Origin of the sequence: Kribbella sp. NPDC058245, from assembly GCF_042882005.1 — a bacterium.
In the GTDB taxonomy this organism is placed as follows: domain Bacteria; phylum Actinomycetota; class Actinomycetes; order Propionibacteriales; family Kribbellaceae; genus Kribbella.
Genome location: NZ_JBHVWY010000005.1, coordinates 56,671 through 112,836, shown reverse-complemented (window position 1 = coordinate 112,836; position 56,166 = coordinate 56,671). Strand labels below are relative to the sequence as shown.

The 56,166-nt window shown below is 65.2% G+C and carries 54 protein-coding genes (2 of these 54 cut by a window edge); 27 read left to right on the top strand and 27 right to left on the bottom strand.

Annotated features, from left to right (window positions below; translation table 11 throughout):
• From ACFVWG_RS12730 to ACFVWG_RS12720, 3 genes are all read right to left on the bottom strand, one after another.
• Positions 1-806, bottom strand: the 5' portion of a protein-coding gene (locus ACFVWG_RS12730) for a hypothetical protein (protein WP_391543374.1). 136 nt of this gene lie to the left of the window's left edge; 806 of the gene's 942 nt are visible here — the first part of the coding sequence; its start codon is at positions 804-806; the stop codon falls past the left edge of the window.
• Between the two features lie 254 nt (positions 807-1,060).
• Positions 1,061-1,306 carry a hypothetical protein gene (locus ACFVWG_RS12725; protein WP_391543373.1) on the bottom strand — a complete coding sequence of 82 codons (246 nt, stop codon included), beginning with the start codon at positions 1,304-1,306 and terminating at the stop codon, positions 1,061-1,063.
• 484 nt (positions 1,307-1,790) lie between these two features.
• On the bottom strand, positions 1,791-2,300 hold the full coding sequence (locus tag ACFVWG_RS12720; RefSeq protein WP_391543372.1) for a hypothetical protein: 510 nt from the start codon (positions 2,298-2,300) through the stop codon (positions 1,791-1,793).
• Positions 2,301-2,462: 162 nt separating this feature from the next.
• Between ACFVWG_RS12720 and ACFVWG_RS12715 the strand changes: the two genes are divergently transcribed.
• On the top strand, positions 2,463-5,366 hold the full coding sequence (locus ACFVWG_RS12715) for a M36 family metallopeptidase (RefSeq protein WP_391543371.1): 2,904 nt from the start codon (positions 2,463-2,465) through the stop codon (positions 5,364-5,366).
• A gap of 404 nt (positions 5,367-5,770) precedes the next feature.
• On the opposite strand, the gene ACFVWG_RS12710 is transcribed toward ACFVWG_RS12715, so the two are convergent.
• The gene (locus tag ACFVWG_RS12710) at positions 5,771-5,956 is read right to left on the bottom strand and encodes a hypothetical protein (RefSeq protein ID WP_391543370.1); all 186 of its coding nucleotides are present in this window, start codon (positions 5,954-5,956) and stop codon (positions 5,771-5,773) included.
• 196 nt (positions 5,957-6,152) lie between these two features.
• Here ACFVWG_RS12710 and ACFVWG_RS12705 point away from each other — a divergent pair, with 196 nt between their 5' ends.
• Positions 6,153-8,318 (top strand): discoidin domain-containing protein, encoded by a 2,166-nt coding sequence (locus ACFVWG_RS12705; RefSeq protein WP_391543369.1) that lies wholly within the window; start codon positions 6,153-6,155, stop codon positions 8,316-8,318.
• Here the strand turns inward: ACFVWG_RS12705 and ACFVWG_RS12700 are convergent.
• Entirely contained in the window at positions 8,290-9,207 is a 918-nt protein-coding gene (locus ACFVWG_RS12700; RefSeq protein WP_391543368.1) for a helix-turn-helix domain-containing protein, read from the bottom strand. The genes ACFVWG_RS12705 and ACFVWG_RS12700 overlap by 29 nt on opposite strands.
• Before the next feature lie 65 nt (positions 9,208-9,272).
• Between ACFVWG_RS12700 and ACFVWG_RS12695 the strand changes: the two genes are divergently transcribed.
• From ACFVWG_RS12695 to ACFVWG_RS12670, 6 genes are all read left to right on the top strand, one after another.
• Positions 9,273-10,607, top strand: a complete 1,335-nt coding sequence (locus ACFVWG_RS12695; protein WP_391543367.1) for a glycoside hydrolase family 36 protein — start codon at positions 9,273-9,275, stop codon at positions 10,605-10,607.
• Positions 10,600-11,511 (top strand): carbohydrate ABC transporter permease, encoded by a 912-nt coding sequence (locus tag ACFVWG_RS12690; protein ID WP_391543366.1) that lies wholly within the window; start codon positions 10,600-10,602, stop codon positions 11,509-11,511. Before ACFVWG_RS12695 ends, ACFVWG_RS12690 begins: the two co-directional genes overlap by 8 nt.
• Positions 11,512-11,521: 10 nt before the next feature.
• Positions 11,522-12,334: a carbohydrate ABC transporter permease gene (locus ACFVWG_RS12685; RefSeq protein ID WP_391543365.1), complete on the top strand. Its 813-nt coding sequence runs from the start codon at positions 11,522-11,524 to the stop codon at positions 12,332-12,334.
• 18 nt (positions 12,335-12,352) lie between these two features.
• Entirely contained in the window at positions 12,353-13,630 is a 1,278-nt protein-coding gene (locus ACFVWG_RS12680) for an ABC transporter substrate-binding protein (RefSeq protein WP_391543364.1), read from the top strand.
• Positions 13,627-14,538, top strand: a complete 912-nt coding sequence (locus ACFVWG_RS12675) for a phytanoyl-CoA dioxygenase family protein (RefSeq protein ID WP_391543363.1) — start codon at positions 13,627-13,629, stop codon at positions 14,536-14,538. The genes ACFVWG_RS12680 and ACFVWG_RS12675 overlap by 4 nt, the downstream gene beginning before the upstream one ends.
• Positions 14,539-14,760: 222 nt before the next feature.
• Positions 14,761-15,318, top strand: a complete 558-nt coding sequence (locus tag ACFVWG_RS12670; RefSeq protein ID WP_391543362.1) for an HNH endonuclease family protein — start codon at positions 14,761-14,763, stop codon at positions 15,316-15,318.
• Between the two features lie 213 nt (positions 15,319-15,531).
• Here the strand turns inward: ACFVWG_RS12670 and ACFVWG_RS12665 are convergent, their stop codons facing one another.
• From ACFVWG_RS12665 to ACFVWG_RS12655, 3 genes are all read right to left on the bottom strand, one after another.
• The gene (locus ACFVWG_RS12665) at positions 15,532-15,984 is read right to left on the bottom strand and encodes a hypothetical protein (RefSeq protein ID WP_391543361.1); all 453 of its coding nucleotides are present in this window, start codon (positions 15,982-15,984) and stop codon (positions 15,532-15,534) included.
• 106 nt (positions 15,985-16,090) lie between these two features.
• A complete protein-coding gene (locus ACFVWG_RS12660) occupies positions 16,091-16,930 on the bottom strand; it encodes a hypothetical protein (RefSeq protein ID WP_391543360.1) in 840 nt (279 codons plus the stop codon).
• Positions 16,927-17,421, bottom strand: coding sequence for a SigE family RNA polymerase sigma factor (locus ACFVWG_RS12655; RefSeq protein WP_391543359.1), 495 nt, complete (start codon positions 17,419-17,421; stop codon positions 16,927-16,929). Before ACFVWG_RS12655 ends, ACFVWG_RS12660 begins: the two co-directional genes overlap by 4 nt.
• A 133-nt stretch (positions 17,422-17,554) precedes the next feature.
• Here ACFVWG_RS12655 and ACFVWG_RS12650 point away from each other — a divergent pair, with 133 nt between their 5' ends.
• Together ACFVWG_RS12650 and ACFVWG_RS12645 are read left to right on the top strand one after the other, a co-directional pair.
• Positions 17,555-18,394, top strand: a complete 840-nt coding sequence (locus ACFVWG_RS12650; protein ID WP_391543358.1) for an MBL fold metallo-hydrolase — start codon at positions 17,555-17,557, stop codon at positions 18,392-18,394.
• Positions 18,391-18,900: a CGNR zinc finger domain-containing protein gene (locus ACFVWG_RS12645; RefSeq protein WP_391543357.1), complete on the top strand. Its 510-nt coding sequence runs from the start codon at positions 18,391-18,393 to the stop codon at positions 18,898-18,900. The genes ACFVWG_RS12650 and ACFVWG_RS12645 overlap by 4 nt, the downstream gene beginning before the upstream one ends.
• An 88-nt stretch (positions 18,901-18,988) precedes the next feature.
• Here ACFVWG_RS12645 and ACFVWG_RS12640 read toward each other — a convergent pair whose 3' ends face one another.
• The 3 genes from ACFVWG_RS12640 to mmsA all read right to left on the bottom strand — a co-directional run bounded on the left by ACFVWG_RS12640 (position 18,989) and on the right by mmsA (position 23,017).
• Entirely contained in the window at positions 18,989-20,089 is a 1,101-nt protein-coding gene (locus tag ACFVWG_RS12640; protein WP_391543356.1) for a substrate-binding domain-containing protein, read from the bottom strand.
• Positions 20,090-20,162: 73 nt separating this feature from the next.
• Positions 20,163-21,461, bottom strand: a complete 1,299-nt coding sequence (gene mmsB, locus ACFVWG_RS12635) for a multiple monosaccharide ABC transporter permease (protein WP_391543355.1) — start codon at positions 21,459-21,461, stop codon at positions 20,163-20,165.
• Entirely contained in the window at positions 21,461-23,017 is a 1,557-nt protein-coding gene (mmsA, locus tag ACFVWG_RS12630) for a multiple monosaccharide ABC transporter ATP-binding protein (protein WP_391543354.1), read from the bottom strand. Before mmsA ends, mmsB begins: the two co-directional genes overlap by 1 nt.
• 120 nt (positions 23,018-23,137) lie before the next feature.
• On the opposite strand from mmsA, the gene ACFVWG_RS12625 reads away from it, so the two are divergent.
• The 3 genes from ACFVWG_RS12625 (at position 23,138) to ACFVWG_RS12615 (ending at position 26,627) form a co-directional block, all read left to right on the top strand.
• Complete coding sequence (locus ACFVWG_RS12625) at positions 23,138-24,376, top strand: ROK family transcriptional regulator (RefSeq protein WP_391543353.1); 1,239 nt, start codon at positions 23,138-23,140, stop codon at positions 24,374-24,376.
• A 962-nt stretch (positions 24,377-25,338) separates the two neighbouring features.
• The gene (locus ACFVWG_RS12620; protein WP_391543352.1) at positions 25,339-26,274 is read left to right on the top strand and encodes a hypothetical protein; all 936 of its coding nucleotides are present in this window, start codon (positions 25,339-25,341) and stop codon (positions 26,272-26,274) included.
• Positions 26,271-26,627 (top strand): nuclear transport factor 2 family protein, encoded by a 357-nt coding sequence (locus ACFVWG_RS12615; RefSeq protein WP_391543351.1) that lies wholly within the window; start codon positions 26,271-26,273, stop codon positions 26,625-26,627. The genes ACFVWG_RS12620 and ACFVWG_RS12615 overlap by 4 nt, the downstream gene beginning before the upstream one ends.
• 9 nt (positions 26,628-26,636) lie before the next feature.
• Here ACFVWG_RS12615 and ACFVWG_RS12610 read toward each other — a convergent pair whose 3' ends face one another.
• Together ACFVWG_RS12610 and ACFVWG_RS12605 are read right to left on the bottom strand one after the other, a co-directional pair.
• Positions 26,637-26,834 (bottom strand): hypothetical protein, encoded by a 198-nt coding sequence (locus ACFVWG_RS12610; RefSeq protein ID WP_391543350.1) that lies wholly within the window; start codon positions 26,832-26,834, stop codon positions 26,637-26,639.
• A 46-nt stretch (positions 26,835-26,880) separates the two neighbouring features.
• Positions 26,881-27,708 carry a transglutaminase-like domain-containing protein gene (locus ACFVWG_RS12605; RefSeq protein ID WP_391543349.1) on the bottom strand — a complete coding sequence of 276 codons (828 nt, stop codon included), beginning with the start codon at positions 27,706-27,708 and terminating at the stop codon, positions 26,881-26,883.
• A 127-nt stretch (positions 27,709-27,835) separates the two neighbouring features.
• Here ACFVWG_RS12605 and ACFVWG_RS12600 point away from each other — a divergent pair, with 127 nt between their 5' ends.
• Positions 27,836-28,852, top strand: a complete 1,017-nt coding sequence (locus ACFVWG_RS12600; RefSeq protein WP_391543348.1) for a hypothetical protein — start codon at positions 27,836-27,838, stop codon at positions 28,850-28,852.
• A 52-nt stretch (positions 28,853-28,904) separates the two neighbouring features.
• A complete protein-coding gene (locus tag ACFVWG_RS12595) occupies positions 28,905-29,852 on the top strand; it encodes an aldo/keto reductase (protein ID WP_391543347.1) in 948 nt (315 codons plus the stop codon).
• A 3-nt stretch (positions 29,853-29,855) separates the two neighbouring features.
• Here the strand turns inward: ACFVWG_RS12595 and ACFVWG_RS12590 are convergent, their stop codons facing one another.
• The gene (locus tag ACFVWG_RS12590; RefSeq protein WP_391543346.1) at positions 29,856-30,218 is read right to left on the bottom strand and encodes a MerR family transcriptional regulator; all 363 of its coding nucleotides are present in this window, start codon (positions 30,216-30,218) and stop codon (positions 29,856-29,858) included.
• Between the two features lie 245 nt (positions 30,219-30,463).
• Here ACFVWG_RS12590 and ACFVWG_RS12585 point away from each other — a divergent pair, with 245 nt between their 5' ends.
• The 4 genes from ACFVWG_RS12585 (at position 30,464) to ACFVWG_RS12570 (ending at position 34,184) form a co-directional block, all read left to right on the top strand.
• Positions 30,464-31,135 (top strand): alpha/beta fold hydrolase, encoded by a 672-nt coding sequence (locus tag ACFVWG_RS12585; RefSeq protein ID WP_391543345.1) that lies wholly within the window; start codon positions 30,464-30,466, stop codon positions 31,133-31,135.
• 39 nt (positions 31,136-31,174) lie between these two features.
• On the top strand, positions 31,175-31,879 hold the full coding sequence (locus tag ACFVWG_RS12580) for a GntR family transcriptional regulator (RefSeq protein ID WP_391543344.1): 705 nt from the start codon (positions 31,175-31,177) through the stop codon (positions 31,877-31,879).
• Between the two features lie 125 nt (positions 31,880-32,004).
• The gene (locus ACFVWG_RS12575) at positions 32,005-33,489 is read left to right on the top strand and encodes an NCS1 family nucleobase:cation symporter-1 (RefSeq protein WP_391543343.1); all 1,485 of its coding nucleotides are present in this window, start codon (positions 32,005-32,007) and stop codon (positions 33,487-33,489) included.
• Positions 33,486-34,184: an aspartate/glutamate racemase family protein gene (locus tag ACFVWG_RS12570; protein WP_391543342.1), complete on the top strand. Its 699-nt coding sequence runs from the start codon at positions 33,486-33,488 to the stop codon at positions 34,182-34,184. Before ACFVWG_RS12575 ends, ACFVWG_RS12570 begins: the two co-directional genes overlap by 4 nt.
• A gap of 1,035 nt (positions 34,185-35,219) precedes the next feature.
• On the opposite strand, the gene ACFVWG_RS12565 is transcribed toward ACFVWG_RS12570, so the two are convergent.
• The 8 genes from ACFVWG_RS12565 to ACFVWG_RS12530 all read right to left on the bottom strand — a co-directional run bounded on the left by ACFVWG_RS12565 (position 35,220) and on the right by ACFVWG_RS12530 (position 44,119).
• On the bottom strand, positions 35,220-35,564 hold the full coding sequence (locus ACFVWG_RS12565) for a hypothetical protein (RefSeq protein WP_391543341.1): 345 nt from the start codon (positions 35,562-35,564) through the stop codon (positions 35,220-35,222).
• A gap of 16 nt (positions 35,565-35,580) precedes the next feature.
• Positions 35,581-36,852, bottom strand: a complete 1,272-nt coding sequence (locus tag ACFVWG_RS12560; protein ID WP_391543340.1) for a hypothetical protein — start codon at positions 36,850-36,852, stop codon at positions 35,581-35,583.
• 409 nt (positions 36,853-37,261) lie between these two features.
• Entirely contained in the window at positions 37,262-39,808 is a 2,547-nt protein-coding gene (locus ACFVWG_RS12555) for an ATP-binding protein (RefSeq protein WP_391543339.1), read from the bottom strand.
• Between the two features lie 101 nt (positions 39,809-39,909).
• Positions 39,910-41,733, bottom strand: a complete 1,824-nt coding sequence (locus ACFVWG_RS12550) for a hypothetical protein (protein ID WP_391543338.1) — start codon at positions 41,731-41,733, stop codon at positions 39,910-39,912.
• Positions 41,726-42,349: a hypothetical protein gene (locus ACFVWG_RS12545; RefSeq protein ID WP_391543337.1), complete on the bottom strand. Its 624-nt coding sequence runs from the start codon at positions 42,347-42,349 to the stop codon at positions 41,726-41,728. The genes ACFVWG_RS12550 and ACFVWG_RS12545 overlap by 8 nt, the downstream gene beginning before the upstream one ends.
• A gap of 140 nt (positions 42,350-42,489) precedes the next feature.
• A complete protein-coding gene (locus tag ACFVWG_RS12540; protein WP_391543336.1) occupies positions 42,490-43,086 on the bottom strand; it encodes an AAA family ATPase in 597 nt (198 codons plus the stop codon).
• The gene (locus ACFVWG_RS12535) at positions 43,080-43,682 is read right to left on the bottom strand and encodes an exonuclease domain-containing protein (RefSeq protein ID WP_391543335.1); all 603 of its coding nucleotides are present in this window, start codon (positions 43,680-43,682) and stop codon (positions 43,080-43,082) included. Before ACFVWG_RS12535 ends, ACFVWG_RS12540 begins: the two co-directional genes overlap by 7 nt.
• Positions 43,679-44,119, bottom strand: coding sequence for a hypothetical protein (locus tag ACFVWG_RS12530; protein WP_391543334.1), 441 nt, complete (start codon positions 44,117-44,119; stop codon positions 43,679-43,681). Before ACFVWG_RS12530 ends, ACFVWG_RS12535 begins: the two co-directional genes overlap by 4 nt.
• On the opposite strand from ACFVWG_RS12530, the gene ACFVWG_RS12525 reads away from it, so the two are divergent.
• On the top strand, positions 44,118-45,146 hold the full coding sequence (locus ACFVWG_RS12525; protein ID WP_391543333.1) for an NAD-dependent epimerase/dehydratase family protein: 1,029 nt from the start codon (positions 44,118-44,120) through the stop codon (positions 45,144-45,146). The two genes, ACFVWG_RS12530 and ACFVWG_RS12525, sit on opposite strands and share 2 nt — an antisense overlap.
• Here ACFVWG_RS12525 and ACFVWG_RS12520 read toward each other — a convergent pair.
• Positions 45,132-45,995, bottom strand: coding sequence for a hypothetical protein (locus tag ACFVWG_RS12520; RefSeq protein ID WP_391543332.1), 864 nt, complete (start codon positions 45,993-45,995; stop codon positions 45,132-45,134). The two genes, ACFVWG_RS12525 and ACFVWG_RS12520, sit on opposite strands and share 15 nt — an antisense overlap.
• A 149-nt stretch (positions 45,996-46,144) precedes the next feature.
• On the opposite strand from ACFVWG_RS12520, the gene ACFVWG_RS12515 reads away from it, so the two are divergent.
• Positions 46,145-47,343, top strand: a protein-coding gene (locus ACFVWG_RS12515; RefSeq protein ID WP_391543821.1) for an IS3 family transposase whose coding sequence is annotated in 2 segments (ribosomal slippage) — positions 46,145-46,409 and positions 46,409-47,343 — 1,200 coding nt in all. Because the reading frame shifts where the segments join, the coding sequence is not laid out codon by codon here.
• A 39-nt stretch (positions 47,344-47,382) separates the two neighbouring features.
• Here the strand turns inward: ACFVWG_RS12515 and ACFVWG_RS12510 are convergent.
• On the bottom strand, positions 47,383-47,754 hold the full coding sequence (locus ACFVWG_RS12510) for a hypothetical protein (protein ID WP_391543331.1): 372 nt from the start codon (positions 47,752-47,754) through the stop codon (positions 47,383-47,385).
• Positions 47,755-48,094: 340 nt separating this feature from the next.
• Here ACFVWG_RS12510 and ACFVWG_RS12505 point away from each other — a divergent pair, with 340 nt between their 5' ends.
• From ACFVWG_RS12505 to ACFVWG_RS12480, 6 genes are all read left to right on the top strand, one after another.
• A complete protein-coding gene (locus tag ACFVWG_RS12505; protein ID WP_391543330.1) occupies positions 48,095-48,475 on the top strand; it encodes a hypothetical protein in 381 nt (126 codons plus the stop codon).
• 273 nt (positions 48,476-48,748) lie between these two features.
• Positions 48,749-49,018 (top strand): putative ATP-grasp-modified RiPP, encoded by a 270-nt coding sequence (tgmA, locus tag ACFVWG_RS12500; RefSeq protein WP_391543329.1) that lies wholly within the window; start codon positions 48,749-48,751, stop codon positions 49,016-49,018.
• Positions 49,018-49,995 carry an ATP-grasp ribosomal peptide maturase gene (tgmB, locus tag ACFVWG_RS12495; RefSeq protein ID WP_391543328.1) on the top strand — a complete coding sequence of 326 codons (978 nt, stop codon included), beginning with the start codon at positions 49,018-49,020 and terminating at the stop codon, positions 49,993-49,995. Before tgmA ends, tgmB begins: the two co-directional genes overlap by 1 nt.
• Positions 49,992-51,173 carry an ATP-grasp peptide maturase system methyltransferase gene (gene tgmC, locus ACFVWG_RS12490; RefSeq protein ID WP_391543327.1) on the top strand — a complete coding sequence of 394 codons (1,182 nt, stop codon included), beginning with the start codon at positions 49,992-49,994 and terminating at the stop codon, positions 51,171-51,173. The genes tgmB and tgmC overlap by 4 nt, the downstream gene beginning before the upstream one ends.
• Before the next feature lie 115 nt (positions 51,174-51,288).
• Positions 51,289-51,861: a GNAT family N-acetyltransferase gene (locus ACFVWG_RS12485; RefSeq protein WP_391543326.1), complete on the top strand. Its 573-nt coding sequence runs from the start codon at positions 51,289-51,291 to the stop codon at positions 51,859-51,861.
• 914 nt (positions 51,862-52,775) lie between these two features.
• Positions 52,776-53,081 (top strand): hypothetical protein, encoded by a 306-nt coding sequence (locus ACFVWG_RS12480; protein WP_391543325.1) that lies wholly within the window; start codon positions 52,776-52,778, stop codon positions 53,079-53,081.
• Positions 53,082-53,160: 79 nt separating this feature from the next.
• Here ACFVWG_RS12480 and ACFVWG_RS12475 read toward each other — a convergent pair whose 3' ends face one another.
• The 3 genes in view from ACFVWG_RS12475 to ACFVWG_RS12465 are tightly spaced (at most 28 nt apart) and all read right to left on the bottom strand, a layout consistent with a single transcriptional unit that may run on beyond the window.
• Positions 53,161-53,637, bottom strand: a complete 477-nt coding sequence (locus tag ACFVWG_RS12475; RefSeq protein WP_391543820.1) for a DUF1643 domain-containing protein — start codon at positions 53,635-53,637, stop codon at positions 53,161-53,163.
• A gap of 28 nt (positions 53,638-53,665) precedes the next feature.
• On the bottom strand, positions 53,666-56,164 hold the full coding sequence (locus ACFVWG_RS12470; protein ID WP_391543324.1) for a DEAD/DEAH box helicase: 2,499 nt from the start codon (positions 56,162-56,164) through the stop codon (positions 53,666-53,668).
• Positions 56,161-56,166: the 3' portion of a site-specific DNA-methyltransferase gene (locus ACFVWG_RS12465; RefSeq protein ID WP_391543323.1), read on the bottom strand. It continues 2,073 nt past the right edge of the window; the window shows 6 of its 2,079 coding nt (coding positions 2,074-2,079); the start codon falls outside the window, past its right edge; it ends in the stop codon at positions 56,161-56,163. The genes ACFVWG_RS12470 and ACFVWG_RS12465 overlap by 4 nt, the downstream gene beginning before the upstream one ends.

Here is a 56,166-nt window from a genome sequence, read left to right as displayed (position 1 = left end):
CCGAACTTGTAATCCCAGGCAGACAAGAACAAATCGCCATCACCGGCCGAGGCATGCGGCTGCTGATCACCCTTGCGAAGGAAGTACGCATCGACGACATGCGCCGGCCGGTTGGCATCGACCCGCTCACCGGTCTCGGCTGTCTGGCCCTCCTTGATCCAGGCGTCTTTGTCGCCGCCACTCGTCCAGATCCCGGTGGCCGCCGGAAAGCAGACCAGAACGCCGCCTTCCTGTCTCGCCAGGTCGCGCGACTTGGGGTCCCGCCCGTAGGCGTCCCGCACCTTCGTCTTGACCTGCTTCTCCTTGAACATCTCCTTGGCGTAGGTCTCCCCGACCTTGATGAACGGAACCGCGACCGCCGCACCGAACGCGGCCGCGGTCAACCCGGCCGCCTCGCCGACGACGGTGATGAGACTCGGAATGCCTGCGTTCTTCGTCTCCTCGTCGAACGACGCGCTGCCGGTCGCGGAGATCATCTGAATGGTGTCCTGATCCCGCACACCCTGGATCGCCACGCCGAGATCGTCGGCCGGGTTGATGAAAGCCACCACTGCCAGGTCGTCCTCGCCGCGCCAGCTGACCGACTTGCCGAAACCCTCCGGCTGAACGCCCACTGTGTTCACCACAGCCGGCTCGTTCATCACCTCCGGCATCACGACCGTATCCTCGATAGGCCGCAGCCGGCTGGCAACGCTCTCCGTGCGGCTCTGTGCCCCGAAGGCCTTCACGTTCTCCGCGAGATACGTCCCCTGCGGGATCGAACGTTTCCGGCCCTGCGGCATTTGATTCTCGATAACCGTGTTCATGCCAAGCTCCCCCGGCACGGACGCGAGACTTGTGGGTGGCCCAGCGGACCGCCTGAAGCGCAAACGCGGGCCCGCACCACCTGGAGCATGTTCCCGAAACCATCGGTTGTCCATGGTCAACAGCCAGTGACCGGCGCCCACTCACAGCGAAGACCCCTACCCGCCGCACGATTCGCCACCACGATCCGTGCGGCAGGCAGAAGCCGTTCCAGCGGGCTCCCCCATTCTCCGGACGTCGAGAGGAGACACGTCCGTCAGCCCAGCACCTGTACTCCGCCAGCGCGGCTTACTACCAGTCGACTCCCGACATGCGCCTCCGCGAGTTCCTCGACCCGCCAGCAGCCGAGCTGCTCCGATTGCGCAAGCCTTTCGAGGTACGGCGGCTCCATCGCGGTGACCTCATCCCGGACGACGAGCAGAGCTGCCGTTTCTCCGGGATCGGCTGCTGGCCGGCGCCCGCGCCGCGCAAAGAACTTCCAACGACCGGACGCCTTGCTCATGATCGGGATGAAAGTGAAGAAGCCCCGGATCACCACGTGTGACTAGCACCATGTCCTCCCCAGACGCAGTACCTTCGGCGCCGGGGTCTGGGGCAAGCCGCGATGAACAACGAACGCTAGCCCCTGGACCACCGGGGGCGCCAGAGCTCGATCCAGAATCGCCCAGGAAGGCCTTTCCGACACCGGCCATTATCATTGCCTCTAGCAACGGTTTCCCGACAGCGTCACTCTGGAAGCGTTCGGCCGCGATATCCCTGAGGCCTGACCGGTCGGGCGCCCGCCCCGTGGTCATTTCAGGGGATATCCCCGCAGTTTCACGGTTCTCCCCTGAAAAATTGAGGGGAGAACCGTCAACTTGAGGGGGTATCCGTTCAAATGCACGCCTGCCGATCACGGCTCCGCGGCCGCAGAGGGACAGCGCCGCGAGCACGCTCGAAAGCGTCTACACCTCACGCCAACCCACCGGCTACTGAGCCGGTAGCTCCTACGTGCGGGGTTTACGGGAACGGAATCTTGAGCGGAACGTGGAGTCGTACTCGAGGTGCACGTAGCCCGACGAGTGCACGCCGACCGCGACGCATCCCATGACCAGGAACACGATCCCCGCGATCAGCGAGATGTGCCAGAACCCGGCCGTGAGCCCGACGAACGCCGCGGCTTGGGCGACTGCCTTGGCCACGGCGACGGCCCGTGAGCCGCTCGCTCGGTGACGGAACTCCTCCTGGAGGTTCAGGACCAGGAGGGCTGCGAGCAGCGGGATGGAGACGGCGAAGGCGACGACGCAGATCGTCGCCGACAGGTCGAGTGAGGTCTCGGACAGGAACGGCTGGATCATGACCAGGCCGGCTGCGGCGAGTCCGCCGTACGAGAGGTTGGACTGCCGGATCCACTCCGCCTGGGCCGCCGGATCCGAGGCCGCCTGCTCGACGTCCTGACGGATAGCCTCCGCCTCGGCCTCCGCAAGACGCTCGGGATCCTTCTCGTCCGCTGTCATCTCTGCACCCTCCTGCCACGTACGATCCGACCCTGAACGATCGCACGTCCCGGCGTCATTCCGGGGATATCTCTTCCCCGGTACCGGATCCGCGTTTAAGGTCGGGCGCGGACCGGGTCGCGGAGGGCGATCCGCGCTGACGACATTTTCTGGAGCGTTTCTGTGACCTATTCACGTAGACGGCGGGGGCTGCTGGCAGTCACCGCGGTCTCGGCCGCCACGGTCCTGGCCGTGACCGCCGCAGGAGGCGCCACCGCCGCGCCGAGCGCCGGTCCCGGTGAAGGCAAGGCGGCCTCGGCCGAGAAGAACCTGAGCAAGGAGCGCAAGGGCAACTACGACGCCCGGACGCCGAACGCGAAGACGACCTACAACCGCGCCGCCAAGGTGGCCGGCAAGGAGTCCGCCGCGTCGCAGAAGTTCCGCAACTCCCTCGGCACCCAGGGAGTCGTCGAGCTGGACCCGAACACCGGGACCCCGGCCCAGGTCACCAAGCTGAACGGTTTCCTGACCGGCCGCAGTGGCAAGAAGGCCGCCGACATCGCACTGTCCTACGTGAAGGCGCACTCGGATGTCTTCAAGCTCAGCACCGCCGACCTGGCCACGCTGAAGCTGCGCAAGGACTATGTCGACGACCTCGGCACGCACCACATCTTCTGGTCCCAGGTCGTCGACGGCACCGAGGTCTTCGGCAACGGTCTGAAGGCCAACGTCACCAAGCACGGTGAGCTGATCTCCATCATGGGCTCGCCCGTGTCCGGTCTGACCAGCCAGGCCGCCGCCCGCTCGGCCGCCCCGGCAGTCTCCGCCGACCAGGCCCGCACAACGGCTGCCAAGGACATCGACGGTACGGCGAAGTCCGCGACCTCGAAGTCGACCGGCAGCACGGTGATCTGGAGCAACGGTGACCAGGCCAAGCCGGTCTGGTTCCACACGGCCGACGGCCTGCGCAAGGGCTGGATGACCTATGTCAACGCAGGCGGCACGAAGGTCTATACGCACGTCATCGACGCGCAGACCGGCGGCCTGCTCTACCGCAAGGACCTGAACAGCGAGGCCGGGGGCGACGCGCTCGTCATCGACAACTACCCGGGCGCACCGAGCGGCGGCAAGCAGCACTTCGAGAATCTGTACTACGAGAAGTGGCTGCCGAAGACCGCCAAGTCCCTGCTCGACGGTACGTCGGTCTCCGCCTTCGCCGATGTGAACGACGACAACCAGCCGAACGCCGGCGAGACCGTCAAGGTCCCGGGCACCAAGACCGGCGCGGAGTACAAGCTCGTTCCGTTCAACAGCAACCCGCTGTGCTCGCCCACGACCGTCTGCACCTGGGACCCGGCCAAGCCGGACTCGTGGAAGACGAACATGAACGAGGACGTCACCAACGGGTTCTACCTGGCCAGCAACTACCACGACTGGCTGGCCAAGGCGCCGATCGGCTTCACCCCGGCAGCGGGTTCCTTCGACGCGGCCGGCGGCGACCCGGTCCTGCTGAACTCGATCGACGGCGCCGCGACCGCCGCGAACGGTGGCCCGAACGCCAACCACATCAACAACGCGAACATGAGTACGCCGCCGGACGGCATCGCGCCGACCATGCAGATGTACCTGTTCGGCAGCCCCGGCGACGACACGACCGTCGCCACCAGTTCGTCGAACTCGGCCGAGATCCTCTACCACGAGTACACCCACGGTCTGTCGAACCGCCTCGTGGTCGACGCCGGCGGCAACTCGACGCTGAACAGCATCCAGGCCGGCTCGATGGGCGAGGCGTGGAGCGACTTCTACGCGCTCGACTACCTGGCCTCGCACAACCTGGAGAAGGACACCGTCGCCAACGGCGAGATGCGGATCGGCCGGTACGACACCGCCGGCGGCACGATCCGGACCATGCCGACCGACTGCCGGGTCAAGGCCAAGGAAGCGGCCTGCGTCGGCATCGACGGTTCGCAGGGCGGCTACACCTACGGCGACTTCCCGACCATCGGCGGCAGTCCCGAGGTGCACTCCTCCGGTGAGGTCTGGGCCCAGGCGCTGTGGGACCTACGGGAGCGTTTTGGTCACACCTACGCGCTGAGCATCATCACCCGGGCGATGGAGCTCTCGCCGGCCGACCCGACCATGCTGGACATGCGCAACGCGATCGTGCAGGCCGACCTGGTCGCCAGCGGCGGCAAGAACGCCGGCATCATCTGGCAGGTCTTCGCCAACCGCGGCATGGGCTGGTACGCGGGCGTCATCGACGGCGGCGATTCCTTCCCGGCCGAGGACTTCCACGTCCCGCCGACCGGCAAGACCACCACGCTGACCGGCACCATCACCGACAAGGACACCGGCAAGCCGATCGCCGGCGCGCTGGTCTACATCGGTGGCCACGCCTCCGGCTTCGCAGGCGGCTACACGTCGACCACCAATGCCGCCGGCAAGTACGCGATCACCAACGTTGCCCCGGGCACCTACCCGAAGTTCGTCGTCGCCTCGCCCGGTTACGAGCTCGCCGTCAACCCGGTGACCGTCAAGGGCGGCGCCACCGCCAGCTACGCCGTACGACGGAACTGGGCCGCCTCCTCAGGTGGCGGCAGTATCGCTGCCTACAACGGACCGGACTACAGCGACAACGCCTGTGGCCCGACCGGCGCCATCGACAACACCCAGGGGCTTGGCTGGGGCAGCACCACCGGCGACGACGAGGGCAACCCGACCAACGTGATGATTCCCAAGCACATCGACATCAAGCTCCCGTCGAAGCTCGCGAGCATCGACTCGTTCAAGGTCGACCCGTCGCCCGTGTGCGGTGACGGCGGCAGCTCGTCGACCGGTCAGTACCGGATCGAGACCTCGGCCGACGGCACCACCTGGGCCACCGCCCAGGCAGGCACCTTCACCACCGCCAACCGGGGTAAGTACAACGTGCTCACCCCGACCGGCAACACCACCAACGTCCAGTACGTGCGGTTCACCATGCTGAGCCCGCAGGTCCCGGACTTCGCCACCAACTGCCCCGCCGGCGCCTACGGCGGTTGCACCTACACCGACATGACCGAGATCCAGGTCTTCGGCAAGAAGTAGTTCACCTCACGAAGGCCGGCCGGGCATCCACCCGGCCGGCCTTTCGCTTGCCGGCAGGGCGGGCTATTGCGAGTAGATCGGTACCGCCCGCGTGCCCAGGTTCCGGACCAAGGTAGTGAGCAGATGGTTGCCTCAGGCATCGATGATGCCGCGGGCCGGGTCCTTGGTTCCGACCGCGACGGCGACCGCGACGGCGACCGGCGACGGCGACGGCGACGGCGACGGCGACGGCGAAGACCGGCTCGACACCCCGCCTAACCCTCCCGCATCTCGTGGGTTGACCCATCCGGTTGTGGGTTCTGGACTCGCATGCGGGTGCAGAACCCACAAGCTGATGGGGGAACCCATCAGATTGCGGGTGGGTGGGTGGGTGGGTCAGGTCAAGGAACTTCGGACTCGGGTCACTAGAGCTCGCGCGGTGGTTTGGCCTTCGCAGACGAGAGTTCGGCGGCCTGGGGTCGGTCCTGCGTTGTGGTGAGCGGTTTGCGGGGGGTTCCGCGTTCGGCCAGGATGCGGACGGCTACGAAGACGCCGGCGCTGACCAGGGCCAGGGCGGAGATCAGAATCGCGAACAGGACCGGCATACTCATCTGATCGAACATGCGGCTCAGCTCCTTCGGTTGATTGCGACGCTACGCGCGATCGACCTCGAACGGTCTTACACCGCCCTAACGGGCGCTACGCGCGATTCACCAACCTGACCGATGCCCACCGCAGCTGGATCGTGCAGGAAGTCAGCAACCTCGGCGATGTCGGGCGGCTATGGCGCGTCGTTAGGTTGCCACCATGTTCAGACTCAGCGCCGTCATCGCCCTGGCGACCACTCTGCTGACCGCCTCGCTCGCCGTACCGACCCAGGCGGTCGCCGCACCGATCCCGGTGCAGGTACTCAGCCTCACCGACCTGCACGGCTACCTGTCCGAGACCGAGAACCTGACCATCGCCGGCCCGGCGGGTACGCTTCCGGTCGGCGGGGCGGCGTACCTGAAGGCGCACCTCGACAAGCTCCGCGCCGGGAAGCCGAACAGCTTCCTGATCGGGTCCGGTGACCAGTTCAGCGGCTGGCCCGACTACACGCAGGGGTTCGCGAACGAGCCGACCATCGAAGTACTGAACGAGTTCGGACTCGACTTCGACGTGGCCGGCAATCACGAGTTCGACCGCGAGCTGCCGTTCCTGCGGCGGATGATGTCGGGAGCCTGTTACGGCAAGCCGGGGTTCGACACGTGCTTCACCGACTCCCGGGGCCGGCCCTTCCACGGCACCGACTACTCGTACCACGCGGCCAACGTGGTCGCCGCCAAGACGCAGCGGCCGGTACTTCCGCCGTACTGGATCGCGAAGGCGGGGACGGCGCGCATCGGGTTCATCGGACTCGGGTTCCCCGGTACGCCGACCGAGACCTTGTCGATCGCGCAGTCGGGGCTGGAGTTCCAGGGGCTCGTCGACGCGGCGAACCGCGCGGCGGCCGAGCTCAAGGCGCAGGGTGTCAACGCGATCGTGGTCAGCATGCACGAGGGCGGCCAGCAGGGCGGACTGTTCAACGACTGCAAGAACCCGGTCGGCCCGATCTTCGACGCGGCCCGGGCGATGTCTCCCGACATCGACGTGATCCTCGGCGGACACTGGCACACCGCGTTCAACTGCATGATTCCCGACCCGTACGGCGTCCCGCGGCCGGTGCTCGAGGCCTCCAATCACGGACGGGTGCTCGGCGAGGTGAACCTGTCGCTCGATCCCTCGAACGGCGAAGTGATCCGCTCGGCGACGACCGCCGCGAACCACGCGGTCACCAAGGACCTCACGCCCGACCCGGCGGTCCAGAAGATCGTGAAGTACTGGATGGACAAGTGGGCGGTCCGGCAGCGGCAGCCGCTGGCCACGCTCGACCGCGACCTCGACTACGCCAAGACCGCCGAGAGCCGGACCGGCAACCTGGTCGCCGACCTCTATCGATCAGAGGCTGCTCACAAGAAGGACGGCGGCGCGGACTTCGCCCTGGTACCGGCTGACCTGGGTGTCGACGTGATCGCGGCCGGCCTGAAAGCCGGCACGGTCTCCTTCGGCGATGCCTGGCCGGTGGTCGGGATCTCGCCGATCACGACGCTGGCACTCAAGGGAGCGGTCGTGGAGCAGATCCTCGAACAGCAATGGATTCCGCCGGCGTACGGGTGCTCGCGGTTGTCCTCGCTCGCAGTTTCCGATCAGGTCCGTTACACCTACGATCTCGGCAAGCCAGTGGGTGATCGGGTCGATCCGGCGAAGGTGCTGATCCGCGGCAAGCGGCTCGACCTCGGCAAGACCTACCGGGTGGCGACCAGTGCCGCAATGCCGCTGCACGGTGCGGAGTACGGGTATCCGGGGTTCCAGCAGTACACCGACCTGGTCCGGGCGCCGCGGATGGGTCAGGAAGTGTTCCTGAACTACTTGCGGACCCAGGGGTCGATCAAGGCGCCGACACTCGGCCGGGTGACGGCGATCCCGGGCACGCCCGCTCCCGTGGACGGGCCGTTCGGGCCGCTGAATCTCCTGCCCCAGAGGGAGATGAAGGCCACGGCGACCAGCCAGGGATCGGCGACCAACGGTCCCGCGGCGGCGCTCGACGGCAGCTGTACGACGCTCTGGCACTCCAACTGGAGTCCGCACGCCCCACTGCCGCAGTACATCACTCTCGATCTCGGCCAGAGCCGTTCGATCGAGGCACTCGTCTACACCCCACGCCAGGACGCCTCACCAAACGGCCGTATCTTCAAGTACGACATCCAGGTGAGTGCTGACGGCAACAATTTCCAATCGGTAGCCACCGGCAACTGGGATGACACGGTGCAGGCCAAGATCGCCCGCTTCACCGCCGGTACGACGGCCCGCTACGTCCGGCTGATCGGCCTCGAAGGCGGCGCGGACTATGCGTCGGCGACCGAGCTCAATATTGCTCTGGCGCCGGGCTCCTGACCTTGTCGCGGTACTTCGTCGGCGGCAGGCCGAAGCGCTGACCGAACTGCCGGCTGAAGTAGTGCGGTGACTCGAAGCCCACCGCGCGGGCGATCTGCGCGACGGACATGTCGGTTGCCCCGAGCAACTCGGAGGCGCGCTGGAGGCGGAGTCCTACGACGACGTTCATGATCGAGTCGCCCACCTGTTCCTTGAACAGGTGCGCGAGTCTCGAGACGGACACCTGCGCGAGGCCGGCGAGGCTGGTCAGCGTGTAAGGGCGGGCGGGGTCGGAGGTGACCGCGTCCAGCACCAGTTGCACTCGTGAGTCGAGGTGGCGAGTGTCTCTGCGGAGGCTGCTGGTGGCGACCAGCAACACCTCCTCGATGCCATTCATCGTCAACTGGACGGCGAGGTTCTTCTCCAGCAGATGCAGCTCAGTGTCGGCGGTGGGTGACAGGCCGGCGAGCTGGGCGTCGCGATGGAGGCGAGCGAAGGCGGACACCAGGCGGTCGGTCTCCGACGGCCTGGTCAGCCGGACATAGGACAAGCCAGGCATTGCCTGGGGCAACGACCACCAGGCATGCCACTCGCGACGCGGCTGGAAGTGCGCCCACCAGGTCTCCCAGTAGGTGCCGACGGTCCCGTAGTCGTGCTCGGTCCCGGGGCTGACCAGAACGAGGTCGCCGTGGCGGAGCGTCAGCCTGTCGCCGGCGATCTGGAAATGACCGGTGCCGCCGGCGGTGTAGAGCAGGTACCAACTGCCGACGCCATCCGGCCGTACGACGCGATAGTCGCCGCCACTGTGGAAGTGGCCCGTCACCAACTTGCTCGGCGGCGGGATCTCGCTGTAGAGCTCGATCAGCATCTGAGTAGCAAGATCGTGCTCGAACTCAGCAGGCTCTGTCATGGTGCACCCTTCGTGCGGATCTCTAGATTACCCACACAGCAGCAAGATCCTGTACCCCCACCGAAGTGAGGATCCCCGTGGGTTTCGTCCCCGTCACCGAGCTCGCCCACGACGCCACCACCCGTGTCTTCGAACACGGCTGGCAGTCCTGGAGCCCCAGCGGTTGGTATCCGCTGGACGCGCGACCACCGCGCCCGACCGCCCCCAATCATCACGTGATGGCCTACCGCCCCGGCGTCACAGCGCAGGGCTTCCAAGGCGAGGGCCTACTGGCTGTTGCGACCGGCAACGAGGTGACCGTGTTCAGCGCCCTCTCACCGGATCAGGTGCCGTCGATCCGCTGTGAAGTGCGCGGAGACGTCGTTGTGGTGTCCGCCGATGGTGAGGTGCAGGTCAGCTCGGGTGAGTACGCGAATGCGAATCAGGCGTTGGCCGATTGGGCCGACGGATTCGCTCGAGGCTCCGCCGAGCACGCCGTACGGGTGTTCGGGCCGTCGTGGTGCAGTTGGTACGCCTACTGGGGCAAGGTCACCGAGCGCGATGTGATGACCGAGGTCCGGCAGTTCGACGTACAGGATCTCAGCGTCGACCTCGTGCTGCTCGACGAGGGCTACCAGGCGGAGATCGGCGACTGGCTGACGCCACGCGATGACTTCGGCTCGACCGTCCGGCTGGCCGCCGACATCCGCTCCGGCGGCCGACGGGCTGGCATCTGGGTCGCGCCCTTCCTCGTCGGCGCCAAGAGCGAGACCGCCCGCCGGCATCCCGAGTGGCTCGTCCCGGGCATCACCGCCGGTACGAACTGGGGCCAAGAGCAACTAGTGCTCGACGTCACCCACCCGGGCGCGGCCCGTCACCTGCAGGACGTCTTCACCGAACTGTGCCGCCAGGGCTACGACCACTTCAAACTCGACTTCCTGTACGCCGGTGCTATCGAAGGTGATCGCCATGACCAGCTCGACGGCATCGCGGCGTACCGGCACGGCCTGCGGCTCCTCCGAGAAGCGGTCGGCCCCAACCGGATCCTGCACGGCTGCGGCGCCCCAATCCTGCCCAGCCTCGGGCTGGTGGACTGCATGCGGATCTCCCCGGACACCGACCCGCTGGTCGACCCGCCGTCCGGCGACATCTCCCAACCCGGCCAGCGCGGCGCCCGCTCCACCTCGATCGCCCGCGAGTTCCTGCACGGCCGCTGGTGGGCGAACGACTCCGACTGCCTGATCGTGCGACCCGACGTACAGGCTCGCGAGGAGTGGGCCGCGCACATCGAGAACGCGCCCGGGCTGCGGATGTCCAGCGACCCGATCGGCGACCTCGACCGCTGGGGCCTCGCCCGCACCCGGGAGTTGCTCACGCCCAGCTCGCCCCGGCCGCATCCGCTCCGGAATCCCGATGCTTAGGCCCGCGCCCCGGCGCACCCGCCGCGTCCAGCGACGGCAGCAGACCCTGGTCGGCTATGCGCTGCTCGCGCCGAGCATGATCGGCGTCCTCGGCTTCCTGCTCGCGCCGGTACTGATCGTGATCGTGCTCAGCCTCTTCGACTGGAAGTTGCTCTCGACCCCCGAGTTCATCGGCCTCGCCAACTACCGCGAGCTGTTCAACGACACCGATGTCTGGCACTCCTTCCTGGTCACCCTGTACTACGTTCTGATCTGCGTACCCGGCACCACCATCCTGTCGCTGTTGCTGGCGCTGCTGGTGAACCGCAAGCTCCGCGGCATGAAGTACTTCCGCGCGCTTCTGGTGATCCCGTGGATGGCGACCCCGGTCGCGATGGGCCTGGTCTGGACCTGGATCTTCGACCCCGGCCGCGGCGCCCTGAACCAGTTCCTCGACCTCTTCGGCGTCGACGGCCCAGTCTGGCTGTCGTCTCCCCTGCTGGCGATGCCGAGTGTCGCGGCCGTGCACATCTGGCAGTTCGCCGGCTACAACATGCTGTTCTTCCTGGCCGGCTTGCAGAACATCCCGGCATCGTTGCGCGAGGCATCATCCCTGGACGGCGCGTCGCCCGTCGCGCATTTCTTCGCGGTCACCCTGCCGTTGCTCCGGCCAACCATGCTGTTCGTGCTGATCACCAACGTGATCGGCTCCTTCCAGGCCTTCGACACGATCTTCGTGATGACCGAGGGCGGCCCCGGCGACAGCACCGAGGTGGCGACGTACCTGATCTACGACGAGGCGTTCCGCAAGTTCGACTTCGGCTACGCCTCGACGATCTCCGTAGTGCTGTTCGTGGTGATCCTGGTCGTCACGATCTCCCAGTTCGTCTACTTCGAGCGTCGCACGACGTACGACTTCTCCTGAGGTGGTGCCGATGTCGAGATACCGGATCCTTCCGTACGGCGTACTGGTGGCCGGCTGCGTGTTCGCGATCTTCCCCTACTACCTTGCCCTGCTGACCGCATTCAAGGGCCCTGGGCAACTATTCGGTACGGCGCCCTGGGAGCCGGGGCTGCCACCGAGCTCGGCGGCCTTCGACCGACTGTTCGCGTCGGGGTTCGGCGGGTACCTCGTCAACACCGTCGCGGTCACCGTGGGTATCACGATCGGACAGCTGGTGTTCGCCGTACTGGCTGCTTATGCCTTTGCGCGCTTGTCGTTCCCGGGCCGGGACGTCCTGTTCTGGGTCTACCTGTCGACCTTGATGGTGCCGCCGGTGGTGACGATGATCCCGCTCTACCTGATGATGCAGAAGCTCGGGCTGGTCGATACGTGGGCCGGGCTGATGCTGCCGACCATGCTCGGTACGCCGTACGCGATCTTCCTGCTGCGCCAGTTCTTCCGGACCATCCCGGCGGATCTGGAGGACGCCGCCCGGATCGACGGCGCCGGGCGAGTGCGGACGCTGCTGTCGATCGTGCTGCCGCTGTCCAAGCCGATCCTGGTCACCGTCACCACGCTGGCCGTGGTCGCCAACTGGAACAGCTTCCTCTGGCCGCTCATCATCACCAGCAGCGAGGACAAGCGGCTGCTGTCGGTCGGGATCGCCTTGTTCAAGAGCGAGATCGGCGTCGACTACAACGCGGTGATGGCCGGCAGCTTGATCGCGCTGGCGCCGCTGCTGGTGCTGTTCATCTTCTTCCAGCGCTTCATCGTCCGCTCGGTCGCCGTCACCGGGCTCAAGTAGCTACACCGGAGGTTCATCATGTCCCATCCCCTGTCACGACGGACCCTTCTGCTCGGCGCTGCCGGTCTGGCCGGCCTGACCGCCTGCGGCTCGTCCACCGACAAGACAAGCAGCGGTGGCAAGACCGAGCTCGTCTATCGCCTCTGGGACGAGCAGCAGGAGGTCGGCTACAAGGCGGTCTTCGCCGCCTTCACCGCCGAGAACCCGGACATCACCGTCCGGATGGAGGTGTTGCCCTGGGACCAGTACTGGACCAAGCTCACCACCGAACTGGCCAGCGGCAAGGCGCCCGACGTCTTCTGGCTGACGGTCGAGAACTTCCCCGACCTGGCGGACAAGGGCGTGCTCGCACCACTCGACGACGTGATCACCAAGGCCGGGCTCAAGCTCGACTCGTACCACCCGAACGTCGTTCAGTCGTACAAGTTCGAGGACAAGCAGCTCGGCCTGCCGAAGGACCTCGGCGTGGTGGGCCTGCTCTACAACAAGAACCTGGTGGCCAAGGCCGGGATCACCATGCCCGATCAACTCACCTGGGCTCCCGACGGCTCCGGCAACTTCCTGGAGATCGCCCGCAAGCTGACCGTCGGCGACAAACAGTGGGGCTTCTGCTCCTGGAACCACAGCCAGACCCAGTGGCTGAACTGGATCGCATCCAACGGCGGCAAGACGATGGACAAGCCGTACGGCACCTTCGACTTCGCCGGGCCGAAGTCGGTCGAGGCACTGCAATGGGCCCGCGACCTGATCTTCAAGTGGCGGGTCTCCCCTGATGGCACTCGGACCAACCCGCCGACCGGGCAGGCCACTGAGATGTTCTACCGCGGTGAGGTGGCGATGTTCCCGGCGAACAACGCACTGCTGCCGTTCGCGCTGCCCGAGGTGAAGTTCCCGATCGGCGTCACCGCGCTGCCGGCCGGACCATCCGGCCGCGCCGTGGTGATCAACGGGCTGGCCGAGGTGATGTTCGCCAAGACGAAACATCCCGAGGAGGCCGGGAAGCTGATCGCGTTCCTCGGTTCGGAGAAGGCGCAGAAGCTGATGGGCGACGCGGGATACGTGATCCCTGCTCTCAACGACGCGGGCGCGGGCTACGCGGCGTACTGGAAGAAGAAGGGCATCGACGTGCAGCCGTTCCTCGACTCCGCCGCCGGCACCACGGTGAACATGCCGATCGCCGCGGGCTGGACCGCGAAGGTTGCCGAGATCAACAAAGCGATGAACGACGTCTACCTGGACAAGACCGACGTGGCCGGTATCGCCGCCACCCTGGACAAGATCGGGAACCAGAAATGAAAGAGCTGCTCGACTCCACCCCTGTCGCCAACGACGCGTCGGTACTACGGGAGCGCCTGGCCGGCGACGGGTACCTGTTCTTTCGCGGCCTGCTGCCGGCGGCGGTGATCGATGACGTCCGCGGGCAGATCGCCCAGATCCTCGCGGACAGCCACTGGCTGGCTCCCGGTTCCGCGCCCGACGAACTGCTCGCTTCGGGTCGTGCGGTGGAGGAGGGGTCGGCGGGATTCTTCGGCGCCTACACCGCGATCCAGAGCACGGAGGCGTTTCACGCGTTGGCGGTGCGGCCCGAGATGCTGTCTCTGGCGGAACGGCTGCTCGGGGAGCCTGCCTTTGCTCATCCGGCGCACATCTGCCGGATCGCGCCGCCGTCGCCGGGCGCCAATCCGACGCCGATCCATCAGGACTACCGGTTCATCCAGGGGTGCATCGACACGTTGACGACCTGGTTGCCGTTGAGTGACGCTCCCCCGGAGATCGGTGGGCTGCGGGTGTTCGCGGGGTCGCCGCGGCTCGGCGTACTGCCGGTGAAGGCGTCCGACGGACCCGGGATGATGCGGGCCGAGGCCGATGAGGATCACCCCGAGTGGCGGACTACGACGTACCGGCCGGGTGACGTGTTGCTGTTCAGCAGTCTGACCGTCCACGGCGCGATGCCGAACAAGACCAAGCAGCTGCGGCTGTCGGCCGACTTCAGGTACCAGGCGGTGAGCTCGCCGATGGCGGTCGATGCTCTTGGGACAGGCAAGCCGCACTACCACCCGGACGTCCCGGACTTCCCGACCCTGACCCGCGGCTGGACCTCGACGGCGAGCATCGAGGTCCCGGATGGAGTCACCTATGTGGACCGATTCGATCCGCGGCTGGACGACGTACCGACGCCGCCTTCGCGCTTCGCCTACTGCTAGAGCTCTCCCCGGCGATCCGTGGATTCATGATCGGTGTGAGCGGGTACTGTCCGGCCGGTGACTCGCCGCCTGATCGCTGTCGTGTGCTTGGTCCCCGTCGTACTCGCAGGATGCACTTTTCCCTTAGCAGGCGCCGATCCGGGCTCGTCGGCCAGTCCATCGAAGCCAACGCCACCGGTGGTTTCATCGAGCGCTTCGCCGGGGACGGGGAAGGCGATTACGGTGGCACTGAAGCAGGTGCGGGTATTGGGAGTGCGCCCCGAGGTGGCCGGGTATCGACGCGATCAGTTCGGCCCGGCCTGGTCGGACGACCACTCGGGGCTCGGCGGTCACAACGGCTGCGACACCCGCAACGACATCCTCGCAGCGCAACTGCAGGCGTCGAAGTACCGCGGCAAGTCGCGCTGCGTCGTGATCGCCGGCACCCTCCTCGTCGACCCCTACACCGGCAAGCGCCTCGAGTTCCGCAAGGCAACCGCCTCCGCGATCCAGATCGACCACATCTACCCACTCTCGCGAGCCTGGGACATGGGCGCCGCCACCTGGCCAAAACAACGCCGTGTCGACTTCGCCAACGACGAGGCCCTCAACCTCATCGCCGTAGGCGGCTCAGCCAACGCCTCAAAAGGCGACTCCGGCCCCGGCGAGTGGCTCCCCCTCAACCGCACCTACCGCTGCACCTACGCCCTCCGCTACCTCCAAGTCGCCCGCAAATGGTCCCTCCCCATCACCACCGCAGACCGCAACTCCATAAAATCCATCACCCAACTCTGTCCGTAGCCACCGACCCCAGCCACAGACCCGCCGTACCGCTCCTCGGCGCCCGCCCCTCAACGCCCCGGCAATTTGACCGGATATCCCCTCATCTTGCTGGTTCTCTGGCCGAATTTTGAGGGGAGAACCAGCACGTTCAGCGGATATCCCGTGAAATGCCGCCAGGCCGAACGCACTCGGGCACCGGCGTCCTGACCCTCGAATATGACGGCTGAGCGGTCAGGTGAGGGCGGCGAGCAGTACGACGAAAACGCTGGCGGCGAGGATGACGCCCAGCAGGCCGAGGAGGAAGCCGAGACCCTTTCGCTTCACCTTGGTGTGGCCGATGCTGCCGGTGGAGGCGAACTGGTGGTACGGCGACGCGTAGAACACCGGCACGGCCTGGTTGGGCTGCACGGTGAAGTCGAGCGCGGCCTTGCCGAAGTCGCGCATCCACTCGCAGTGGACGTCGATGTGCAGCGGTCCGGCGAAGACGGGGATGTCGTTGCGGCCGTACTTCACCTTCACCGGGTAGCCGTTCAGCTTCACCTTCGGCGGGATCATGCTGCTCGTCATGATGCTGCCCTGGATGGTCAGCTGCAGCATCCCCATCGGAGCCTGCTGCTGGGGCTGGGGCTGGTACTGCTGCGGCTGTTGCGGCTGGAACTGCGGCGGCTGCTGCGGGTAGCTCATGCCGCCCAACGATAGAGCCTCAGCAGCGCACCCCGCGCCCCGCCCAGATCTCAACGTCCGAAAACACGCCGACCACGTGCTGCGGGTCTTCGGACGTTGCGAGATCTCAGGTGCTGATTTTGAACTTCGGGGAGGTGACCAGCTCGGCGAGCTGCTGGGCGGTGAAGACGGGCTGCTTCAGTGGGGGACGCTTCTCGTCGCCGCTCTGCTTGGCCTGGGCGAGGTAGACGACGGTGCCGTCGTCGTGGCGGTAGGCGGCCCACTGGTCGTAGCTGCCCTTCCCCTTGGTGGTCAGTACGCCGACCTTCTTGCCGGCGACGTCCACGATGCTGCACGTACCGGTCCCACCCCAGAACCGCTGTGCCAGTTTGCAGGGGCTCGTCGCCGCCTTCCCGTCAGGGGTAGTCGACTGCACGAACAACTGACCGACCAGGTTGTCCTTTTGCACCGGGATCGTTGCCTGGTACTCCCAGTAGTCCTGCTCCCCGTCACTGGAGGCGTACTGCCCCTGCGGCCACCGCATCGCACGACCGTCCGGGTACGTCAGGTTCGGCGTCGTGAACCCTGCCGGCACCGATGAGCTCAGGTCGTCCATCAACGTGACGGCCTGATCAGCGTGCGGACCCGCGCTCGCCGTACGGTCAACTTGGCCGTCGGGCCACGGGTCACCAGACTTCCGGGTCGTCGGCACCAGCGTGGAGGTCGCACCGGGGCCGCTCACCGGCGGCTCACCCCCCGACTGGCCCACGGCGTAGTTCGCGACCAGCGCCGGACCAACCCCAGCCCCAACCACCAACGTGACAAGGGCTGCGCCGGCCCACACCGTACGACGGCGCTTGCGCGCCCGGCGACCCTGCTCGAGAGCACGCGCGGGATCCATCGACGGCGGCGGGCTGCTGCGCGTCATCACGTCGTGCAGGGCCTCGTTGAAGTCTTCTTCGTTCATCGAACCTTCTCCTCTTCCAGTAGGCCGCGCAGCGTCGCCAGCCCCCGCGCGGCCTGGCTCTTGACAGTTCCTGTCGAGCAATCGAGCAATTCAGCCGTCTGCTCGACTGACTGGTCCTCCCAGTACCGCAGGACCAGTACGGCGCGTTGCCGCGGCGCCACCTTCGCCAGTGCCGCCAGCAACATCAGTCGCTCGTCGGGGAGGCCGCCCGGCGGCGCCGCAGGCTCGGTCGACGGCGACCCGACCGATTCATGCCGGAACCACCCTCGCCGTCGCTCGGACAGGAAGGTCCGGATGAGCGTCTGCCTGGTGTAGCTGTCCATGGCCTCGTGCCGCTGGATCCGCCGCCACGCCAGATAGAGCTTCGTGAACGTCAGCTGGACCAGGTCCTCCGCGCGATGCCAGTCGCCACAGAGCAGGTACGCCGTACCGCGCATGGCGTCCGAACGTGCCGCGAAGTACGCCGCGAACCCGGCGTCCTGATCACTCATCGGTTCTCCCATCCTTGATTCCGGGTTAGACACGCCTCCGGGCCCGAAGTTGGTTGCATCACCGATCTGATCCTGGCATTGAAAGAGGTAAAGTGCTTATACTTCTTTCATCGTCCCATCAGAGGAGCCTGTGATGAGCCTGTCCTACGAAGTCCACGTCAGCCCGAGCGCACTCCGCGCCGGTGAGCAACGGATGCCGAACGGCGACCGGCTGTACTGGAACCCGATCTCCACCACCTTGGTGTACGGCGAGCGCGAAGCGGTGCTGGTGGATCCACCGTTCCTCACCGAGCAGATCCAGCAGGTCGGCGACTGGGTCGAGCGGTCCGGCAAGGAACTGATCGCGATCTACGCGACCCACGGCCACGGCGACCACTGGTTCGGAGCGGGTGAGCTGGTCAAGCGATTCCCCGGCGCCAAGGTCTACGCCACCCCCGGCACGATCGAGATCATGCACCAGCAGGCCACGATCGGCCGCGAACGTCTCTGGGATGTGATCTTCCCCGGCCAGATCCCAGCGACCCCGGTGCTCGCCGAGCCGCTCCCCGCCGAAGGGATCACGCTGGAAGGCGAGCTGTTGCAGGCGATCGAGACCGGGCATACCGACACCGATCAGACGACAGTCCTGCACGTACCGTCGATCGGGCTGGTCATCGCCGGAGACGTTGCCTACAACGGCATTCACCAGTACATCGCCGAAGGCGCGGACGGTGGATTCGAGGCCTGGGTCGACGCCCTCGACCGGGTCGCCGCCCTCAAACCGAAAGCAGTTGTCGCAGGCCACAAGAACGTCGACCTGCCGGACGATCCGGCCGTCCTGGAAACGACCAGGCAGTATCTTCAGGACGTGATCAAGTTCCGCGCCGAGGCCCCGACCGCCCAGAACTTCTACGACCGGATGATCGAGCGGCACCCGGACCGCCGCAACCCCAGCCCACTCTGGTACGGCGCTCTGGCGTTGTTCGCCCAATGAACTCCAGCAGTCGCTACGCCCTCGACGCCGCACCGGACCCCTTGCATCCGGCTCAGGAGCTGATCAACACCATCGGCATCGGGAGGCACGAAGACCTGCTCGGCGACCTCACGGCCGCCGAGCAGTGGGCCACGACCGCCCTGACCGAGGCCGATCTCGACCTGCTGCGCGCGTTCCGCACGGACCTTCAGGCATTGGTGTCGCAGTCCGGTGAGCCAACGCGCGACTGGACCAGCGAAGTCACCTTGACGCTCGGCCCGGCCGTCGTCCTGGAAACCCCCGGCGACGGTGCCCAGCCGATCATCGCGAAGACACTCGCCGGCATCTTCGAAGCGCAACTGCTCGACACCTGGCGCCGCCTCAAGACCTGCCGCAACCCAGCCTGCGGAGCCGCCTTCTACGACCGCTCGAGGCCCAACTCCCGCGTCTGGCACTCCCTCACCATGTGCGGCAACCCCGCCAACCTCCGAGCCCACCGCGCCCGCAGCCGCGGCACCTCGGGGTGAACGCGGACGTGGCCGCCGCAACCCTCGGATCGAGGTGTTGCGACGGCCACGAGATCAGCACGGGCGCCTCAGCGGCGCCGCACCGGTGTTACTTGGTGAGGGGCGCGAGCTTCGGGTCGTTCGCGTAGGCCTCGGCTGCGTTCGCCTTGGTCACGATGACCGGGGGCAGCAGGAAGGACGGGACAACCTTGACACCGTTGTTGTAGGTCTTGGTGTCGTTGACCTGCGGGGTACCGCCGGTCTGCAGGGCCTTGACCATGTTGATGGTCTCGGTCACCAGCTTGCGGGTGTCCTTGTTGATGGTGGAGTACTGCTGGCCGGCCATGATCGACTTGACCGACTCGACCTCGGAGTCCTGACCGGTGACGATCGGGGTCGGCTTGCCGGCGCCCTTGACCGAGGTCAGGATGGCGCGGGCCAGGGTGTCGTTCGGGGACAGGACACCGTCGAGGGTCTTGCCGCTGGTGTAGGTCGAGGTCAGCAGCGAGTCCATCCGCTGCTGGGCGCCTTCGGCCTTCCAGCCCTGGATGGCGGTCTGCTTGATGTCCTTCTGGCCGGAGCCGACGACAACCTCGCCCTTGTCGATCAGCGGCTTCAGGACATCCATCGCACCGTTGAAGAAGACCGCGGAGTTGTTGTCGTCCGGCGAGCCGGAGAACAGCTCGATGGTCCACGGGCCGTTCGGCTTCTTGGCCTTCATGCCGTCGAGCAGGGCCTGGCCCTGCAGCTGGCCGACCTTGAAGTTGTCGAACGCGATGTAGTAGTCGAGGTCCGGGGTGTTGGTGATCAGCCGGTCATAGGCGATGACCGTGACGCCGGCCTCCTTGGCCTGCTTCACCTGGGTCGACAGCTGCGCCGCGTCGGTCGCGCCGATCACGATGACCTTCGCGCCCTTGGTGACCATGGTCGAGATCTGGCCCTGCTGGTCGGCGACGGTCGTCGACGCACCGGCGTACTGGACGTCGGACTTGAAGCCCGCGTCCTTGAGTCCGTTGGTGAACAGGTCACCGGCCAGGACCCAGTTCTCCGAGGTCTTCGACGGCAGTGCGACGCCGATCAGGGAGTCGGCCGCGAAGCCCTTGGCCGGCGCGGCGCCGGTGTCTTCGCCTTCGCGGTTGTTGCCACAGGCGCTGAGCGCGAGTACGGCGACGGCACCGACCGCGACCGCCTTGGTGAGGAGCTTGTACATCGTGGATACCTTTCGTGGGCTCCCGCCGCACCTGGTCGGCGGGAGTGTCCGCTTTCGCGGGCGTTTGGATAACTCAGCGGGCTGCGGGCGTCTTGTCGGTCGGTCGCTGTACGTCGGTGGGCGCAGCCGCAACGGGCGCCGCCTCACGCCGGAACGGGCGGGTGAGCGAGTCGACGATCGAGAACCGTCCCTGACTCTTGTTGTAGACATCGATCGCGACGGCGAGCAGCAGTACCAGGCCCTTGATCATCTGGACCAGGTCGACGCCGACGCCCATGAGCTGCAGGCCGTTGTTGAGCAGCGCCATCACCAGACCACCGACGATCGAGCCGCTGACCGTGCCCAGACCACCCGAGACCGCCGCGCCACCGATGAAGACGGCGGCGATCGCGTCGAGCTCCCAGCTCAGGCCGTCCTGCGGGCCGGAGGCCGCGGACCGCGCGACGAAGATCATGCCGGCCAGGGCGGCGAGGATGCCCATGTTGGTCATCACGAAGAAGTTGACCCGCTGCAGCTTCACACCGGACAGCTCGGCGGCGCGGGCGTTGCCGCCAACCGCGTAGATCCGCCGGCCGGAGACGGTGTTGCGGGTGTAGAACGAGTAGACCAGCACCAGACCGATCAGGATGATGCCCGAGACCGGCAGGCTGGTGCCGACCCGGCCACCGGCGAACCGCAGCGTGGCGAAGACGATGACGCCCACCATCACGACGAGCCGGACACCGGAGATCCATACCGGAGCGGGCTCGGCGCCCATCTCCTGCCGAGTACGGCGGGAGCGCCACTCACGCCAGGCCACCGCGAGACACCCGATCAGGCCGAGCAGCAGCGTCAGGTTGTTGTAACCAGTGCTGGGCCCGACCTCGGGCAGATAGCCCGCGCCGATGGTGCGGAAGCCCTCGGGAACCGGAACCGTGTCAGCGTTGCCGATGAACTGGTTGCCACCGCGGAACAGCAGCATGCCGGCCAGGGTCACGATGAACGCCGGTACGCCGATGTAGGCGACCCAGAAGCCTTGCCAGGCACCGATGAGCGCGCCGACCACCAGGCCCAGCACGATCCCGAGCGGCCACGGGATACCGAAGTGCGCGATCGACTTGGCGACCACGATCCCGGTGAACGCGGCCACCGACCCGACCGACAGGTCGATGTGTCCGGCAACGATCACCATCAGCATCCCGATCGCGAGGATCAGGATGTAGGAGTACTGGCTGACGACCGCGATCAGGTTGCCCGACGTCAGCGTGAGGCCGTCGGTCAGCACCTCGAACAGCAGGACGATCGCCACCAGGGTGAAGATCATGCCGAACTGGCGGCCGACAGTGGTCGTTCCTCCGAAGAGGTTCTTCTTGAGGTCTTGGAATCCGCTCATCACACCGGCATCTTCTTCGTAGTGGTCATCTGCTTCATCAGGCGTTCGGGGTCGGCGTCCGCGCGCACGACCTCACCGGTGATTGTGCCCTCGAACACGGTGTAGATCCGGTCGCACAGGCCGATCAGCTCCGGCAGTTCCGAGGAGATCACCACGACGCCCTTGCCCTGTTCGGCGAGTTTGTGAATGATCCCGTAGATCTCGAACTTGGCGCCGACGTCGATCCCGCGGGTCGGCTCGTCGAGGATCAGCAGGTCCGGGTCGCTGAACATCCACTTGGCCAGCACGACCTTCTGCTGATTGCCGCCGGACAGCTTGGCGACGCCCTCGTCGACCGACGGCGTCTTGATCCGGAGCTCCTGGCGGTACTCCTCGGCGGCCTGGTGCTCGGCCACCTCGTCGATGACCCCGTGATGCGCGACCTTGGCCGGCTTGGCCGCCACGATCGAGGTCTTGATGTCGTCGAGGAGGTTGAGACCGATCGCCTTGCGGTCCTCGCTGACGTAGGCCAGGCCGTTCTCGATGGCCTCCGACACCGTCCGCAGCTGGATCTCGCGGCCGTCCTTGAAGACCTGGCCGCCCAGCCAGGTGCCGTAGGAGCGGCCGAACAGGCTCATCGCGAGCTCGGTCCGCCCGGCGCCCATCAGGCCGGCGAACCCGACCACCTCACCTCGCCGTACGGAGAAGTTGGCGTGCTTGGTCACCAGCCGGTCGGTCGCGATCGGGTGCCGCACGGTCCAGTCGCGGACCTCGAAGAAGACCTCGCCGATGTTCGGCGTGTAGTCGGGGAAGCGGCTGCTCATGTCGCGGCCGACCATGCCGCGCACGATCCGGTCCTCGTTCACGCCGTCGGCCTTGACGTCGAGAGTCTCGATCGTCTTGCCGTCGCGCAGGATCGTGATCGAGTCGGCGACCGCCTCGATCTCGTTCAGCTTGTGCGAAATGATGATCGAGGTGATGCCCTGGGTCTTGAACTCGCGCAGCAGATCGAGCAACTGCTGGGAGTCGGACTCGTTGAGCGCGGCGGTCGGCTCGTCGAGGATCAGCAGCTTGACGTCCTTCGCGAACGCCTTGGCGATCTCGATCAGCTGCTGCTTGCCGACGCCGATGTCCTTGATGAGCGTGTCGGGGTCCTCCTTGAGGCCCACCAGCTTCATCAGTTCCAGCGCCCGGCGCTGCGCGGTCTTCCAGTCGATGGCCAGACCTGTGCGCGGCTCGTTGCCGAGGAAGATGTTCTCGGTGATCGACATCCCAGGGATCAGCGCGAGCTCCTGGTGGATGATCACGATGCCCGCGTGCTCGCTGGCGCGGATGTCGGCGAAGCGCGCCTCGGCACCTCGGTAACGGATCTCACCGCTGTAGTCACCGTACGGATACACGCCGCTGAGCACCTTCATCAGCGTCGATTTCCCGGCGCCGTTCTCCCCGCAAATCGCATGGATCTCGCCCTCGTGCACCACCAGGTTGACGTCGGCGAGAGCCTTCACACCAGGAAAGGTCTTGGTGATTGAGCGCATTTCGAGCAGAACCGGAGCTTCCCGGTCTGGCATTGGCATCACTGATCCCCGCAAGTCCTGTCGATCACTGCCTGTGAGCTGGACTGTAAATCCAATTGATTTACTTAGTCAACGGTCTGAGGGAGACTGGCGTCGATCAGTGATCTGGAGGGTCAACGGGTGCGTCAAGCAGGCACGAATCTCCCCAAAGTCGGGCGCTACAACCAGGCCGTGGTACTGGAGCGGATCCAGCGTGCCGACGGCGTCACCCGGCAGGAGATCGCGCAGCACACCGGCCTTACCCCGCAAGCGGTTTCCGGGATCGTCCGGCGGCTGATCGACGACGGCATCGTCCGCGAGGACGGCGCCAGCCGGGAGTACAGCTCGGGCAAACCCCGGACCATTCTGCGGATCAACGCCGACGCGGGCCGGGCCATCGGCCTGCACTTCGATCCGGCCGAGCTCACCTGCGTCGTCGTCGATCTGCTCGGTCAGCCGCTGGTCACTCAGCGTATGCAGATTCCGCCAGCCGCAGACCCGACCGACGTCATCGCGTCGATGGCGAGCCTGGTCGAGGACGTCCTCCGGGCCGCCGAGGTCTCCCCCGACCTCATCCTCGGCCTCGGCCTGGCGAGCCCTGGGCCGCTCGACCAGAAAGAGGGCATCGTGGTCTCCCCGGCCCAGCTCTCGCACTGGGGCCGGGTCCCGATCACCCGGCTGCTGAGCGAGGCCACCGGCCTGCCGGTGACGCTGGACAACGACGCGTCGGCCGCCGCGGTCGGCGAGCGCTGGGCCGGATCCGGGCGCGGGGTCGCGAACTTCGCCTACTTCTTCTTCGGTACCGGCATCGGCGGTGGCCTGATCCTCAACCAGCAGGTCTACCGCGGCGGCTCCGGCAACGCCGCTGAGTTCGGCCACATGTCCGTCGTCCAGGACGGGCTTCCCTGCTCCTGCGGCAACCGGGGCTGCCTGGAGACCGTTGCCCGCCCGGCCGCCATCGTCTCCGAAACCCACCGCAGACTGACGGCAGGCAGCGCGAGCTCACTGGACCGACGGTTCCGCGCGGTCCCTGAGTCGGTCAACCTGCAGGCGATCGACGCTGCCGCGTCAGCCGGCGACCCACTGGCCGCCAGCGTGCTGGCCCAAGCCGCCGACTACGTCGCGACCGCGGTCGTCAACGTCGTCAACGTCACCGACGTCGATCTCGTCATCCTCGGCGGCCCCAGCATCCGCGAACTCGGCCAGCGCTACACCGACGCCGCCGCCCGCGCAGTCGCCAACCGAGTGATGTCCAGAACCATCCGTGAGGTCGAGGTAGTCCTCTCACCCCTAGGCGCCGACGCCGCCGCCGTCGGCGGCGCAGCCCTCGTCCTGCACCGCGCCTACTCCCCCCAACTGTCCGCCCTACTCTCCGACTAGCAGCAACTACTCCTTCACTAAAACACCGTTTCAGACACCGGTACGACGTTTTAGTCGTGGTGGGGTACAGAAAAGCGGACGCCCGCCCCGGAGTGGCCGGCGCGTGATGGAGCAGCGCGGCGGCCAGATCGTGAAGCCGCCGGTACCGCCGATGTTGTGCAGCTGGGAGATCGCCGCCAACCTCCGACTTGTCGAGAGGACTCTCGCGTCGCATGTGTGGGCGGCTCGCGCCTTCCCACCGGAGGTGCGCACCCCCAGCGGGGACCTTGAACAAGTTATCCCGTGTTCACGCCCCCCATTTCCTGTCCACACCCCGGCAGTTGCCCGCAGACCGCCCCTCCGACCTTGAGCACGGCTCAACCACTTCGGCGAGCATCACGTGGTCGACCGGTGCCCAAAGTGAGCCGACCCACCCGACCTTGAGCACGGCTCAACCACTTCGGCGAGCATCACGTGGTTGACCGGTGCCCAAAGTGAGCCGGCCAACCGACCTTGAGCACCGCCCAGTCATTTGCCCGCCCCGAAAGTGGTTGACCGGTGCCCAAGGTGGGTCGACCGTCCGACCTTGAGCACCGCACAGCCATTTGCCCGCCCCGAAAGTGGTTGACCGGTGCCCAAGGTGGGTCGACCGTCCGACCTTGAGCACGGTTCGACCGTTTCGGCGGGCGTCACGTGGTTGATCGGTGCTCAAGGTGAGGCGTCGCCGCGACGGGCTTGTCCGGAAGAGGCGGACGCGAAAGCGAGTGGAAGTTGGGCTTGGGGGCACCGGGGGCTTACGTGGTCCTGAAGCCTCGCGAGGGTGATGATCACCAGGCCGCGCGTGTTGCATCTACCAGCACGCGCGGCCGACTCCAATAGTCACCTCCGGCCGCGCCGACCACAAGGGACGCGAGGCCTGATCACGTTCTGCGGACTATTGCCTACACTCTGTAGCCCGAGACTCATGGTGAGGCCTGACTGGTATGCGGAAGTCCCGCCGTTCTGTGCTGGCCCTGGCGTGTCTGCTGGTGCTCGCCGGCTGCACTGACGCCCCGGCTGCCCCGCCAGCCGCGCTCCCCTCGAAGGCCGCCGTCACAAGCCATCAGAAGCCGACCCCGAAGGCTGAGCTGCAATTGCCGCGCGGTGGTCGCCAGATCTTCCCCGACCACCAACTGGTCGCCTTCGTCGGCGCCCCCGGCTCACCCGCGCTCGGTCCGCTCAACGCCGATCTCGACGAGCGCGCTCAACGCCTCGAGCAGACGGCAACGTCGTACTCGAAAGATCGTCGTGCGCTGCCCGTCATGGAGCTGATCGTCGTCATGGCGCAGGGCTCAGCCGGTCGGGACGGCAAGTACCGGTCCCGCATCGCCGCCCAGCAGGTCGACCGCTACCTCGCCGTCGCGCGCAAGCACAAGATGTTGCTGGTACTCGGCGTCCAGCCCGGTCAGGCGAAACCGCTCACCGAGATCCGCCGGCTCGATCCGTGGCTGAGGCAGCCTGACGTCGGGCTCGCGCTGGACCCGGAGTGGGAGGTCGGCCCCGACCAGGTGCCCGGTCGCGTCTTCGGCCGAACCTCCGGCGCCGAACTGAACAGCATCGCCGCCTACCTCTCCACGCTGGTCACCACGAACCACCTGCCGGAGAAACTGTTCGTCTTCCACCAGCTCAGCAAACCGATCGTGCGCAACGAGGCCGCCCTCCGGACCCATCCAGGCATCGTCACCGTGAAGTCCGTGGACGGCATCGGCGCCCGTACCGACAAACTCGATACGTACAACCGCCTGATCACCGGCCTTCCCAAAGGCATCCACACCGGCTTCAAACTCTTCTACGACGAAGACACCCGCCACGGCCCCCTCATGACCCCACCCCAGGTCCTCGCCATCCGCCCTCGCCCAGAACTGGTCACCTACGAATGACTCAAGAAGTGATCGCCGCGGCCGAAGCCCGAGCCGCTGCGCTGGCCGCCGGAGACGCGGAGGCTTTGGCGTTGTGGCTGCACCCGCAGTTCGCCTGGACGTCTCACCTCGGCGCAACCTTCGCGCGGGACGAGTACATCGCGCGCAACACGAGTGGTTCACTCCGCTGGTCCGCTCAGACGTTGACCGACATCGAGGTCACGGTCGTCGGCGATACCGCCGTACTGCGTTGTGTCGTGACCGATCGCGTGAACGACGAGGTCTTCCGGATGCCGATGACGCAGACCTGGGTTCGCGAGGCGCAACGCTGGCAATGCCTGGCCGGCCATGCCGGTCCGCGGATCACCCAGTAGCTCGGGCGGTCAGGTAGGCGTCGGCGAAGGTACGGCGATCTCGCGGTACGCGCGTTCGCCCTGCTCATCCGTGGCGTCGGCCAGAGCAACCCCAGCCGCGAGATCTGCCACCGCCACCTCGACCGCATCATTTCCCCGCGGCTCGCGCTGCAGCAATTCCCCGCTGCGCTCATCCGAGCCGGCCACCAGCGAAAGCAGAATTCGCACGGCCGCCAACGGATCCGGGAATGCGCTCGATCAACGCATCCGCCGCCTAAAGCTGCCACAGCTCGATCGTCACCGGCGGATTCCCGTACGGCGAATGCTGGGTGACCGTCGGTCCGTATCGCAGCCGCGGATCCCGTTCCAGGCGCTCGTCGGCCGCCAGGTCACCGGCGTCCGCGGCCAACAGCAGCCGAGCGATCTCGTCGGCATCGGCGTCTGTGATCCCCGCCCCGACTTCGTCCCATAGCAACGCTTCATGGCCGATCCGGTGCAGGGCCTCCATGATCACGTACATCCGGATGAAGCCCGGGCCGGACAACTCCGAGCCGGGAGCAACGCCGTACAAGGCAGCATCGAGTCGGCCGGCGCGATACCCCGTCCAAACCTCTGCGGCCGTCTCGAACGGCGCTCCCTCACCGGTCTCCATGTCGCGGACGTCGAACGGCCGCGTCCCCGGTTGGAGCTCAGGATCGAACCGCTGCCAGCGCGTACCGTTCCACCACTCGGCGACGACGTGATCACCGCGGAAGTCCGGAGCGAAGTTGAAGCCGACCCGCGTCCGCGCCGGAATCCCCTGCTCACGAAGGGCTGCAACCGCCAGCAGGGCATGGTCTCGACAGCATCCGGCGACCCGGTCGCCAGGCGGTCGCGGATCCAGCAGCGGGCGAGGATGCCGTGTCTGGTCAAGCTCCAGAATGGTGGCGATCCACCGCGAGTTGATCTCGTCACGACGATCCTCGCGCAGTAGATGGTCCTCGGCGCGATAGTGGAGGACGAGGTTATTGACCGCCGTACAGATCTCCTCCATGCCGGACAGCTCACGCAGCAACGCGCCGTACAGGCCTGGGTCGGAGAAGGCGGAATGCAGGTTGCTCATCCGATGATCCTGCCTGCATTTCTGGTGACGTTTCAGGGATTTATCTGGTCTACCCCTCGCGCCTGATCGTGCATTTCCACGGCATGGCGGTAGCGCGGTCGACCGCCGAATCAGCACACTGAGTTCCATGCGAACTCTCGTTGCACTGCTCACGGCTGGCCTGACACTGAGCGGTGCACCGGCCGCGCATGCCGCGGACCCGCCCGTGTCCGTCACTCTGAGCCGGAGCAGCGTCGCGGTCTCCTCGCTCAACACCGTGCCGGTCACTGTGACAGTCGAGGGGTCCTACACCGAGCTCTCCTTCACCAAGGACCTCTTCGTCCAGTTCAAGCGGATCAGTGGCATCGGACCGCTGACTGAGATCTCATCGATGCCGCTGCCACTGGTCGAAGGTGACGGCACACCTGGCGTGTGGAAGGGCACCGTCAACGTGCCGTCCACGGCCAACGGAACCCTCCAGGCGACCATGGTCGACGGATACGAGTTCGTCGCCGGCGAACCAGCTAGCGCCCCAGTGCCGGTCGCGAACCTGCCCAAGCTGACCGTGAGCGGCGTACACATCCCCAAGGTCATATCGCTGCTGACGCCGAAGGTGGTGCCGTACGACAAGCCCTGGACGGTCCGGTACACCGTCCTCGACTCGCAGACCGGCAAGCCGTACGGGACCCGGCTCAAGCTGCTGTTCGGTTTCGAGCAACGATGCCTCGAGAACAGCCCCGGCGAGACCGTCCTGAGCGATACCAGCGGCAACTTCACCCGAGCCTTCCCTGCAAACCGGTACGGCGACTACACCAGCTGCCTTGAGATCCCCGGCAAACCGACCAAGATCGCCTACCTCGAGACCCCCGTCAAACGACCGGCCGACATCACCGCGGCCCCGTCGAAGACCACCGCCCCGGTCGGCACCATCGTCCCGGTGAACGGCTCGGTCGTCGAAGGAGCCAACTGCCAGGTCATCCTTCAACGCCTGTACGGCGCTTCCGCGTGGCGCGCGGTCAGCTCCAGCGCGGTCCGGGTGAGCGGCCGGTTCACCCTCAACGCGCAACCGTCGTACAAGGGCAACACCCCGTACCGCGTCTACCTCCCAACCTGCTTCGACAAGGTCGCCGGCACCACCAGGCCCTTCACCATCCGCGGCACCTGACAAGACCTGCGGGCTTGACCTGGAGCGCGCTCCAGGAGGAACGCTCGTGGTCATGAGCGAAATCAACCTTGCCTTGGGCGCGATGGAATTCGGCAGCCGGATCGACGAGAAGACGTCGTTCGCCCTCCTCGACCAGTACGTCGCCGAGGGTGGCGTGTGGATCGACACGGCGAACTGTTATGCGTTCTGGCAGTCGGAGAGCGGCTTCGGCGGTCAGAGCGAGGAACTGCTCGGCCGGTGGCTGGCGCAGCGGCCCGGCGTACGGGACAAGGTCCGTATCGCCACCAAGGTCGGCTGGGAACCCCTCGTCGTCGGCGGCTTCCCTGAGCAAACCGAGGGCCTCGGTACGGCGGCCATCGACGCCGCGGTCGAGACCTCGCTGCGCCGGATGGGCATGGACCACATCGACCTGTACTGGGCACACCGCGACGACCGAAACACCCCGATGGACGAAACGATCGCCGCCTTCGGCCGGCATCACGCCGCCGGCACGATCGGCCGGGTCGGCCTGTCCAACTGGGCCGTCTGGCGCATCGAGCGCGCCCGCGGCCTCGCCGCCAACCTGGGCGTCGTCGAGCCGACCGCCATCCAGTCGCGCTACTCCTACCTCCAGCCGCGTCCGTTCGTCCGCGGCCACGTCCACGACCACCGCTTCGGCTGGGTGACCGACGAGACCCTGGACTACGTCGAGAGCCAGCCCGCGTGGGATCTCTGGGCCTACACCCCGCTGATGTCAGGCAGCTACGAACGCGAAGACCGCCCGATCCACGAGGCCTTCGACCACCCCGGCACCACCCGCCGCCTCGAAACCCTCGGCAAGGTAGCCGCCGAACTCGGCGTCAGCCGAAGCACCGTCGTCGTCGCGTGGCTCTGTGGCGGCACTCCCCCGATCCGCCCGATCATCGGCGCCAGCCGTCCGGAGCAGCTCACCGCCGCTATCGAAGGCGCCCGCCTGGACCTCGGAACCGAGCTCCGCGCGGAGCTCGACCGCCCCTGGTAATGCCTACCCTTCAAGCGCGCTGTAGTGAGCGATCTTGTCATCCAGAACACCCAGCGCGGCTTCCATCCGCGTCATGTGCTCAATCAGCGCAACCCGGCGCTCGCGCAAGAACCCCACGCGCGACGCCGGGTCCCCGGTCGACCGCAACAGCCCCGTAAACCGTTGCAGGTCAGAGATCCCCAACCCAGCCTCGCGCAAACACGTCACCACCCCGATCCACGCCAGATCCCCCTCACTGAACACCCGCCGCCCACCCGGCAACCGCTCGATCGGCCCGATGAGCTCCTCGCGTTCGTAGTACCGCAAGGTGTCCAAGCTCAACCCAGTCATCTCCGCGGCCTCACCAGGCGAATACGTCTGCGTCATCCCCCGAGCGTACGTCGTACCGGGTCTGACGGCGCGTGGCAGCCCGGCCCCATGGGCCAGCTCGCGCCACCAGTTGTGGCCAGAGACAGGGAGTTGGGGCGGGAGACCCCAAGCAACAGGTCTCCAGCAGCCACAAGGTGTCTCACGCCACCACTGGTGGCGTGAGACCGACCGACGACTACCTTGACCAATCAAGGTAGCCGTCTATGCTTTACCTTGATGCATCAAGGTAAAGGAGTACTGAGATGGCTGAAGTCGTTCTCCCGCGTGGAGACCTGCAACTACGCGGTACGGCTTCCGGCTCCGGCCCGACGGTGTTGCTCCTCCACGCCGGTGGTGAGCAGCGCGGCGTGTGGACACCGATCGCCGCCGTACTGAATCAACGCAACCTCCGCACCGTGGCCTACGACCTCCGCGGTCACGGCGCCAGCGCCGGCCAAGCAACCACCCTCCAGGCGATCGCCGACGACGTGACCGCAATGATCTGGCACGAACCGCCACCCCTGGTCGTGGTCGGCGCCTCGCTAGGCGGCTTAGCGGCCCTGGCTGCTCTCGCCGACCCCTACACAGCCCGAGACGTGGCCGGCCTGATCCTCGTTGACGTCGTACCAACACCCGACTCAGCCCGGGTCCGCACCTGGCTCAACGACCGTGGCCTGGTGCACGAACACACCGAGCTAGTCGACGACATCCTCAACCAGCCAACAACAATCCCCACTCCCGACCTGCCCGTGCTCCTCGTCCAGGCCGGCCCAGACTCCCCACTCACCGACGCCGACGTAGCCCGTTTCCGCGCGGCCAACCCCACCCTGACAGTCACCCAAATCCCCACCGCAAGCCACCTCATCGCCCACGACACCCCCACCGAGCTGGCCCACCTCATCGCCACCCAAGCAACCCAATGGCTGCCCTCATGATCACTGGCGTTTCGGCAGTTGGCGGTTTATCGTCCGAAGATGCGTCGTCGGTCAGCGTTTGCCTCGCGGCTGTTGCGGACCGGCGGGGTGGGTGAGACGCCGGCTTTGGTGGGCGACCTGCGGCGGTCCATTCTCACCGGCGATCAGCAACCGGGTACGCCGATCCCGATCGATGAGGTCGCGGCGTTCTTCGAGGTGAGTCCGATCCCGGTGCGCGAAGCGCTCAGGACCCTGCTGGCCGAGGGCTTGGTCGAGCATCGACCGCATGTCGGGTACAGCGTCGCCAAGCTGACGTTCAGCGAGTTCAAGGAACTGTACGACGTACGCCAAGCGCTCGAGTCCGCTGCTCTCCGCGCGGCGGCCGCCCTCGCCGGTCCCGTCCACGACACCCAGGTCCGGGCCGCCCATGCCCAGCTCGGTGAAGCCATTGAGCGCGGCGACGAGCGGGCGTACGACGCCGCGGCACGCCGTTTTCACCTTGCCCTGATCGTGCCGTCGGGGATGCAGCGGCTGGTCACGATGTACGAATCCGCCTGGAACATCACCGAGCCTGCCCGGCCGATGTCGCACGTACCGGATGACGACCGGGCCGCGATGCACGCCGATCACGAGCGCATGGTGGCAGCATTCATCGCCCGGGATGCGGACACCCTGGTTGCCGAGGCAGACCTGCACTACGCGCGGCTGCGGACCGCCATCAGCCGGTTCGCCGACGACCCTGAGCGTTTCGTCGACCCGGCGTGATCGCTGCATATATTTGAGCCGAAACCCCGGGTTTACCGGCGGCGCCCACGAGCGAAACGAGCCCTCCTTAGCGTCGCAGCACTGACCGCGTTCCCCCAGACGCGGCTCGGCCCGAGGAGCGCATCGTGACCGACGTGACCGACGTACCCGCTGAGGTTAAGGCTGGCTACGATCCCCAGCTCACGAACGAGGATCTGGCTCCGCTCGAAAAGCAGACCTGGGGCGCCTACAACATCTTCGCCTTCTGGATGTCCGACGTGCACAGCGTCGGCGGCTATCTGACCGCGGGCAGCCTGTTCGCCCTCGGCCTGACGAGTTGGCAGGTGTTCATCTGCCTGGTGGTCGGCATCTGCATCGTGCAGTTCTTCTGCAACCTCGTCGCCAAACCGAGCCAGCAGGCAGGCGTGCCCTATCCCGTGATCAGCCGGGTCTCCTTCGGCGTCCGCGGCGCCAACATCGCCGCGATCATCCGCGGCTTGATCGCCGTCGCCTGGTACGGCGTCCAGACCTTCCTCGCGGCGGCTGCACTCAACATCGTGTTCCTCAAACTCTGGCCGGGTCTCGCGCCGTGGGCGGACGTCACCCAGCACGGCTTCCTCGGCCTGTCCGCCCTCGGCTATGCCGGTTTCGCCATCCTGTGGGTAGCCCAGGCGGCGTTGTTCTGGCGAGGCATGGACAGCATTCGCCGCTTCATCGACTTCGCCGGACCAGCCGTCTACGTCACGATGCTGCTGCTCTGCATCTACCTGCTGTTCAAGGCCGACTTCTCGATCGACCTCAACCTGTCGGACCACCGGCTCTCGGGCTGGACCACGATCGGGACGATGCTCAGCGCGATCGCTCTCGTGGTGTCCTACTTCTCCGGACCGATGCTGAACTTCGGCGACTTCTCCCGCTACGGCAAGAGCTTCACGGCGGTCAAGAAGGGCAACTTCTGGGGTCTGCCGCTCAACTTCATCTTCTTCTCCCTGCTGACCGTGATCACGGCCGCCGCCACGGTCCCGGTGTACGGCGAACTGATCACCGATCCGATCGAGACTGTCCAGCGCATCGACAGCACCTTCGCCATCATTCTCGGCGCAGCCACCTTCGTCACGGCCACCGTCGGGATCAACATCGTGGCCAACTTCATCTCGCCCGCCTTCGACTTCTCCAACGTCAGTCCACAGCGCATCAGCTGGCGGATGGGCGGCATGATCGCGGCGGTCGGCTCGGTCATCCTGACGCCGTGGAACTGGTACAACAACGACACCGCGATCCATTACACGCTCGGCATCCTCGGCGCCCTGATCGGTCCCCTGTTCGGCATCCTGATCGCGGACTTCTACCTGATCCGCAAGCAGAAACTGGTCGTCGCCGACATGTTCACGATGGACGAAGCCGGCGAATACCACTACTCCAAGGGCTACAACCCCAGCGCCGTCCAATCGGTCATCGCCGCCGGCCTGGTGTCGATCGCCTCGGTACTCGTTCCCCGCTGGCTCCATGCAGCGTTGTGGATCAGTGACTACAGCTGGTTCATCGGATGCGGCGTCGGCTTCGCCGCCTACGCGGTGCTCGCCAAACGAGCCAACGTGGCCGGCTCGGGCGCTGTGGCCCTGACCGCATGAGGCTGAAGGTCATCAACCCCAACACCACCGCTTCGATGACCGCCAAAATCGGCGCCTGCGCACAAGCCGTTGCAGGCCCGGGCGTCACCGTCGACGCAACCAGTCCCCGGCACGGACCTGCAGCGATCGAGAGCCACACCGACGCCGCCCTCGCCGTACCGGGTGTGCTCTCGGAGATCACGGCCGGCGAGGCAGCCGGGTACGACGGTTATGTGATCGCCTGCTTCGGCGATCCCGGCCTGAAACCCGCGCGCGAACTGGCCCGCGGGCCGGTAGTCGGCATCGCCGAGGCGGCCATGCGCACAGCGACCTACCTCGGCCGAGGCTTCAGCGTCGTCACCACGTTGTCCCGCACCATCGGCCAGGCCCAAGATCTCGTCGACCAGTACGGCGTCGCTGCCAGCTGCCTGGGAATCCACGCGTGCGAGATCCCTGTCCTCAGCCTCGAAACCGACCCCCACGCGAAGAGCACCATTCTCCAAGCCTGCAAGGAGGCGCTGGCCACTGACGGCTCCGACGCGATCGTCCTCGGCTGCGCCGGTATGGCGGATCTATGCCACGAACTCTCAAACGAGCTGGGCGTCAGCGTGATCGACGGAGTCGCCGCAGCAACCGTCGCCGTCGAAGGCCTCGTCCGCCTGCGCCTCACCACCGGCAAGCTCGGCGAGTTCGCCTTACCCAACACCGATCGCTGATCAGTGAATTCGGTTGGCCGCCGCTGCACCGGACGGGCAGAGAATCAGCAGGCAGCTCTCCACCTTCACGTGGTCGACAACAGCTCCTCACGCGGAGCCCGTCGCACCGGCGAACTGCAGCACCGCAGTCGACGACAGCACGTTGGATCTGAGCCGGCACAATCCGACTCGCGCGGACCGGGCGCAGGTCGCTGAGGCGGACCTGAGCCACTCACCAACCCGGTCTCGAGCTGTCTCGACAACTCGCGCTGAGCGTGAACGAGGCGGGCCGCGCAGAGTTGGTGAGTGGTGGCGGTCCGCCCCGGCCTTCACTCAACACCCCACCAACAGCCCACCTCGACTGTCGGGAGAATGCCGCCGGTAAACGATGCACAACGACACAGAGGCCACACTCGCCGACCACAGGGGCCCGAGCGCGCAGGACGGTCCACGGGACCCGTCGACCGCGACGGCCTGATTGACCGTCGGCCAACCTGCGGGGATGTGCCTGCCCACAGCCGTCATCTCGAACCGGACCAGGCAGCGCACCTGCGTCTTGCCCTGTCGTCCGAAGACAGTGAGCAGATCGTCGGAGCATTCCGCTCGTGGGCATGCAGTACGGGCGCTCTCGAATCACTGAATGAGTCTGTGCTCTCGATCGTCACCGTGTCGCGGTCTGCGGCATCACGAGCTTGCCGGGTCGAGAGTCGATCCGGTCGGTCGTCCCGACCTCGTACAGCTACGAGCCAACCGTCTCTTTGTCCGGCTCAGTCGAGACAGTGGCTCGCTCATCAACGTTTCGGTCGGCGGAATCTGCCTGTCAACGAACGGCTGAACTGGCTAGGGTCCGTCCCGGTTGTGGAGTCACCCCGCAGATGGATCTGCTCGAAAGCGACTGACAGGCTCGTACCGGCGCGCCGGCCCGGCCGCCTATTGCGAAGGCTATTGATGCCCACGTCGCACAGAGTGAAGATACCGGCGCAGTTGGCTCCGCCGAGAAACGCGTCCGGCCCTGGCAACATCGAAGCCTCCCACGAAACGACCCAGGGCTGCCGCTCAGTCTGACTCGGCCACGGCGGACGTCGGTACTGGTTCGCTCGGATAGAGCTCATGCCACAGCCAGCGGAGAAATTCATCATCGGTCTTCCACTCGTCATACTCCGCCGCTGTCGCAATCGCTAGCGGATGGAGACCTTCCCGGTCACCTTTCAGCAATCTGACGAGTTCGTCCTTGAAGGTCGCCATGCCAGCGTCTGCCGGATCTCCCAACTTCGCCCTGGTAACCAAGGAATCGTAGTTATCGTTACGACTCTCGGGGTGGTAGTAGATCTCCATGTACCCCAGGAAGGTACCGAACGGAACTGAATGATCATCGAGCCAGTACCTCTCGATCAGCGGCATCTCTAACCTCATCCTCCTATTGGTCAGCTACTGGCGGTTCAACGAACAATGTGTTGATCTCGTACGCTTTGCCGTTCGACTTGAATCGAATTACCACGTTTCCGCCCTCGAACGTTTCGATGGGTTTCGCTCTAGGCTCAGGTAGGTCGGTGAGGTCCTCGCCGAGTGCACGCGCCTTCTGCCATTCCTTGCGAGCCTGCCATGCTTCTTGACCGCCTTCGAGCCGATATCCAGAGCAGTACTTGTGACCATCAGGGCCGAGGAGCTCTGCAATCGGTACCTTAACCGCAAATGGAGGGGCGATCGTCGGCTCAACAGGAGTGGCGAGGGCGGCCTGAACGTCAGGGAGCTTGATCGCCGCGGCGAAGGCTGCGACGAAGGCTTCCGCATCGTGAATGCGCGTAGCTTCTCGACCGCAATTGTGCTTTTTGGCCGGGTTGAGCCCGTCGATACCTGCCTCGCGCTTGGCGACGTCGGGCTGCGCGGGATCTTCGAGATAGGCGACACGGTCGGCGTACATCTGGTCGCTACCCATCGGGCCGTGGCGGATATGGGCATGGCCTGTGCCTTGGTCGATCGCGGTGAAGATTCTTTGCACAGCAGGCGAAGCATCGACTACCGGTTTGAGCCAAGGGTGTGCGTCCACCTTCTCGGCGATGTATTCGGCCGCGCCTTGATATTCGAGTACGCGGCGGACGTCGGGGTTCAGCGACTCGATGGCCTCGGAATCGAGGTCCTTTGCGGAATCAGGCAGCGGCCCAGGTGGGAGATTGCCCTCAGCCGTGTCCCACTGCTTGTCATGCTCGGCTACACGCTCTGCGTAGCCACTGCTGGGAAGTTCAGTGGGAGTGTTCTGATCAACGGCCTCGGGTCCATCGACCCCAAGGTTCTCGCTAGGTGGGTTCCCAAGGTCTGTGCCCGACTTCGAGTCGTCCGGCCGAGCTGGCGCCTCTGTCGACGGCGCCTCCGGCATGCCGCCCTCAGCGGCGGGTTCCGGGATGTCGCCTGAACCGGCAGCGTTCGGCCCTTCCGGAACCTCTGGCCGACCAGCGACTGCGGCTGCGTCCACCGCCTCGACGGCCGCCGGCAGATCATCCTTCGCGTCGCTATCGGCGGCATGCTCATTGACGTTGACGTCGGGCTGCTCCAGTCGCGCGCGGTCGTCAGCCTCAACGGTCCGCACCGCTATCTGATCATCCGGAGTGACTCCGTTCTGAACATCACCACCCTGCTCAGTCTGGTCGTCGGATCCCCTTCCGAGGCGGGTAAATGCCGGGTGCTCGAGCATCTTTGCGCGCAGATCCGCGGGCAGGCGATCAGCGGCAGCCGGGAGGGCCAATGTCGAGTCATCGGATGGCTCTGCTGTCTCCGGCGACGCATCGCGTCGACTTCGCTGGTCGACGGAGTCTGCCGCATCACGAACAACCCGGGACGGGGGTTCACCCGGCCGATGTACCTGAGCCTCGTCCGGCCGCGAGGCAGGTATCTCCTTGCCTGAATCGGCCGAGGGCGTGGAGTGCTCCTCGACAGGTTGGCCCCCGCGATCGGTAGGTTCCTGCCGCCCGGAGTCGTCGTGGTCCGGCTGGCGACCGACAGCGTCAGGCATGTTCCGCTCAACCGGAGCATCGGCACTGGAAGCCTGGCCGGAGGTGTCGTCCGGTTCGATGGGCTCTGGCCTACGTGGTCGGTCCATCGAGCTACTCCCCCGCCTCTTCCAGCATCCGGAAGAGGCGCCGATGCCATTGCCCAGGAACATTCAGCTCACGGGCGGCAGCGATCAGCTGCGCATACGGCTCAGCCTCGGCAGACAGAATGGCGGCAGCGCGAAGGAGCGACCCGTCGCCGATCAAAAGTGTCGGCGAAACCTTCGCGGGTTGCACCTTCAAGAAAGTCAGGATTTGCTCCTCGAGCGTGGATCCCCACAGCTTCGCCCCCCGCGCCGCCCACTCCGCCGTCAACGGGTGCGGAACATCAAGCGGTCCCGGGCAGTTCAGCAAGGCGTCGGCCACGTCCGCGAACCGAAAAGCCCCGGCCTGCCACTCGATTTCAGTGGTCGCGCAGCTGAGCTCTCGCCGCCTCACAACACCATGGACAACCTCGACCAAATGGTCGACAAGCCGAGCCGGTACGACGTGATGCTCGATCGCCGACGCCCGTCCGGCAACAGCCGCACCCACAGCGCCGGCGATCGCACGCTCCACCACCGCTGGCGAGACGTCCTCAAACGCCCAAGGCAATTGCGGTAGAGGCTTGGGGACAGCAGCCAGATGAGCCACCGTCAGTAACTCGACCCACAAGACGAATCTCGGGTTCTGCTCAAGGAACTGGGCAACATCAGCGCTCTCGCGAACTGTAGAAAGCCGCTCCCGACCGCCTGCAGCCTTGACTGTCGGCGCTGTAACGGCCCGTCGCTCACGCGGTTCGCCATGCGGGATGCGAACTCGAACCGGCCGGTCCATGCCGTCAGTGAAGACAGCGGCCTGACCAGGCGGAAGGGAAACGACGGCTCGGGATTGAGGCTCGTCAAGATTCATCGTGGCGCCGACCATTTCGCGGTCGTCAGCAGCGGGCAGCCGGTGCAGGATCTTGAGAGCCGAGTTCTTAACCACATCGGGGATGACCTTGCTAGGGATCTGCTCCGCAACAACAATCCCTTCGCCATACGCGCGAATCTCAGCAAGCAAGCCGGCAAACATCTCGACCGCATGACTAGTAGTGCCATCAGTACTTGCCTTAAGCAAGCGATGCGCCTCTTCAACAACGGTCACGTGGCGCAGGCTCGAAGACGGTCCGCGGCGCACGCGGAGGTGTTCGATCAGCCGGATCAGTACGACGCCCATGCAGAAGGCCTTGTCCTGGTCGTCACCAACATCTTCAAGCTCGAGTACGACGTTGCGCCTCAGCAAATCAGCAACGTCGAGCGGGTATCCCCCGCCGAGGAATCGCCCAGGCGTCCCCAGAAGCAACGAGGTCAAACGAACATCCACGAAGCCGCGAACATCCGCCGCAAGCTCAGCGCCGTACCCAATGTCATCAACGACCGCGCGCGCTGTCGTCTGCAGGTCGCCGAGGGACGGATACTCGGTCCCGCCCCGGCTCAGCGCGAGATCCCATCCGTACGACGTGTAGCACCGATTCAACGCCTGGCTGAGCACCTGCGGAAACGGCTCGTGCGCCTCGAATGCGGCCAGGAACAACGCACGCACGAGATCGAGGTGCGTCTGCAGCGGGAAGCCAGCCTCTGGTTCCAGCGGATTCAAACTCAGCGGTACGGCGTCAGGGTCGCCGAGCCGAATGACCGCAACGCTCGAGTCCGAACCCAATCGACCGGCCATAGCGGCGTACTCGGCCTTCGCAGGCTCGATCACCAACCACGGCACGGACGCGGCAGAGAGACCTTCGAGCAGATGACGGATCGTTTGCGACTTCCCGGAGCCGGTCGCACCGGCCACGAACGCATGCCGGTTCAACGTGTCCTGCGAAACCGTCATGGCCCCGACCGCACGCCCCGATGCATCGATGACGTCGCCGAGCGGGATGCCGTCTGGCGGCGTCTCCGGCGTCAAGTCGAACCGCACCTGCTCGACCACGCGGACACCAGCGATCTCACGCACCGGCGGCCGCCCGATCGCGGCAAGCAACTCACCCGTCGCCTCGAAGCCAGTCGCTTCGGCGCCAGCCCCAGGTTGAGCCGCCAAACCGTACGGCGTGGCATGCAGGTCGGCCACCCCGGCGAAGGTCTGCGCAACCAGCCTCGCTGCGGCCTCATCGGCTCCACCAGCGAGGATCTGCACCGACCACAGACCGCCCTGCGCGGAGGAGAAGTCGCGGTACCGGGCGCGGTTGCGCTCCAGTTCAAGCGCATCACGACCCGAGACCTTCTCTCGGTCGAGCCCGATCGTCATCTGCAGATGAAGGTCCTCAAGCAGTTCCGCCTGCTCCTGCGCCCCCATCGGGACAGCCCGGACAACCCAAGCGAAAGCTGGCAAAGCCTCGGCCAGATCCTCCAGCGTCCCGGCCGGTTCAACCTCGGCCTCGGGCAGCGCAGTCAGTACATCGTGCCGGCCGTCCACCGCCACCCAGTACGGAAACTCCACCGGGTCCGCAGCTACAGCCCGCGCACCCACCGGATAGGACACCGCGCCGTCCACAGGATCGATCCCCACCCGGATCTCGATCGGCCCGCCGGCTACCGCGCGTGTCCAGCAGCAACTGAACGGTCGCCCGGCCGACGCCTCCAACATCAACGCAGGCAACAGCCCGCGCCGAAGCGCGGTGAGCCGTTGCGCCGTGCCCGTATCAGGCCCACCGGCCAACGGCACCTCGGTGATGCGCCACCGCGGAATCACGAGGCACCCAACCGCGGATCGCAGTCACCAAGCCGCGGACTCGCCGGATCAAGCGGGTCCACCATCACGAACGCCGTCGGCGACAAGCCCTGCAAAACCGTTGGCTCCATCGAGTACTCATACGTGCGTTGATACCCGACCGACGTACTCTCCGTAGACCCGCTCGACTCCGAACTCGAGGTCGCCTCCGACCACGACGTACCGCCAGTCGTCGACGACGAGTGCTGCTCGCCCGCAGTCTTCGACCCAGACCGGTGCCGCCTGCTGAACAGCAGCCCAAACGTCGCCTGCCGGCTGTCCGATGTCTGTACGCCGACCGAATCGCTAGTCGAGGCACTGTTGCCGCGAGTAGTGCTGTCGGACGTCGACGTGGACGTATTCGTCCCGTGCGAATACGTGAACTGGCTCGCCACCAACCGGTGCTGTCGACCGATGAAGGTCGCAGCCTGCTCGGCCTCCTTCGCGTTCCCAAGGCGCATGAACAGCACGGCGTCCCCGCCGCCGAGGAGCTCCACAGCGCTGTCACGCAGATGCGCGAACAGCAGCACCAGCCGGAGACCGTTACGCCGGCAGATGCTATCGAACCGCTCTAGCTCCGGCCGCGCCACCGCATCCGCCCCAGCAATCACGACGATGCGCTCCCCCAGCCCCGACAGCTGCCCACGCTGGATCCGGACCATCGTGATCTGGAACATCAGGTGCCGTAGCAACGAGGCAGACAACTCCGATTCACGAGCCGACAGCTCGAATACCCGCAACGAAACCTCGTCGCCATCCCACCCGTCCATCGGCACATCACCCGTGACAGCCGACAACCGCTGCACACCAGCAGCCAGCCGGAACAGCCGCGCTTCCGCCGTACGACGAGCCGACTCGCTGAGCAGATCAGCCAACTTCATGTACTCCGCACGCGTCAGCTCACCACGCTGGTCCGGCGTCAACTGCCGCAGCAGCACCTGGAACGCCAAGTGAAGCCGCGTGAACGTAACCGGACCATCGGCCAAGCATTCAACGACCTGCTGGACCAGACTCGCGTCGACACCACGCGACTCGTTCTGCTCAGGCTCTGCCCCGCGCAGACCCTCAGCGATGACCACACCGATCTCATCCGGGCTCAGACCAGTCAGCGGATTCAAGGCTTTCGCTTCATCCGGTACGACGGCCGATCGGATCGGTGCACCGTATTCGGACGCCATGCGGCGCAGGGGCTCGACCACAGCATCCTGGGTGAGGTCGAGCACCACGAGCCGCCCGCCCGCACTCATCAGCGAGCTACCCATCGCCAGCAACGCAGCACGCCAGCCGGCCGCAGTCCCGCCGTACAGATCGACGCGTTCCTTGGTCACCGGGCCAACCGGTACCCACGGGCGCGCGGCGCTGACCTGCAGCGCCTTCGTCTCCTCCCGCTGACTCAGGTCCTGTTGCCAAGCCTGTACGTCGCGCTCGAACCCAGCCATCGTGGTGACACAGTCGGCCAGCCACCGCTGGTGCTCCTTAACCGCAGCCCGGCGCAGCATCTCCGGACGTCCCCAGCGCAACCACCCAAGACCGACGGCCACCGCGGCAGGCACCAGCCCCAGCAAGGGGTTCACGACAACACCGACCACGCCCGTAGCGACAACAGCCCCGACCATCGCCCAGGTCAACACGGGGTTTACCCGCGCCGCAGAAGCACGCTTGGTCTCAAGTGTCGCGAGCGCCGACGGCGGCGGTACGGCGGGGACTGGTGGGTCCTGCTGCTCGACGACCACCACCTCTTGCCCGCGATACTCCCAACCCCACTGCTCGGCCTCACGAGTCGCAACGGTCGGTTCAGCCATGCGACGCACCATTCAGCCGCTCCAGCACCACACCGCGCGCCAGGTCCGCGAGGACCGCCTCGGCCTCAGCCACCATTGCCGACGCGCGGCTAACTGTGGCTTCCCACTCCGTGTCGTCAGCGGCCGTGAACCGCCGACGGCATCCAGCACAATGCGTCGCCGACGGCTCGGACCACGACGCACAGTACGAACAACGCCGCGCCTGGAGCAGTCGCTCGGCCGTGGACAGCCTCCGACGCTCCATCAACGCCCGCTGCCAACGAGCCTGTGCCTGCGGCAGGTACTCAACCAGTTGCTGATCGGTGAAACTCATCCCCCGGCTGGCCAGAACCGCCGCCGTCATCCTCGCGACGGCATCCCTATGGGCCGCCGTCGCCTTCCCGATCGGCCCCACAGTCACCAGCAGCGGAAACCAGCCAAGCGTCTGCAACCGCAGAGCCGCCCGGCCGCGATTCCACCGCAGCGACATGCTCGAACTGTCGTCAGGATCCGCCGTCCACCCGGTCGGCCGCAGCGCTGTCTCAAACAGCGCCCGCTGAGGGGCATCCAGTGCCGCATGAGGTAGCAGCAGGTGGGTGTGCTGGCGACGTCCGACCCCGGCACCCTTGACAGCCACTACGCCCTCCCAGTCACCGGCGGTCACCCCAGCGGACCGCCCCAAGGTCACTCTAGTTACTGAACGTGCCCACCGCACCACAGATCCCGCATCCCGACCCCACGGCAGTGGGCCTTCTCTCCCTCTACGTACACGTCGTTCTACGTTGTCGAGTCTTCAAGGAGCGCAACACGACACTTGATGAGGGCAATCGCGTTGTCGCGGCTGTCGTCGGTGTTCGCGACAAGCTGGTGCGACGAGCTGGTTCTGAAGAGCCAGTCGTGGACATGGCGATCGACGAGGTGGCGGTACCGGGGATCGTAGTCATGCGTGGCCTGGACTGGCTCAGCCAGGTCGAGTTCGGTAGCAAGCAGGAGCTCGTATCGCGGGGATTGGCTGGCGACAAGTTGTTCGAGCCGCTCGATGGTTGCGGGCTCGCTGACTTCACCACGAAATTCGAGAGCCGCGGTGTAGTACGCGAGAGCGTCGATGGGAGCCCGGTCCGTGAGCACCACATCGGCGTCAGTCGTGCGCTCCAACTCGTCCGCGATGCCCGTCGCGATGACCCACTCAGTCGAGATGGCTGTGTGCCGCTGCATCTTGGGGAGGCCGATCGCTGCAGCGCGTTTGCCGAGGCCGTGAACGCGGGCTACGCGGAGGCCGATGGCCCGGAGTTCCATCTCGGCGCGTCGCATGAGGACGGTCTTGCCGGTGGAGTGGGTTCCTGTGATGGCGATATGGACGGGAGCGGTCACCATAGTGTCTCCTCGGGTTCTGGTTCGGGGGCGCCCGGCAGACCTGGTGGGATCGCGACAGCAATCAGCGCCTCCCAGGTCGGATAGTTGTCGGCGAGCGCGAGAAACAGGTAGCTGGTGGCGTAGGCATCGAAGGTCGCACGGTGTCTGTGCGCTGGGGCCCGGGTGAGGTCTAGCTCGGCGTGGGCGATCAGCGCGTCGAGCTTGTACGACGGCAGCCCTTTCCAGGTCGCCCTAGCCAGTCGCAGGGTGTCGATGACACCCGCCGGTCGCCAGTTCGGTAGGTGCCGGGACAACACGCCATAGTCGACATGAGCGTTGTGGGCACAAATCCACGATTCCCCGAGCAGCTTGGCCACGTCCGAGGCGACGGAGTCCCAACTGGATTCGTTGGCGAGCACAGCGTTGGTCAGGCCGTGAATGCGGGCAGCGAACGGGGATACCGCGACCGGTGGGCGAATAAGCCAGGCGCCGGCGGTGCTGGTGTCGGGGCTGCCGTCCCTAATCGGCAGGGCCGCAACCTCGACGAGGTCGGGCGGGTTAGCCCCGTTGCCTTCCACATCGATGACCAGCAGTTCGGGCCAGGTGCTCGTGTTCACTGTTCCTCTTTCGCCTTGCGCCAACCGATGTCGGCTCGTCCATGGCGCCGGTGATGATGCGGCTTCGACGCATCGTGGACCTGATAGCCGTGGGTGTGTTGGAGCCAGTACCGGGGTGGCTCGTTCAGCCCTTCGACGATGACAGCCCGGTCTGTGATGACCGGGTCGCTGGTCGCTCCAAGCAGACGGGCTTGTGAGGTCACGGTATCGAGGTCGGGCTTCTTCCAGGCGTTCGCGCAGACGGTGAGTTGCGACATCGGGCAGATGTCGCAGAGCTCGCGGATGCCGTAATGGCCGTTGTAGTCGGCCTCGCCATGGGCGTACGTGACTGCGCAGCTGGTCTTCCACCGTCCCCTCCGAACCCGCCTGGGATCGACCGACACTCTGTCTGGAGATAGGTCGCGATAGGGGGCCTGACCCGGCAAGATCGTCACCATGCGACTCCTCATCCTCGGTGGCAGCTGGTTCCTCGGCCGAACAGTCGTCTCCGACGCATTGGCTCGCGGATGGGAGGTGACCGCCTTCTCCCGCGGCAAGAGCGGCCAACCGCCGGCCGGAGCCACCCACGTCGTAGGTGACCGCCGCAATGACGCCGATCTCCACCGCCTGGCCGAGCACGGCCCCTGGGACGCCCTGATCGACACGAGCGCATACGAACCTGTCGACGTCGCACAGCTGACGGACGCCCTGGCTGATCTGGTCGAGCAATACGTACTCATCTCAACGGTCAGCGCCTACCCCGATTGGCCAGCCAGCCCAGTCGATGAGTCCTCGCCGCTCTGGCCATCCTCGCCGACCTACACCGAGCAATCACCCGAGCTGGCGCACCTAACCGTCGGCGGTCAATACGGCACCCTCAAGGCGGGCTGCGAGGCTGCCGCGACGGAGGGCGCGAAGCGCAGCCTCATCGTGCGGCCCGGCGTCATCTTGGGGCCTGGCGAGTACGTCGGTCGCGGGCTCAAGCTGATCGAGCGAGCGGCCCGCGGTGGACGCTGGCTGCTCCCAGCACCTGCCGAACAGCCCATCCAGCCGATCGACGTACGCGACGTATCGACGTTCCTGCTGGACTCAATCGAGGCGAAGCGCGACGGCGTATTCAACCTGGTTGCTCCTATCGGTCACGCCACTTACGGCGATCTCATCGACACATGCTTAGAGCTGACTGGGCGTCGTACCGAATCGGTATGGGCCGACCCTCAATGGCTGGAGGAGCACGGCGTCGATCAATGGACCGAGATACCGCTGTGGCGGACTCCCGCCGGCACCTGGCAGGTCGATGGCCGGCGAGCCGCGGAGGCCGGTCTTCGATGCCGGCCCCTTCGCGAGACGCTGCGGGACTTCAAGTCCGCCCTTGATCGGGATGGCCTCATCGACCACCCCCGCCAAGCCGACCATGGAATGTCGCCCGAGCACGAAGCCGAACTTTTGGCCGCGTGGGATGCGGACCAGTCAGGCGCTCGGTAGCGCCAGTCGGGAGGCTGCCTCGGCATTGAAGACCTCGATTTGGTCTCGTAGTTCGACGGCCTGCTGGGTATCGCGCCAGTCGCGACCGACCAGCCTGTGCGCCAGTTGATCCATCCGGCCGGTAATGCCGTGACGTCGATGCGGCGCCGGAATCGTCCATACGCTGTTGAGAGCGTCAACGCTGGCATCGAGCCGTCCCGCTACGAGCTCGGCCGTAGCAAGGTCGACCTGCGCCCTCGCCGGTTCCAACCCACCAAGCGGATCCTCTGGCGCGAGGCTGATCGCGTCGCTGATCCGCGTCACCGCGGAATCGCCCTGGCCGACTGTCAACAGCGCCGTACCAGCACATGCCGCATGACGGCTCGGTCCCCAGCCGAACTCTCCGCCGGTAGCGCCGTACAACTCGTTGTGCCGCGCCTGTTCCATCTCGACATCGGCCAGGCGCAAAGACTCCTTCACCTGATCAGGCCGTCCCAACTCGGCCCAGGCCCGTGCTTCGATGGCCCGCAGCCTCGCCGTTGAAACGCCTGCTGGCGCATTGTCCACACTGCTCGCAATCAGGTCGATCGCGCGTCGACTCTGTCCACGCCAGTTAGCGATCAGCGCCTGCGTCCCTCGCGACCATGCCTCGAGGTCGGCGTCGCCGATCAACTCGGCGTAGGTCCGCGCCGAGCGTGCTTGTTCTTCGGCCGCATCCCATCGGGCTAGGTCGAATGCGACAACCGCGAGCAGTCCGCAGGCCTGTCCTGCGACCTGGTAGAGCTCGCTGGTCTGAGCCGGTCGTCTGGTCTTGTCGAGCAGTAGATACGCGACATTACGAATATGCCGAGCTTCCGTCAGCAGCTGCAACGGAGGTTTGGTTTGGTAACCGCGGGCGAGTTCCAGGACTGACTCTTGGAGCAACGAAATGTCGTCCGAGTCAACGGTGCCGGCTGAGGAGCCACGAACCTTCCGGACAGTGACCCAACTAAGATTGGGTTGTCTGGAAAGGGAAGATGTTGCCGCGTCCGAAAAAGAATTTCACTCCTGAGTATCGGGAGGAAGCCGTGAAGTCGGTGATCGAGACTTCACGTCCTGTCGCTCAGGTTGCCAGGGAACTGGGTATCAACCCGGGCACTCTCAGCAACTGGGTGAGCGCCTATAAGCGTGACCATGCCGGCGAGGAACCGGCACTAAGTGTGACTGAGCGTGCCCGGCTCCGCGAGTTGGAGCGGGAGACTCGGGAACTCCGGATGGAGAACGAGTTCCTGAAAAAAGCCGCAGCATACTTCGCCAAGGATCATCGTTGAGCGACAAGTTTGAGTTCATCGACGCGGAATATGCCGACAGCCTGACCGGCAAGAACGAAAATGCGCCGTCGATTGTGAAGATGTGCCGATGGCTCGGGGTGAGGCGGTCCAGTTTCAACGATTGGCGTAGCCGGCCGGCGTCGGCGACAGCGAAGCGCCAAGGCGAACTCAAGTTGGTCATCACCAAGTCGTTCGAGGAGTCCGACGAGACCTACGGATACCGGCGTGTGCATGCTGACCTGGTCGCGTGGGGCGTCCCCTGCGGGCAGGAGTTGGTGCGCAAACTCATGCGGGAGCTGGGCCTGGAGCCGTGCCAGCCGCGGCCGTGGCGGCACAGCCTGACCGAGCAAGACGGCCAGGCCGGCCCGATCCCTGACCTGGTCGCGCGGGACTTCACCGCCGACGCGCCCGGCGTCAAGATGGTCGGTGACATCACCTATGTCTCGACTTGGGAAGGCTGGTTGTATCTGGCGACGGTGATCGATTGCCACACCAAGGCCGTGATCGGGTGGGCGATGGGCGACAACTACAAGACCCCGCTCATCGAGGCGGCCATCGAAATGGCTGCCCGGAATCACGAGCTCGCCGACGGCGCGATCTTCCACTCCGACCGGGGCAGTAATTACACTTCCGCCCAGTTCGCCGAGACATTGAAGAATAACAACATTCGTCAATCAGTCGGCCGGACCGGCATCTGCTACGACAATGCAATGGCGGAATCGTTCTTCGGGGCACTGAAGAACGAACGCACCCACCGCACCGAATACCCGACCCGGGAACACGCACGCCGCGACATTGCCCGATACATCGAATTACGCTACAATACCAAACGTCGCCACTCGGGGCTCAGCTACAAGACCCCGCAGCAAGTCCACGACGAGTATCTGGAATTACAGTCTGCAGCGTGAATTGACCGTTAATAGGCTGTCCGGAAAACGCGTGGCACCTCAGGCGATTCGGGCTGAGTGCTCAAAACTCTCGTGGGCGGCCATGACTGCCGCTGCCTCCAACGATTCGACGTCAACGGATAGGCCAGGCGCGGCCGTTCCGCTGTGACGCTCGAACTCGGACAAATCGTGCGGCGAGCCAAGCAAAACCTCGAAACGGTGACCCCAGAACGCTTCAGCTACACGCTGCGCGACCGCTCTCGCTTGAGCAACATCGCCTCGCATCCACCGCGCCAGCTGACGCGGCGACAGCGTCGCCGATTCCTTCATCTGCTGTGCCCGAGCTTCGTACGCCCGACAGGTCTCTTCGATCGTCCATGGACCCTCGTGGACGATCTGTTCCAGCAGCGTTCTGTACTGCGCCGTAGCCACGTCTTCACGGTACGTCAGACAGACAGGCGGAAACCCGGGTCCGCGCGTCGATGGCAGCCGAACGTCCGACAGATGGCAGCCAGAAGTCAGGTCCCGATCTCTGGCATCTGAGCGCCTAATGCGCCGTTCCACATCAAACGGCAGTCAGATGGCAGCCAAGCGTCCGGTGTAGTTCATAGTGCCGTCCTGTCACACAGCGTCAAGCTACTCACCTACCGAGTCCACTTCTAGCAGCGACGGGGTGACTGACAGTGATCTTGCGCATGTGGCTCCTCCTTCTGGGAACCGCCGTACTCACCGTCCTGATGGTTCGCGACATCGCGAAGGACGTGCGAGACAGATGACCACGGTTGGGCGCCAAGCTCCGGCGGCGGCAGAACGAGAATCGCCAAGCGAAGTCGACTACACACGGCCGCTTCTCCTCGGCTACATCCTGAAGCACCTCCTCATGACCGACGGCGAGTTGGCCGACATCAGAGACCACCTCGAGGAGTTCGCCAAGGTCGAGGGCTTCGCGATGGGCACGATCTACACCGAAGAAGCCGAGACGACCCCGGCCGCCTTCGAAGCTCTGATCGAGGCAGTCAACCGGTACGAGGTCACCACAGTCGTGATCCCCAGCCGATTGCACTTCTCCGCCCTGGCCATGACACACAACGTCAAAGACGCCTTCGAGCGAGCGACAGGCGCTCGAGTCGTCATCGCAAGTTCGAACCCCTGACCTGGCGGAGGCCGACTGCGGATCTGCAGGTGATCGCTGCACACCCATCGGTTTCCGTCACCGCTGATCTGCGACCGAGTCTTCCCCTCCCCTGTGGAGGGCTCGGCCGCAGGTCCCATCTACAGGCTGGCGCGAGACGTGAGGCGAGTCCGTCCCGCGTCGGCCGATCCAGACCTCCAAGGCGCAGCACAAGTGCCCTGGAGCACCACGACGCTAAGCATCGGCATGGATGTTTAGCGATGCTGACTAAGAGTCTCTTGAGGAGTGATGTTGATGAGCGAAAGTGCAGTCAGGCCGTGGGGCCTCAGTCGAGCCAGCGACTTCGCGGACGCGGCGCCGCTGGGTTACACCACCGTCGAGGTCGACCCGGCAACTCAGCTGGGCAAGTTCCGGGACTCGAGTGGCGGGGTAGTTGACCCGATGATGGCCTCGCCCAAGCACGGTTCCGGCACCACCACCAACCCGCGAACGGCCACCGGCCAGGATGGTGGCGGCGGTCCTGCTCCCGACAGCGACAACGGATACGACGGCGATCGCGACTGATGGCTTCTACCCGCATACGTCAGCCGGTCGTCGTAGTCGCCACTGGGACCGACGACGTCACGGCAGATGCAGTCATCGCTGAATTGAATCGGCGTGGACGCTGCGAGGTCGCCCGGGTCAATCCGGGCGACATGCCGCATGACGTCGGCCTGTCGGCCTTTCTCGATCCCGAGTCCGGCCGGTGGATCGGGCCGCTCACTACACCCAGCCGACAATTCGGCCTCGCTGACGTGACGTCGGTGTACTGGCGGCGCCCGACGCCAGGCGATTTCCCAGGGCTCGACGAGGAGGCAGCTGAGTTCGCCAAGGTGCAGGCACGCGAAGGCTTCGGCGGGGTGCTCTGCAGCCTGCCGAACGCCCGCTACGTGAATCACCCACACCGCAACTGGGCCGCAGAATACAAACCGGGGCAGCTCACTGTGGCCGCCGAGCTCGGCTTCACGGTGCCACCGACGGTCATCACTGCCGACCCAGCCGCGGCGCGGAAGTTCGCCGAGAAGCACGCCCCGATCATCTACAAGCCGTTTCGGCTCACCGCGATCACGCGCAACGGACGGCCGCAGGCCATCTGGACACGGCGAGTTGAGCCTGACGAACTCGATGACACAATCGCCGGCACTGCACATCTGTTCCAAGCCGAAGTTGTCGGCAAGGTCGCCGATCTGCGAGTAACGGTTGTTGGAGACGATGTGTTCTGTGTCCGGATCGATTCATCAATCAGTCGGCTCGACTGGCGCTCGGACTACGACACCTTGGCCTACCAGGTAGTCGAGCCACCACCTGGCCTCACCGAGCGAATGCGCAACTACCTCCGCCGGTTCGGTCTTCTCTTCGGATGCTTCGACTTCGCCGTCGACGAGCAGAACGTGCCGTACTTTCTGGAGTGCAACCCGAATGGGCAGTGGGCTTGGATGGAGCCATCCACCGGGCTGCCAATGGCGGCAGCATTCGCGAACGCGCTGGAAGGAAACCTGTGACACCCGATCAACCCACCAGGCACGCGGCGGAGCTGCGCAAACAACTCGCCGCGGACCTGACCAAGGCTGGCTACTTGTGCTCACAAGAGTGGCGCGCAGCTGTCGAGAGCGTGCCGCGACAGGAGTTCATTCCGGACTTCTTCGCGAAGGTCGATCGGACCGACGGCCCGACTCTGTGGGACCCGATCTCAGCACAGCGGTCCGGCGACGAACGCTGGCTCAAACTGGCCTACGAAGACATCTCGCATGTAACCCAGCTGGATGGCAAGACAACCGCCACTGATGTCACCGAGGCGGTCGACGGCAACCCGACGTCGTCGTCCACCATGCCGAGTCTCGTGCTCCGGATGTGGGAAGACCTCGAGGTGGTAGACGGAAACCGAGTGCTGGAGATCGGCACAGGCACGGGGTACTCCGCCGCACTCGGCTGCTATCGGCTCGGAGAAGAAAACATCACATCAGTCGAGGTCGACCCCGAGGTGGCGGCCCGAGCCGGGCGAGCTCTCGGCCGCGCCGGCTACCACCCTCATCTCGTAGTTGACGACGGCGAGGCGGGAGCACCGGACACAGCACCCTACGACCGCATCATCGCGACATGCTCGTTCCGATACATCCCGCGGGCATGGCTGGAGCAGTCCAAGCCAGGCACGATTGCCCTCGTCACCCTGTCCGGCTGGATCGGAGGCACAGGCCTCGTCAAACTAACCGTCACCGGCGACGGCACGGCTGAAGGTCAGTTCCTCCCTGGATACGTCAGCTTCATGCCCGCGAGAGCCCACAACCCCGAGCCAGCGATCATCCCGGAGATATCCGCTGACTCATCGTCTCGGACAACGTCACTCGGCCCGGAGGTGTTGACGACATATGGGGCCGCCCAGCTCGTCGCCCAACTCGCTGTTCCCGAAGCACAGCACATCAGCTTCGGTCCCGGCGGCGACCTGCCTGAGCACATCCTTGTCCAGCCCGACGACTCATATGCCGCGCTTTCGGCAACCGCGAGTGCCTGGATCGTCAGGCAAGGTGGCCCAGAGCGCCTCTGGGATGACGTGGAAGCAGCGATCACGGACTGGCGTCAGGCCGGCGAACCAGGCATCGAGTCCTTCCGCGTGACCGTCGCTCCGGAGGAGCAACGCGTCCATATCCCAGGCGGAATGAGTTGGGCACTCCCCACAAAGTAGTGGCGTGCGAGAGCCCTACCTAGTTTGAACTGGCAGTTACTTCACAAGCCTCACCTGGCCGTTGTTGCATCGGGCCAAGGCCAATCAGACCAAGCAGGACTCAACTCGGAGACAAATGGAACTGCACTTGACTCGTCACGCGGGGCCCGAGACGCTCTTGCTCGTTCCGCAACTGAAGCTGCTCTATGAAGACGCATACTCCGAGCCGCCGTACGACATGTCGAGCGAAGACATCGAGCAGTTCGAGAGCCGAACCACGCAGCATGCCAACCAAGCTGGCTTCATGCTGGTCGCCGGCGAGGTAGGCAGCCAGTTAGCCGGCTTCACCTACGGGTTCACGTTCCCGCCCAGCCGATGGTGGACCGGCGTCAAGACCGACCCGCCTCCCGACTACATCGCGGCGGGCTCGATCTTTGCGGTGATCGAACTCGGCGTCCGCAAGCAGTCCCGTGGCCACGGCTACGCCCGGCAACTCGTCGAGGCACTCCTGGCTGACCGCCCAGAAGCGTTCGCCAGCCTCATCTCACGACCGGGCGCGCAAGCACACGCCATGTACCAACGCTGGGGCTGGACGAAGGTCGGCAACACCCAGACCTATCCCCACTGGCCAGTCGAGGACATCAACATCCTCTCGCTACACCGCACGGCACCGCTCGGGACCGACGCCACTTCGGGCACCCCCGAATGAACGCGCCATTCACCCTCGAACTGCGCGTATTCACCACGCTCGACACCGTTCGCAGTGATCTTGTCGATGTGTACGCCGACGTGCGCTCCGCGCTACTCCACCTTCCGAACTACGCAGTTACCGCCTTCGGCGAGAGACTGGACAGACACGGCGCCGAGCCTGGCTTCGTTGCGGTCTTGGCATACGCAGATGGCTTCCCGTCGGTTACGCCTATGCCAACACCATTGAGCACGGCGACCGGTATTGGGAACGCACCAGCCCGGCACCGGCAGAGCAGTACACCGACCATCCAGCGGCGGCCCTCAAGGAAATCGGCGTCCGGTCAACCTGGCGCAAGACCGGCACCGCCCCGCGTATCCACGACGCCCTCCTCGCCACACGCACTGAGCCGTTCGTAACCCTCATGGTCAACAAGGCCGCCGGCGACGGAAAGGTCCACGCACTCTGTCGGTCTTGGCAGTACGAGGACATCGGGCACAGCCGGCCGTCCCCCTCATCGCCTCTCCTCACCGTGATGATCCGGCCGACTGATATCGCTACCTAGTCTGAATCGCTGGCTGCTCCCGCTGAGATCGCGAACCTGATCATCCAATCGGAGCAACGATCAAGTTCCATACGAGCCCACTCTCCACCGTCCCCTCGAACCCACCTGGGATTGACCGACACTCTGCCTGGAGATAGGTCGCTATAGGGGGCCTGACCCGTCAAGATCGTCCCTATGCGACTCCTCATCCTCGGTGGCAGCTGGTTCCTCGGCCGAACAGTCGTCTCCGACGCACTGGCCCGCGGATGGGAGGTGACCGCTTCTCCCGCGGCAAGAGCGGCCACCCGCCGGCCGGGGCGACCCACGTCGTTGGCGACCGCCGCAACGCCGCCGATCTCCACCGCCTGCCGAGCACGGTCCGTGGGACGCCTTGATCGATACAAGCGCCTACGAACCCGTCGACGTCGCGCAGGTGACGGACGCCCTGGCTGATCTGGTCGAGCAATACGTACTCACCTCGACTGTCAGCGCCTACCCCGATTGGCCAGCCAGCCCGGTCGATCAGTCCTCGCCGCTCTGGCCATCCTCACCGACCTATACCGAGCAATCACCCGAACTGGCGCACCTAAGCGTCGGCGGTCAATACGGCACCCTCAAGGCAGGCTGCGAGGTTGCCACTACGGCCGCCGAGAATCCGTCCTGGCATGGACATCACGAAGTCCGGCTGCCGTACTAGTCCGCTATGCCAGGTCCCATCGCTATCCCGGCACGACACGGCAGCGACATGGTCGGGTTGCATCAACATTCGACCCTCGCTAGACGTCGATCTCCACGAGCGCACACGACAGGCGCTGGCGAAAGCTGCCGCTCGGGACGCGTGCGTATCGGTCGCTCACGTACTGGTGCCATCGAGATGGGTGCCTTGGCTCTCCACCTATCGACCACACCGAGGAAACATCTCGCTCCCGGAGGATGGAGCGCAGCCAAGTCACTTGTGAAGCTTTGTGACGAGCGGCTACTCCGCTCAGCCCACTCACTCCCCAACCGATGAGGAACGTGTCAGCCTGCTCAATTAGATTCTCGATTGCCGGTCGGGCTGCCTCCCATCCAGCTGGGTCGCGGCCGACTCGATTGAGCTCGGCAACACTCGCTGTGGCGCTCGCAAAGAGATTGGCAATTCGAACCGACGAATGACCTAACACGTCACAGACGACGTCAAGGTGCCGGAGGGTAGCCCGGCCGTCGCCAGTAGGCGGATTGAGCAGGATCGCACCAAGCGGGCCAGTACTCATCCTCCCCCGAGCAGTCACCGTCGGCGCGTCAGCTGTAGTCGCCCGCATGCTTCTCAAACAAGCCTCGGACATCCCCATCATTAAGCGCAACGACAGCCTGGCGGACGGTCTCAGATCGAACGTCAAGAGCAAGCAGCTTGCCGTTAATCTCGACGACAGCGTCGATCCGATCAAACGCCGAGGAGTGCAGCTCAGCGTACGCCCCGAGACCCTTCAACTTGGCTGCGGCATCCGCAAGATGGTACCCGTGAGGATCCACGATCGACGCCCGGATGCCCGCGTCAGTCTGATGGAAGAGGATGAAGTCCGGGTACATCGCCTGGTCGAACTGCGCACCACGGAACGGAATCCGCAGTGACGCGCTACCTCCGGTTGGATTCCGATACCAGCCGATCAGATCCGGGTCTGCGAGCTCACGCTCCAGAACGCTGACCTCCCACCCCTTCAAATCCGCAGGGAAGGTGCCATCCTGAGCCGCCAGCAATTGCTTGGGCCAGCGCCGGCCGGCGTCGCTTACGACCTTCGAGGTTGGCAGGATTATGTCCGTGAGCTCAGAGGCCCGCGTCTCTCGCTTCACGGGCTCGTAGAGGGCCTTCTTCCCATCCGGAAGCTTGGAGATGGAGCGTTGGTGCTCACGAAGCCACGTACGAACAAGCTGCTCTGATGCGGACTCGACGGCCTCAACAACTTCTGGGTGAAGCGCGAGGACAGCTGTGACAGCCTTCGCCTCTGTCGGATCGTACTCGTCATCATCTTGCCCGGAGATGACCTCGTTCCAGTAGTTTGTCGCGACCCCTTCAGGCAGCTTCCGCTTAGCGACTTGGTACAGATCCTCGATGTTGTTGTCATCCCGTTCCATCTCGTACGACGTCTCAGTCGGCAAGTCATCCATAGAGTCCGCCGCCAGGAGTGCATACGACCGTTCGATCCTCAGGCTGCGGACCCGCGCGAGCGCCGACTGGAATGTCCCGTCCGATTCTAATCTCTTTCGTTGCGCAGACAGGACACCATTGAGGTGGATCCTGATCTGAATCAGCGCGTCTTCCACAATGTGATCACCTGACAGCAGCGTCGCCAGAGTGTGCAGGCGTGAAATCTGCGTTCGGTAGATCCGCCCCGGAACGACGTAAGAAGGAAGGGATTCGATGATCTCCACCACTTCATCCGGAATCGCGTCATTCCGTTCGAGAACGACGGGATCCACTACCAGCTCGACTGGAGGCTCATCGTTGTTACCCTGGGCAAATCTCTCGACAATCTCTTGCACTTGCTGCTTGTTGAAGCGAGGCAGATAGCAGTGAACGTCATTCAATGTTTGATCTGTTGTGATGCGCCGAGCCAGTGGCGTACGCACCATGCGGCCAATCAGTTGCGCGATGTACGTGTAATCCTGAGCACGACGCAGCGAGACGAGTACCTCCGCCCGAGGGCAATCCCAACCTGTCGAGATGGCATCTTTGCAGAGCACGACGCGGACATCTTGATCGTCCTGAATGTCTTGCGGCGCCATATAGGCAATTGTATGCGCGCCGACATTAATCGCAGTATGCTCACCAAACGTGTTCACTACGTGCTCATCGCGCAGGTGTTCCCATTCACCAAAAATCGCAGCAAGGATCTCCGTTAACTCCGCCGGACTCGGCGTATTCGGCACCTGGACGACCAGGACAGGCTGGACCGGTGGTTCATTTTGCGCTGTCGCGTACTCCCGCCAAGTCGCCTCGAACTGTAGCGTCTGCAATACAGCCGCCCGGATGAAAGTCGTATCACCCTCGACTTGACCCGAAGCTGGGTTGTCGAGAATGATCTTATCTTTCAGCAGGCCAGATGCCCGGACATCGTCAATCGGCACTGTAACCGACTTGTTCGTTCGGTGATTTCCCCACCGCGCGAGTGCTTGATTGAATCTTTCGGGGGTGGCGCTAATACCCCAGATGATCGGCGCAGGCGGATTGATTCCCGGCTGCCCGTTGATGATCCGCGAAACAATGGTCGACCGATCACTCTCTGCCTTCATTCCGCGGTGAGCTTCATCGATTACAACGTAAAAGTGTCCGCCGTTAGTACGGATAGTGTTGGCGATGGTCTCCCACAACGAGTAAGTCCGAGCGTTGACATTGCTTCGTGAAAGCGGGTTGGTCCTTGCCAATTTCTGAATGTTCAGGAAGTAGACGTGATTAGGGTCGAACGCCTCCTGATCGAAACTCGCATCGATCGTCACAAGTCGACTGGGCCCGAGTGTCGATGACGCCTGAAGCATGTTTCTCTTCGTCTGCTCATTCAAAGCAGGATCGTCTGTCACCCACAGGACGGTCGCCTCAGGGTCGGCAGAAAATTGCCCTCCACCGTCGAATAGCGTCTCAATGACCGCCGAGGCGATGACCGTCTTACCGGCACCAGTCGCGGCACTCAGTGCTACAGACCAATACTCGTGCGGGTCATCTTCGTAATCTTTCCCAGCTCGACGAAGAGCCTTAGTAATCTCACTCGTAGCGGCAAACTGATAGTCTTTTAGCGTGAATCTCATGC

Bases quoted from the DNA above. Each gene is read 5' to 3' on its own strand.
- ACFVWG_RS12550 (WP_391543338.1), bottom strand. From the start codon at position 41,733: ATGGCTGAACCGACCGTTGCGACTCGTGAGGCCGAGCAGTGGGGTTGG.
- ACFVWG_RS12525 (WP_391543333.1), top strand. From the start codon at position 44,118: ATGCGACTCCTCATCCTCGGTGGCAGCTGGTTCCTCGGCCGAACAGTC.
- ACFVWG_RS12615 (WP_391543351.1), top strand. From the start codon at position 26,271: ATGACTCAAGAAGTGATCGCCGCGGCCGAAGCCCGAGCCGCTGCGCTG.
- ACFVWG_RS12600 (WP_391543348.1), top strand. From the start codon at position 27,836: ATGCGAACTCTCGTTGCACTGCTCACGGCTGGCCTGACACTGAGCGGT.
- mmsA (WP_391543354.1), bottom strand. From the start codon at position 23,017: ATGCCAATGCCAGACCGGGAAGCTCCGGTTCTGCTCGAAATGCGCTCA.
- ACFVWG_RS12565 (WP_391543341.1), bottom strand. From the start codon at position 35,564: ATGCCGCTGATCGAGAGGTACTGGCTCGATGATCATTCAGTTCCGTTC.
- ACFVWG_RS12680 (WP_391543364.1), top strand. From the start codon at position 12,353: ATGTCCCATCCCCTGTCACGACGGACCCTTCTGCTCGGCGCTGCCGGT.
- ACFVWG_RS12470 (WP_391543324.1), bottom strand. From the start codon at position 56,164: ATGAGATTCACGCTAAAAGACTATCAGTTTGCCGCTACGAGTGAGATT.
- ACFVWG_RS12585 (WP_391543345.1), top strand. From the start codon at position 30,464: ATGGCTGAAGTCGTTCTCCCGCGTGGAGACCTGCAACTACGCGGTACG.
- ACFVWG_RS12690 (WP_391543366.1), top strand. From the start codon at position 10,600: ATGCTTAGGCCCGCGCCCCGGCGCACCCGCCGCGTCCAGCGACGGCAG.
- ACFVWG_RS12705 (WP_391543369.1), top strand. From the start codon at position 6,153: ATGTTCAGACTCAGCGCCGTCATCGCCCTGGCGACCACTCTGCTGACC.
- ACFVWG_RS12645 (WP_391543357.1), top strand. From the start codon at position 18,391: ATGAACTCCAGCAGTCGCTACGCCCTCGACGCCGCACCGGACCCCTTG.
- ACFVWG_RS12560 (WP_391543340.1), bottom strand. From the start codon at position 36,852: ATGCTCGAGCACCCGGCATTTACCCGCCTCGGAAGGGGATCCGACGAC.
- ACFVWG_RS12540 (WP_391543336.1), bottom strand. From the start codon at position 43,086: ATGGTGACCGCTCCCGTCCATATCGCCATCACAGGAACCCACTCCACC.
- ACFVWG_RS12720 (WP_391543372.1), bottom strand. From the start codon at position 2,300: ATGACAGCGGACGAGAAGGATCCCGAGCGTCTTGCGGAGGCCGAGGCG.
- ACFVWG_RS12665 (WP_391543361.1), bottom strand. From the start codon at position 15,984: ATGAGCTACCCGCAGCAGCCGCCGCAGTTCCAGCCGCAACAGCCGCAG.
- ACFVWG_RS12675 (WP_391543363.1), top strand. From the start codon at position 13,627: ATGAAAGAGCTGCTCGACTCCACCCCTGTCGCCAACGACGCGTCGGTA.
- ACFVWG_RS12620 (WP_391543352.1), top strand. From the start codon at position 25,339: ATGCGGAAGTCCCGCCGTTCTGTGCTGGCCCTGGCGTGTCTGCTGGTG.
- ACFVWG_RS12655 (WP_391543359.1), bottom strand. From the start codon at position 17,421: ATGAGTGATCAGGACGCCGGGTTCGCGGCGTACTTCGCGGCACGTTCG.
- ACFVWG_RS12660 (WP_391543360.1), bottom strand. From the start codon at position 16,930: ATGAACGAAGAAGACTTCAACGAGGCCCTGCACGACGTGATGACGCGC.
- ACFVWG_RS12530 (WP_391543334.1), bottom strand. From the start codon at position 44,119: ATGGTGACGATCTTGCCGGGTCAGGCCCCCTATCGCGACCTATCTCCA.
- ACFVWG_RS12700 (WP_391543368.1), bottom strand. From the start codon at position 9,207: ATGACAGAGCCTGCTGAGTTCGAGCACGATCTTGCTACTCAGATGCTG.
- tgmA (WP_391543329.1), top strand. From the start codon at position 48,749: ATGAGCGAAAGTGCAGTCAGGCCGTGGGGCCTCAGTCGAGCCAGCGAC.
- ACFVWG_RS12555 (WP_391543339.1), bottom strand. From the start codon at position 39,808: ATGTTGGAGGCGTCGGCCGGGCGACCGTTCAGTTGCTGCTGGACACGC.
- ACFVWG_RS12605 (WP_391543349.1), bottom strand. From the start codon at position 27,708: ATGAGCAACCTGCATTCCGCCTTCTCCGACCCAGGCCTGTACGGCGCG.
- ACFVWG_RS12650 (WP_391543358.1), top strand. From the start codon at position 17,555: ATGAGCCTGTCCTACGAAGTCCACGTCAGCCCGAGCGCACTCCGCGCC.
- ACFVWG_RS12485 (WP_391543326.1), top strand. From the start codon at position 51,289: ATGGAACTGCACTTGACTCGTCACGCGGGGCCCGAGACGCTCTTGCTC.
- ACFVWG_RS12580 (WP_391543344.1), top strand. From the start codon at position 31,175: ATGCGTCGTCGGTCAGCGTTTGCCTCGCGGCTGTTGCGGACCGGCGGG.
- ACFVWG_RS12475 (WP_391543820.1), bottom strand. From the start codon at position 53,637: ATGAGTACTGGCCCGCTTGGTGCGATCCTGCTCAATCCGCCTACTGGC.
- ACFVWG_RS12505 (WP_391543330.1), top strand. From the start codon at position 48,095: ATGACCACGGTTGGGCGCCAAGCTCCGGCGGCGGCAGAACGAGAATCG.
- tgmB (WP_391543328.1), top strand. From the start codon at position 49,018: ATGGCTTCTACCCGCATACGTCAGCCGGTCGTCGTAGTCGCCACTGGG.
- ACFVWG_RS12710 (WP_391543370.1), bottom strand. From the start codon at position 5,956: ATGAGTATGCCGGTCCTGTTCGCGATTCTGATCTCCGCCCTGGCCCTG.
- ACFVWG_RS12725 (WP_391543373.1), bottom strand. From the start codon at position 1,306: ATGAGCAAGGCGTCCGGTCGTTGGAAGTTCTTTGCGCGGCGCGGGCGC.
- ACFVWG_RS12595 (WP_391543347.1), top strand. From the start codon at position 28,905: ATGAGCGAAATCAACCTTGCCTTGGGCGCGATGGAATTCGGCAGCCGG.
- ACFVWG_RS12590 (WP_391543346.1), bottom strand. From the start codon at position 30,218: ATGACGCAGACGTATTCGCCTGGTGAGGCCGCGGAGATGACTGGGTTG.
- mmsB (WP_391543355.1), bottom strand. From the start codon at position 21,461: ATGAGCGGATTCCAAGACCTCAAGAAGAACCTCTTCGGAGGAACGACC.
- ACFVWG_RS12640 (WP_391543356.1), bottom strand. From the start codon at position 20,089: ATGTACAAGCTCCTCACCAAGGCGGTCGCGGTCGGTGCCGTCGCCGTA.
- ACFVWG_RS12570 (WP_391543342.1), top strand. From the start codon at position 33,486: ATGAGGCTGAAGGTCATCAACCCCAACACCACCGCTTCGATGACCGCC.
- ACFVWG_RS12685 (WP_391543365.1), top strand. From the start codon at position 11,522: ATGTCGAGATACCGGATCCTTCCGTACGGCGTACTGGTGGCCGGCTGC.